At 61.7% G+C, this 40,771-nt stretch carries 37 protein-coding genes (1 of these 37 cut by a window edge); 15 read left to right on the forward strand and 22 right to left on the reverse strand.

From position 1 onward, the window contains the following. The 16 genes from BLV20_RS24100 to dksA all read right to left on the reverse strand — a co-directional run. On the reverse strand, nt 1-1,417 hold the 5' portion of the coding sequence (locus BLV20_RS24100) for a DUF748 domain-containing protein (protein ID WP_092304939.1). 1,514 nt of this gene lie to the left of the window's left edge; the window shows 1,417 of its 2,931 coding nt (coding positions 1-1,417); its start codon is at nt 1,415-1,417; the stop codon falls past the left edge of the window. A gap of 101 nt (nt 1,418-1,518) precedes the next feature. Then, the gene (locus BLV20_RS24105; protein WP_092304940.1) at nt 1,519-2,535 is read right to left on the reverse strand and encodes a class I SAM-dependent rRNA methyltransferase; all 1,017 of its coding nucleotides are present in this window, start codon (nt 2,533-2,535) and stop codon (nt 1,519-1,521) included. A 176-nt stretch (nt 2,536-2,711) separates the two neighbouring features. Beyond that, on the reverse strand, nt 2,712-3,890 hold the full coding sequence (locus BLV20_RS24110) for an acetyl-CoA C-acetyltransferase (protein ID WP_092304941.1): 1,179 nt from the start codon (nt 3,888-3,890) through the stop codon (nt 2,712-2,714). Nucleotides 3,891-4,040: 150 nt separating this feature from the next. Next, entirely contained in the window at nt 4,041-4,907 is an 867-nt protein-coding gene (locus tag BLV20_RS24115) for an oxygenase MpaB family protein (RefSeq protein ID WP_092304942.1), read from the reverse strand. Between the two features lie 38 nt (nt 4,908-4,945). Then, a complete protein-coding gene (acs, locus tag BLV20_RS24120; protein ID WP_092304943.1) occupies nt 4,946-6,883 on the reverse strand; it encodes an acetate--CoA ligase in 1,938 nt (645 codons plus the stop codon). Nucleotides 6,884-7,058: 175 nt separating this feature from the next. Continuing rightward, the gene (pgi, locus tag BLV20_RS24125) at nt 7,059-8,723 is read right to left on the reverse strand and encodes a glucose-6-phosphate isomerase (RefSeq protein ID WP_092304944.1); all 1,665 of its coding nucleotides are present in this window, start codon (nt 8,721-8,723) and stop codon (nt 7,059-7,061) included. A gap of 239 nt (nt 8,724-8,962) precedes the next feature. Next, entirely contained in the window at nt 8,963-9,343 is a 381-nt protein-coding gene (gene panD, locus BLV20_RS24130; protein ID WP_007924662.1) for an aspartate 1-decarboxylase, read from the reverse strand. Nucleotides 9,344-9,452: 109 nt separating this feature from the next. Further along, nucleotides 9,453-10,307 (reverse strand): pantoate--beta-alanine ligase, encoded by an 855-nt coding sequence (gene panC, locus BLV20_RS24135; RefSeq protein WP_092304945.1) that lies wholly within the window; start codon nt 10,305-10,307, stop codon nt 9,453-9,455. Continuing rightward, nucleotides 10,304-11,104 (reverse strand): 3-methyl-2-oxobutanoate hydroxymethyltransferase, encoded by an 801-nt coding sequence (panB, locus tag BLV20_RS24140; protein ID WP_092304946.1) that lies wholly within the window; start codon nt 11,102-11,104, stop codon nt 10,304-10,306. The genes panC and panB overlap by 4 nt, the downstream gene beginning before the upstream one ends. A 381-nt stretch (nt 11,105-11,485) precedes the next feature. Continuing rightward, on the reverse strand, nt 11,486-11,965 hold the full coding sequence (gene folK / locus BLV20_RS24145) for a 2-amino-4-hydroxy-6-hydroxymethyldihydropteridine diphosphokinase (RefSeq protein WP_092304947.1): 480 nt from the start codon (nt 11,963-11,965) through the stop codon (nt 11,486-11,488). A 4-nt stretch (nt 11,966-11,969) separates the two neighbouring features. Continuing rightward, the gene (locus BLV20_RS24150; protein ID WP_092304948.1) at nt 11,970-13,373 is read right to left on the reverse strand and encodes a polynucleotide adenylyltransferase PcnB; all 1,404 of its coding nucleotides are present in this window, start codon (nt 13,371-13,373) and stop codon (nt 11,970-11,972) included. 734 nt (nt 13,374-14,107) lie between these two features. Next, nucleotides 14,108-15,544 (reverse strand): sigma-54-dependent transcriptional regulator, encoded by a 1,437-nt coding sequence (locus BLV20_RS24160; protein ID WP_092304950.1) that lies wholly within the window; start codon nt 15,542-15,544, stop codon nt 14,108-14,110. Between the two features lie 22 nt (nt 15,545-15,566). Beyond that, nucleotides 15,567-18,521: a sensor histidine kinase gene (locus tag BLV20_RS24165; RefSeq protein ID WP_175540255.1), complete on the reverse strand. Its 2,955-nt coding sequence runs from the start codon at nt 18,519-18,521 to the stop codon at nt 15,567-15,569. Continuing rightward, nucleotides 18,505-18,681 (reverse strand): hypothetical protein, encoded by a 177-nt coding sequence (locus BLV20_RS24170; RefSeq protein WP_003176118.1) that lies wholly within the window; start codon nt 18,679-18,681, stop codon nt 18,505-18,507. Before BLV20_RS24170 ends, BLV20_RS24165 begins: the two co-directional genes overlap by 17 nt. Before the next feature lie 77 nt (nt 18,682-18,758). Next, nucleotides 18,759-19,655: a tRNA glutamyl-Q(34) synthetase GluQRS gene (gene gluQRS / locus BLV20_RS24175; protein WP_092304952.1), complete on the reverse strand. Its 897-nt coding sequence runs from the start codon at nt 19,653-19,655 to the stop codon at nt 18,759-18,761. 143 nt (nt 19,656-19,798) lie between these two features. After that, nucleotides 19,799-20,239 carry an RNA polymerase-binding protein DksA gene (dksA, locus tag BLV20_RS24180; RefSeq protein ID WP_007924645.1) on the reverse strand — a complete coding sequence of 147 codons (441 nt, stop codon included), beginning with the start codon at nt 20,237-20,239 and terminating at the stop codon, nt 19,799-19,801. A 333-nt stretch (nt 20,240-20,572) separates the two neighbouring features. Between dksA and BLV20_RS24185 the strand changes: the two genes are divergently transcribed. Next, nucleotides 20,573-21,745, forward strand: coding sequence for a pyridoxal phosphate-dependent aminotransferase (locus tag BLV20_RS24185; RefSeq protein WP_092304953.1), 1,173 nt, complete (start codon nt 20,573-20,575; stop codon nt 21,743-21,745). Next, on the forward strand, nt 21,745-22,458 hold the full coding sequence (gene sfsA, locus BLV20_RS24190) for a DNA/RNA nuclease SfsA (protein WP_092304954.1): 714 nt from the start codon (nt 21,745-21,747) through the stop codon (nt 22,456-22,458). Before BLV20_RS24185 ends, sfsA begins: the two co-directional genes overlap by 1 nt. Here sfsA and BLV20_RS24195 read toward each other — a convergent pair. Then, nucleotides 22,455-22,772 carry a Rieske (2Fe-2S) protein gene (locus BLV20_RS24195; RefSeq protein WP_092304955.1) on the reverse strand — a complete coding sequence of 106 codons (318 nt, stop codon included), beginning with the start codon at nt 22,770-22,772 and terminating at the stop codon, nt 22,455-22,457. The genes sfsA and BLV20_RS24195 overlap by 4 nt on opposite strands. Nucleotides 22,773-22,986: 214 nt before the next feature. Here BLV20_RS24195 and BLV20_RS24200 point away from each other — a divergent pair, with 214 nt between their 5' ends. Genes BLV20_RS24200 through BLV20_RS24215 form a run of 4 tightly spaced genes read left to right on the forward strand, consistent with a single transcriptional unit; the run spans nt 22,987 to nt 26,560 of the window. Next, entirely contained in the window at nt 22,987-23,874 is an 888-nt protein-coding gene (locus BLV20_RS24200; RefSeq protein ID WP_092304956.1) for a heme/hemin ABC transporter substrate-binding protein, read from the forward strand. A 50-nt stretch (nt 23,875-23,924) separates the two neighbouring features. After that, nucleotides 23,925-24,908 carry a FecCD family ABC transporter permease gene (locus BLV20_RS24205; protein ID WP_175540257.1) on the forward strand — a complete coding sequence of 328 codons (984 nt, stop codon included), beginning with the start codon at nt 23,925-23,927 and terminating at the stop codon, nt 24,906-24,908. Beyond that, entirely contained in the window at nt 24,908-25,675 is a 768-nt protein-coding gene (locus BLV20_RS24210; protein ID WP_092304958.1) for a heme ABC transporter ATP-binding protein, read from the forward strand. The genes BLV20_RS24205 and BLV20_RS24210 overlap by 1 nt, the downstream gene beginning before the upstream one ends. 21 nt (nt 25,676-25,696) lie before the next feature. Further along, nucleotides 25,697-26,560, forward strand: a complete 864-nt coding sequence (locus tag BLV20_RS24215; RefSeq protein ID WP_092304959.1) for a ChaN family lipoprotein — start codon at nt 25,697-25,699, stop codon at nt 26,558-26,560. A gap of 245 nt (nt 26,561-26,805) precedes the next feature. Here the strand turns inward: BLV20_RS24215 and BLV20_RS24220 are convergent, their stop codons facing one another. From BLV20_RS24220 to BLV20_RS24235, 4 genes are all read right to left on the reverse strand, one after another. Further along, a complete protein-coding gene (locus BLV20_RS24220) occupies nt 26,806-27,606 on the reverse strand; it encodes a Crp/Fnr family transcriptional regulator (RefSeq protein ID WP_092304960.1) in 801 nt (266 codons plus the stop codon). A 14-nt stretch (nt 27,607-27,620) separates the two neighbouring features. After that, nucleotides 27,621-27,893, reverse strand: coding sequence for a TfoX/Sxy family protein (locus tag BLV20_RS24225; protein ID WP_009050884.1), 273 nt, complete (start codon nt 27,891-27,893; stop codon nt 27,621-27,623). A gap of 204 nt (nt 27,894-28,097) precedes the next feature. Next, entirely contained in the window at nt 28,098-28,442 is a 345-nt protein-coding gene (locus BLV20_RS24230) for a pentapeptide repeat-containing protein (protein WP_092304961.1), read from the reverse strand. Nucleotides 28,443-28,532: 90 nt separating this feature from the next. Further along, nucleotides 28,533-30,089: a bifunctional aminoglycoside phosphotransferase/ATP-binding protein gene (locus BLV20_RS24235; protein WP_092304962.1), complete on the reverse strand. Its 1,557-nt coding sequence runs from the start codon at nt 30,087-30,089 to the stop codon at nt 28,533-28,535. Nucleotides 30,090-30,206: 117 nt separating this feature from the next. On the opposite strand from BLV20_RS24235, the gene mrcB reads away from it, so the two are divergent. Genes mrcB through BLV20_RS24250 form a run of 3 tightly spaced genes read left to right on the forward strand, consistent with a single transcriptional unit; the run spans nt 30,207 to nt 33,614 of the window. After that, complete coding sequence (mrcB, locus tag BLV20_RS24240; protein ID WP_092304963.1) at nt 30,207-32,531, forward strand: penicillin-binding protein 1B; 2,325 nt, start codon at nt 30,207-30,209, stop codon at nt 32,529-32,531. 16 nt (nt 32,532-32,547) lie between these two features. Further along, nucleotides 32,548-33,279, forward strand: a complete 732-nt coding sequence (locus BLV20_RS24245; protein ID WP_092304964.1) for a tetratricopeptide repeat protein — start codon at nt 32,548-32,550, stop codon at nt 33,277-33,279. Further along, entirely contained in the window at nt 33,279-33,614 is a 336-nt protein-coding gene (locus BLV20_RS24250; protein WP_092304965.1) for a YqcC family protein, read from the forward strand. Before BLV20_RS24245 ends, BLV20_RS24250 begins: the two co-directional genes overlap by 1 nt. Before the next feature lie 18 nt (nt 33,615-33,632). On the opposite strand, the gene BLV20_RS24255 is transcribed toward BLV20_RS24250, so the two are convergent. Next, nucleotides 33,633-34,055: a DUF4124 domain-containing protein gene (locus BLV20_RS24255; protein ID WP_092304966.1), complete on the reverse strand. Its 423-nt coding sequence runs from the start codon at nt 34,053-34,055 to the stop codon at nt 33,633-33,635. Nucleotides 34,056-34,458: 403 nt separating this feature from the next. Between BLV20_RS24255 and BLV20_RS24260 the strand changes: the two genes are divergently transcribed. From BLV20_RS24260 to msrQ, 6 genes are all read left to right on the forward strand, one after another. Next, nucleotides 34,459-36,183 carry an acetolactate synthase 3 large subunit gene (locus BLV20_RS24260; protein WP_092304975.1) on the forward strand — a complete coding sequence of 575 codons (1,725 nt, stop codon included), beginning with the start codon at nt 34,459-34,461 and terminating at the stop codon, nt 36,181-36,183. Between the two features lie 2 nt (nt 36,184-36,185). Next, entirely contained in the window at nt 36,186-36,677 is a 492-nt protein-coding gene (gene ilvN, locus BLV20_RS24265) for an acetolactate synthase small subunit (RefSeq protein WP_007924620.1), read from the forward strand. 45 nt (nt 36,678-36,722) lie between these two features. Continuing rightward, nucleotides 36,723-37,739 (forward strand): ketol-acid reductoisomerase, encoded by a 1,017-nt coding sequence (gene ilvC / locus BLV20_RS24270; RefSeq protein ID WP_007924618.1) that lies wholly within the window; start codon nt 36,723-36,725, stop codon nt 37,737-37,739. Between the two features lie 144 nt (nt 37,740-37,883). Then, nucleotides 37,884-38,741, forward strand: coding sequence for a CDP-diacylglycerol--serine O-phosphatidyltransferase (gene pssA, locus BLV20_RS24275; RefSeq protein ID WP_092304967.1), 858 nt, complete (start codon nt 37,884-37,886; stop codon nt 38,739-38,741). Nucleotides 38,742-38,804: 63 nt separating this feature from the next. Then, a complete protein-coding gene (msrP, locus tag BLV20_RS24280; protein ID WP_092304968.1) occupies nt 38,805-39,818 on the forward strand; it encodes a protein-methionine-sulfoxide reductase catalytic subunit MsrP in 1,014 nt (337 codons plus the stop codon). Further along, a complete protein-coding gene (gene msrQ, locus BLV20_RS24285) occupies nt 39,818-40,438 on the forward strand; it encodes a protein-methionine-sulfoxide reductase heme-binding subunit MsrQ (RefSeq protein ID WP_092304969.1) in 621 nt (206 codons plus the stop codon). The genes msrP and msrQ overlap by 1 nt, the downstream gene beginning before the upstream one ends. Nucleotides 40,439-40,771 lie beyond the last annotated feature (333 nt).

Below are 40,771 nucleotides of genomic sequence, written 5' to 3' on the forward strand. Positions count from 1 at the left end.
CGCTGCCGAGCATGCCGCTGCGCAGCTCCAGGCGAATGAACGGGCTGATGTAGGACTGGGCGACCCGCAGGTCGATGTCCTTGGTTTGCACCGCCAGCTTGGCGGTCACCGGTTGCAGGTTGACCACGCCGCTGGCAAGGAGCTTGCCTTGCTTGCCCAGCCCGGTGTCGAGCTTGAGGTTGAAAGGCGACTGGTTGAGGCTGTCGAAATTCTGCACGTCGACGTTCAGCGGGCCGACTTCCAGGGCCACGGCCGGCTTGGCCTGGCGGTCCGCCAGGTGCACCTGGTAATTGCGCAGTTGCACATCCTTGAGCAGCACCTGCCAGGGCTTGCTTGGCGCCGGGTCCGCTGGCTGCGGGTTATCGGCGGTGGCGGGCGCCGGTTTGGCGGCGGGCTTGGCCGGCTGGCTGGCGAAGAGTTTCTGCCAGTCCAGCTGGCCATCGGCTTCCAGGGCGGCCCAGGTTTCCAGTTTCTGGCTGCGGATCTTGCCGACCACCACTTGCTGCTTGGCCAGGTCGACCGTGGTTTCGCTGACGTCCAGGCGCTCCAGGCGGGCCAGCGGCCGACCGTCGGGGGCCTTGATGGCGAAAGGGGCGATGCTGAGCGAGGTATCGCTGAGCAGCAGTTCGGTTTCCTTGGCCAGGTTCAACTTGTAGCGGGTGTTGAGGTCCAGCACGCCGTCCTCGAGGACCAGAGGCACGGCGTCGCGCACATAAGGCCACCAGGCTTTCATCTTGCCGCCGGTGACTTTCAGGGTGCCTTCGGAGGCGATCGGCGTCAGGCTGAAGTTGCCGCTCCAGTCGATCTGGCCTCCCGCAGGACCCACGGCGACCAGGGTCATGTCGGTGCTGGTGTCGGGCAGGGTGCTGAGATTCTTCAGCTCCAGATCGAGTTTGTCGTAGAGGAATTCGATGGGTTCGCTGGGGCGCAGGTCTTCGAAATGCACCTGGCCGTCCGCCAGTTTGATGCGCTCGATACGCAGCGGAAACGGCTTGGCCTCGGGATCGGCCGGAGTGGGTTCGCTGGCTGGCAGGTTGAACAGGCCCAACAGGTTGAGCTTGCCGTCCTTGGCGAACAGGATTTCGCTCTTGGGTTTGTCCAGTTCGACGTCGGCCAGGTGCAGCGCGCGGGTCCAGAGGCTGTCCAACTGCAGGTTGGCGTAAAGACGCTCGAAGGCCACCTGCTCCTTGCCCGGCTCACCGATGTTCAGGCCCCAGAGCGTCAATTCGAGACTGAACGGGTTGAGTTCGATGCGTTGGATCTTTGCCGGTACCGTCGCGTAGTTGGCCAATTGCTGATTGGCCACTCGCAGGGCGATGCCCGGCAAAATCAGAAAACCCAACAGGCTGTACAAGGCGAGAGCGGTCAACAGGGCGCCGATAGCGCGGATCAATCCTTTGGACATGCGAGGCTTCATCTATCTGAATCGGAAGTGCGTTGGAGTATGGCACGCGTTTCCGGTTCCGAAACAACCCCACGACTGTCGCAAACAGGATTGTTCAGATTCCCGCCAGGGAGTCAGAGATGCAGGATCAGGGTCTTGAGCGGCGGTTGCTGATCCAGCGACGGGAAGTCCTGGCCGGGTGTCAGCACCTGCCATTCGCGTACCGGGCGCCCGGCCTTTTCCGCACAGCGCAGTACCTGTTCGCGCCAGTCGTCCAGCGCGACTTTAGCCAGATTGTTGCAGCAGATCAGCACGCCGTTGTCGGCGGTAGCCAGCAGGGCCGGCTTGAGCAGGCTCTGATAGTCGCGCAGCAGGTCGACCGTGCCGAATGCACTCTTGGCCCAGGCCGGTGGGTCGAGCAATACCAGGTCGTACTGGCGTTGTTCCAGGCGCGGGTAGCTGGGCAGCTTCTGCCCGCGGCGCTGGGTGATGGGCAGGCCCGCCAGTTGGCGGATCGCCGGGAAGTAATCCGATTGCACGAACTGCATGGCCGGCAAGTGCGGATTGAGCTGGCCGTTCTCGCGGCCGACGGCCAGGTTGCCTTCGGCAAAGTCCAGGTTGCAGACCTCGCGGGCGCCTCCCGCCGCAGCGCTCAGGCCGACGCCGCAGGTATAGGCGAACAGGTTCAGCACGCTCTTGCCGGCGCTGTGGGCCTTGACCCAGCCACGGGCGTTGCGCAGGTCGAGGAACAGCAGCGGGTCCTGGCCGGCGTGACGGCCGCGTATCCGGTAATTCAAACCCCATTCATGGCCGACCAGGTCTTCCAGCGCCTCTTCTTCGGCGCGGTAAACCGGGTCTTCGCGGTCGATGCGTGAGTTGCCCCGGGAGCGATCGTTGTAGACCAGCAGGGTGTCCAGGCCCAGCTGTTCGCCGATGGTCTGCTGCACTTGCAGCAAGGCCTCGCGTTCCAGCGTCTGGTGAAAGCTTTGCACCAGCAGTTGCGGGCCGTAACGGTCGATGGTCAGGCCCCCGGCGCCTTCCTGGCTGCCATGGAACAACCGATAGCAGTCGGTGCCTTGCTGATGCAGCTCGACGAGCAGGTCCTGGCGATGATCGAGGGCGGCGCGCAGCGCCTGGTTCAAGGAAGACATGCGGGCGCCTTGCAGATGATTGGGCGGGGCAGTTTACCAGCTTCGCCCAACCGCTGTAGGAGCAGCCGGTCGATGCTCGACTGCCCGCGAAACAAACGTCATGGCAGCGCAGTGTTACAGGCATGGCGCGTCATCTTTTATCGCGGGCAAGCCTCGCTCCTACAGGGGGTACTGGGTTAGCGCTCGATGGCCAGGGCCACGCCCTGGCCGCCGCCGATGCACAGGGTCGCCAGGCCTTTCTTGGCGTCGCGCTTGAGCATTTCGTGTAGCAGGGTCACCAGCACCCGGCAGCCCGAGGCGCCGATCGGATGGCCCAGGGCGATGGCGCCGCCGTTGACGTTGACCTTGCTTGCGTCCCAGCCCAGTTCCTTGCCCACCGACAGCGCCTGGGCGGCAAAAGCTTCGTTGGCTTCGATCAGGTCCAGCTGCTCCAGCGACCAGCCGGCCTTGTCCAGGCAGCGGCGGGTGGCCGATACCGGGCCGATGCCCATGATCGCCGGGTCGACGCCGGCGTTGGCGTAGGCGGCGATCTTCGCCAGCACCGGCAGGCCCAGGGCCTGGGCTTTGGCGGCGCTCATCAGGATCACCGCGGCGGCGCCGTCGTTCAGCGACGAGGCATTGCCGGCGGTGACCGTGCCGTCCTTCTTGAAGGCCGGCTTGAGCTTGCCCAGGGATTCGGCGGTGGTGCCGGCGCGCGGCTGCTCGTCGGTGGCGAAGGCCACGGGTTCGCCCTTGCGCTGGGGAATCAGGATCGGCGTGATCTCGTCGACGAAACGCCCGCCTTCGATGGCGGCCAGGGCTTTTTGCTGCGAGGCGGCGGCAAAGACGTCCTGGGCTTCGCGGCTGATGGCGTACTTGTCCACCAGGTTCTCGGCGGTGATGCCCATGTGATAGTCGTTGAAGGCGTCCCACAGGCCATCGCTGATCATGCTGTCGACGATCTGGCCGTGGCCCATGCGCAGGCCGGTGCGGGCGCCGGGCAGCACGTAGTTGGCCAGGCTCATGTTTTCCTGGCCGCCGGCGATGATCACCTCGGCGTCGCCGCAGCGGATCGCCTGGGCGCCCAGGTGCAGGGCCTTGAGGCCCGAGCCGCAGACCTTGTTCAGGGTCAGCGCCGGCACCACGTGGGGCAGGCCGGCCTTGATCGCGGCCTGGCGCGCCGGGTTCTGCCCGGCGCCGGCGGTGAGCACCTGGCCCATGATCACTTCATCGACCTGGGCGCCGTCCAGGCCGGTCTGGGCGAGCAATTGGCGGATCACCGCAGCGCCCAGGTCGACCGCGGGAATGTTCGCCAGCGAACCCTGGAAACTGCCGACCGCGGTGCGGGTGGCGGCAACGATTACGACGTCTTGCATGGCGCGAATCCTCATTGTCATGGGGGCATCGGTCGGCGGCTATGGGCGGGCAACCGGTGCGCGAAAACATGGAAAATCATGGTTGCATAGAACGCCGCGGGGCTGCCAATCGCGAACCGGTGGGTCGCGTTCTGTTCGCCCGGTCGGGTCTTACAGGCCCATGCGCCGGCGTGCGCGTTGTATCGAGCCATTGCGCACCGCCCAGCGCAGCATCGGCGCACTGCGCTTGACGCTGGCGCGGACCAGCTGGCGTTGCAGCAGCCCCTGATTGACGCCGAGCATGTGGCTGGCCCAATCGGGCAGCAGGTCGATGCCGGCCTGCATCATCAACGAACCGAAAGGCTTGGCCAGGCGGCTTGGGGCCGGTGCCGCCAGCAGCAAGCGCAGCACTTCGCGGCTGCGCTCGTCGCACAGCAACTGAGGGCGCATGGCCGCCAGGTAGTCCGCCACGGCCCGGCGCGAGCGCGGCACATCGCAGGCACCGAGACGCTCGGCGACCAGGGCGATTTCCGCGTAGTAACGGTCCTGGTCGGCCAGCGATAGGTGGGGGTTGCGATAACGCAGGTGCGCCGCGAGAAAGCTGCTGACTTCGGCCACATGCACCCAGGTCAGCAATTGCGGATCGCTGGCGGCATACGGCCGGCCGTCTGGCGCATGGCCGACGATTTGCAGATGAATGGTGCGCACCTTGTCGATCAGCCATTCGGCGTCCTGCCGCGAGCCGAAAGTGGTGCCGGAAATGAACTGCGCGGTACGCCGCAGGCGGCCGATCATGTCTTCCCTGAAATTCGAGTGATCCCAGACCCCGGCCAGGGCCAGCGGATGCAGGGCTTGCATCAACAAGGCGCTGATACCGCCGATCAACATGCTGCTGAAATCGCCATGCACCTGCCAGCAGATGGCGTCCGGGCCGAACAGGCCCGGGTCGCCCTTGGGGTTGTCCAGGTCGAGCTGGCCCAGCGACAGGCCGCCCAGGCTCATCACCTGGGTTTCGATACGACTGCGAATGAATTCCATACCGCTTGGCTGTTCCTTGGTTGAGGCCCGAGGCCCCCTCAGAGGTTCAGGCGTTTATCGATCAGGCCCTCGACCACGCTCGGGTCGGCCAGGGTCGAGGTATCGCCCAGGCTGTCGAGCTCATTGCAGGCGATCTTGCGCAGGATACGCCGCATGATCTTGCCCGAGCGGGTTTTCGGCAAGGCCGGCGCCCATTGGATCAGCTCCGGCTTGGCGAAACTGCCGATCTCGCGGCTGACCAGGCTCAACAGCTCATTCTTCAGTTCATCGCTGGGCTCGACGTTGTTCATCGGGGTGACGAACGCATAGATGCCCTGGCCCTTGACGTCGTGGGGGTAACCGACCACCGCGGCCTCGGCGATACGGTCGTGCAGCACCAGGGCGCTTTCGACTTCGGCGGTGCCGATGCGGTGCCCGGATACGTTGATCACGTCGTCGATACGCCCGGTGATCCAGTAATCGCCGTCTTCATCGCGCCGTGCGCCGTCGCCGGTGAAGTAATAGCCCGGGTAGGGTTTGAAATACGTGTCGACCATGCGCTGCGGATCGCCGTAGACACCGCGGATCTGCGCCGGCCAGCTGGCCTTGATCGCCAGGATGCCGCTGCCGGCGCCGCGGATTTCCTTGCCATGCTCGTCCAGCAGCACCGGTTGCACGCCGAACATCGGGCGGGTCGCGCACCCGGGCTTGATCCGGGTGGCGCTCACTAGCGGGCTGAGCATGATGCCGCCGGTTTCGGTCTGCCACCAGGTATCGACGATCGGGCAGCGCTGCTCGCCGACGCTATTGAAATACCATTCCCAGGCTTCCGGGTTGATCGGCTCGCCGACACTGCCCAGCAGGCGCAGGCTGCGGCGCGAGGTGTGCTGCAGCGGCTCGGGGCCTTCGCGCATCAGCGCGCGCAATGCGGTGGGGGCGGTGTAGAAGATGTTGACCCGGTGCTTGTCGATGACCTCCCAGAAGCGCGAGCTGCTCGGATAACTGGGGACGCCCTCGAAGATCAAAGTGGTCGCGCCATTGGCCAGCGGACCGTAGACGATGTAGCTGTGACCGGTGACCCAGCCGACGTCGGCGGTGCACCAGAAGACTTCGCCTTCACGGTAGTCCAGCACGTATTTGAAGGTCATCGCCGCTTGCAGCAAATAGCCGCCGGTGGTGTGCAGCACGCCTTTGGGTTTGCCGGTGCTGCCGGAGGTGTAGAGGATGAACAGCGGGTCCTCGGCATCCATGGGCTGCGGCGGGCAATCGTCTTCGACGCCGCGTATGGCCTGGTGATACCAGAGGTCGCGGCCTTCGACCCAGTTCACCGGATTCTGGGTGCGCTCGACCACCACCACGGTGCTCACGTTCGGACAGCTTTGCAGGGCCTTGTCGACGTTGTTTTTCAGCGGGATGAACTTGCCGCCGCGCACGCCTTCGTCGGCCGTGATCACGGTGTGGCAGTCGGCGTCGAGAATGCGGTCGCGCAGCGCTTCCGGGGAGAATCCGCCAAAGACCACCGAATGCATCGCGCCGATGCGGGTGCAGGCGAGCATGGCGTAGGCGGCCTCGGGGATCATCGGCATGTAGATGCAGACCCGGTCGCCTTTCTTCACGCCACGGCTTTTCAGGACGTTGGCCAGGCGGCAGACGTAGTGATGCAGCTTCTTGTAGGTGATTTGCAACGACTCGGCGGGATCGTCGCCTTCCCAGATGATCGCTACTTGATCGCCGCGTTTTTCCAGATGACGGTCGATGCAGTTGTAACTGACGTTCAACTGGCCGCCGGCGAACCAGGTGGCGGCGCCGGTTTTCAGGTCATAGCGCTGCACCGTTTGCCAGGGGGCGCTCCAGTCGAGAAAACGCGTGGCCTGTTCGGCCCAGAAGGTGCTGGGATGCTCGATGGATTCGCGGTAAAGCCGCAGGTAGTCGTCTTGACTCAATTGCGCAGCCCGGCGGACGGCATCGGCTTGGGGATACATGCTGATATCGAACATGACGGTTCCTTATTCTTGTTTTAGCGACAAGTAATAAAGATGCGCCTTGATCGGAAGGGGTTCAAGGGGAGGGCGGTCTTGGGCGACCGATCGCGAATCGGCCCGCTGCCATGCAATGAATGGAGGATTGCATGGCAGCGGGCCGATTCGCCAAGGGGGGTATTTCAGCGGGCTATCAGCCGCGGTGACGACCGCGGAAGTAGTTGATCAGGCCTTGGGTCGAAGCGTCTTCGGCCGGAGTTTCCTCGCTGCCGACCAGGCGGTTGTAAACGCCCTTGCCCAGCTCCTTGCCCAGCTCCACGCCCCATTGGTCGAAGGCGTTGATGCCCCAGATCACGCTTTGCACGAAAACCTTGTGTTCGTACATCGCCACCAGCGCCCCCAGGCGGCGCGGGCTGATGCGCTCGACCACCAGGGTGTTGCTCGGGCGGTTGCCCGGGATCACCTTGTGCGGTGCCAGCTTTTGTACGTCAGCCTCGCTCATGCCTTTTTCACGCAACTCGTTTTCGGCCTCGGCGCGAGTCTTGCCGAGCATCAGCGCCTGGCTTTGCGACAGGCAGTTGGCGTACAGCCACTGGTGGTGGTCGGCGACCGGGTTGAAGCTGACGATCGGCACGATGAAGTCGGCCGGGATCAGCTGAGTGCCCTGGTGCAACAACTGGTGGTAGGCGTGCTGGCCGTTGCAGCCCACGCCACCCCAGATCACCGGGCCGGTGTCAGTGGAAACCGGCGTGCCGTCCTGGCGCACGCTCTTGCCGTTGGATTCCATGTCCAGCTGCTGCAAGTGCTTGGTGATGTTGCGCAGGTAGTGGTCGTACGGCAGGATCGCGTGGCTTTGCGCGCCCCAGAAGTTGCCATACCACACGCCCAGCAGGGCCAGCAGGACCGGCATGTTCTGCTCGAATGGCGCGGTCTGGAAATGCTGGTCCATGGTGTAGGCGCCGGACAGCAGTTCCTTGAAGTTGGACATGCCGATGGCCAGGGCGATCGGCAGGCCGATGGCCGACCACAGCGAGTAACGCCCGCCGACCCAGTCCCACATCGGGAAGATGTTCTCTTCGCGAATGCCGAAGGCCACGGCGGCGGCATTGTTGCTCGACACCGCGATGAAGTGGCGATACAGCTCGGCCTCGGAACCGCCCTGAGCCAGGTACCAGGCGCGTGCCGCCTGGGCGTTCTTCAGGGTTTCCAGGGTGTTGAAGGATTTCGACGAGACGATGAACAGCGTGGTTTCGGCGCGGATCTTCGATGACAGTTCGTGGAATTCGCTGCCGTCGATATTGGCCAGGTAATGGCAACGCACGCCTTTCTGGGCATAGGACAGCAGCGCTTCGGACACCAGCTCGGGGCCGAGGAACGAACCGCCGATACCGATGTTCACCACGTCAGTGATGGGCTTTTCGGTGTAGCCACGCCACAGGCCGTCATGGATGCGCCCGACCAGCTCAGTGATCTGGTTCAGCACCTTGTGCACTTCCGGCATCACGTTGACGCCATTGACCGACAGCTTGTCGCCCACCGGGCGGCGCAGAGCGGTGTGCAGGGCCGGGCGGCCTTCGGAAGAGTTGACCAGCTCGCCGGCGAACAAGGCCTTGATCGCGTCCTGCAGACCGGCTTCATTGGCCAGGCCCACCAGCAGGTTGCGGGTTTCGGAGGTGATCAGGTTCTTCGAGTAATCGAGGAAAAGCCCACAGCCGCTGAGACTGAATTGATTGAAACGCTGCGGGTCGGCATTGAAGGCCTCGCGCATGCTGAAGTCCTGCATGGCTTGGCGGTGGTCATTCAACGCTTGCCAGGCGGGCAGAGCGGTAACGTTATGAGGAGTGCGGTAGTACGCCATCGCTGCGGTTTTCCTTTTACTTGAACTGCCTGTAGGACACTGAAAAGCCCGGAACGTCCTGCTCGGAGGTTAACGTTCGGTCAACCGGGCGCTGACACGATTAAGCACGCAGGGCGATAACAGTAACTCTCGCGTGCTGATCTGTCTTGGCTTTGTCTGACTGGTGGCCGGTACTTTTTTATACCGGCGCTTCAGGACCGCGCAACGAGCTCGATGCCAGGAGGGGGAAATGTATGGGTTCAGGCGACCTGGACCGGGATGGCATGGCTGGTGTGGCTCAGCTCATTGCCTGGCGCCATGTAAAGCATGCGCGGCTTGAAATTGAGCAGCTCGGCTTCGCTGTAGTGAGCGTAAGCGCAGATGATCACTCGGTCGCCGACCTTGGCCTTGTGCGCGGCGGCGCCGTTGACCGAGATCATGCGCGAACCTTCTTCGCCGCGGATGGCGTAGGTGGTGAAGCGTTCGCCGTTGTCGACGTTGTAGATCTGGATCTGCTCGTATTCACGGATACCGGACAAGTCCAGCCACTCACCGTCGATGGCGCAGGAGCCTTCGTAGTCGAGCACAGCGTGGGTGACTTCGGCGCGATGCAGCTTGGCCTTGAGCATGATGGCGTGCATGGGTGGTTCTCTCGGTCAGATCCTCGAACAGGGCCCGCAGCATCGCTGCAGGCCCCGGGCGGCGGCAGTTTGCCCGAAGGTTGCGCTTCGGGCAATCGGCCCTTGGGGCCTAGGCGTCGAGGTTCAGATGCAGGTTGTCGATCAGGCGGGTGGCGCCTAGATAGGCCGCTGCCAGAATGACCAGGTCGCGGTCTTGCGCGGTGGCCGGGCGCAAGGTCCGGGCGTGGCGGATTTCCAGGTAGTCGGGGCGCAAACCGGCGGCTTCCAGCGCCTGCTTCTGCTCGCCAAGCAGCTTTGGATAGTCCCGCTCGCCCTGGCTGATGGCCTGGGCGATTTGGCTCAGGCCACGATAGATCGCCGGGGCGATGGCCCGTTGTTCTTCGCTCAGGTAGCCATTGCGCGACGACAACGCGAGGCCGTCGGGGGCGCGCACGGTGGGCTCGCCAATGATCTGGATCGGCATGTTCAGGTCATGCACCAGGGCGCGGATCACGGCCAGTTGCTGGAAGTCCTTCTGGCCGAAGACCGCGAGGTCCGGCTGCACCATGTTGAACAGCTTGCTGACCACCGTGGCCACGCCTTCGAAATGCCCGGGCCGGCTGGCGCCGCACAGGCCTTCGGAGAGTTGCGGCACGCTGACCCGGGTCTGGCCGTCCATGCCGTCGGGGTACATTTCCTCGACGGTCGGGGCGAACAGCAGATGGCAGCCGGCCTGCAGGAGCATTTCCTGGTCCGCGGCCAGGGTTCGCGGGTACTTGTCGAGGTCTTCGCCGGCACCGAACTGCAACGGGTTGACGAAAATGCTCGCCACCACGAAGTCCACCCGCTGGGCGGCCTTGGTCACCAGGGCGGCATGCCCGCTGTGCAGGTTGCCCATGGTCGGCACGAAGCCGATGCGCTTGCCTTCGCTGCGGGCGCGGGCCACGGCGGCCCGCAGTTCGCGTACGGTTTTTACAGTGTTCATGCAGAAAACCCGTGTTCGGCGCCTGGGAAGGTCACGGCCTTGACCTCATTGACGTAGGCGCTCAGGGCGGCCTGGATGTTTTCCTGGCCGGCCATGAAGTTCTTCACGAACTTCGGTGCGCGGCCGCTCAGGGACAGGCCCAGCATGTCGTGCAGGACCAGCACCTGACCGTCGGTGGCGCTGCCGGCACCGATGCCGATCACCGGAATCTTCACCGCCTGGGTGATTTCCGCCGCCAGTTCGCTTGGCACGCATTCGAGCAGCAGCATCGCCGCACCCGCCGCTTCCAGGGCGATGGCGTCGGCACGCATCTGCCGGGCCTGGTTTTCGTTACGGCCCTGGACCTTGTAGCCGCCGAGGATATTCACCGATTGCGGGGTCAGGCCCATGTGGGCGCAGACCGGGATACCGCGTTCGGCCAGCAGGCGGATGGACTCCGCCAGCCAGAGCGCGCCCTCGACCTTGATCATGTGCGCACCGGCCTGCATCAGTTGGGCGCTGTTATTCAGGGCCTGTTCGGTGGTGGCGTAGGCCATGAACGGCAGGTCGGCGAGGATCAGGGCGCCACTGTTGCCGCGTTTGACCGCAGCGACGTGGTAAGCCATCTCGGCGGTGGTAACTGGCAGTGTGCTGTCGTGCCCTTGCAAGACCATGCCGAGGGAGTCGCCCACCAGCAGTACTTCAACGCCGGCCTGGCAACAGGTGTGGGCGAAGGTTGCGTCATAGCAGGTCAACATGGTGATTTTTTCACCTTTCTGCTTGAGGCCTTGCAGGGTGGTCAGGGTAATGTCTGGCATGAAAAAGGGTCCTCATTCAGGCGCTCTGGAAACTGCTGCGAGTAACGCGCGTGATTCTTCGTTTATGCAGGCGCACGGTCTGTTGTCGTGCTTATAAGGCCTGGACCAAGCCATGCGAAAGCGACTGCGCTGGGTAATCCTGGGTAAAAGACAGGCTCGGGCTATTCATTTACAAACAGGTAAATGCCGCGTTCACGCCTGTTTTTGCCGGGTCTCACCTTCGCTCGCCACGCTCTCCCACCGCTTGGATTGCGCCCTGTAACGCCGTGTTGGCGGCAACGGGACGCCTATAGTCGTGAGGAGAACTCGGGAAGTCAATTGCATGTGTTACCGCATTGTTACGACGTGAGTGTTACCGCCGTAACTGATGCGTTTCAGCAGTCAGGCCAGACGTTCCAGGCCGACAAATGGGCAGGCGGCAAGCAGATCGCGCAGATGGCGACCATCAGCCAGTTGCAGATCGGAGGGGGCCAGCTCGGCCAGGGGATAGAGAACGAAGGGCCGCTCCTGCATATGGTAATGCGGGACCTTGAGCCGCGGTTCGTCGATCAGGCGATCGCCGAACAGCAGGATATCCAGGTCCAGGGTGCGCGGTCCCCAGCGCTCGAGACGCTCGCGGCCTTGGCCGTTTTCGATGGCTTGCAGCGCATCCAGCAGTTCAAGGGGCGCGAGGCTGCTGTCCAGTGCTGCCACGGCATTGGTGTAACGCGGTTGGCCGGGCAGCAGGGAGTCGCTTTGATAAAAGGCCGAGACTCCGGCCAGTTGGCTGTGCGGCAATTGCGCCAGTGCGTCGATCGCGCAGCGCAACTGCTCTGCCGGGGCAGCCAGGTTGCTGCCCATGCCGATATAGATGCGTTCCACCGGGTTATTCGCCGGAAGCGCTCGGGGCGGCTGCGGTGGCGCGCTTGCGTTTGGCGCCACTGCTGCGGCGACGCTTGCGCGGGCCTGTGCCAGCTTCGTCCTTGCCGCTCAAATCACGAATCATGTCGCGGCGCCCGGCATCATTGGCGTCCTGATAGTCAGTCCACCACTCGCCGAGGCCATCAGTCTGCTCGCCAGCGCTCTCACGCAGCAGCAGGAAATCATAGCCGGCGCGGAATCGCGGGTTGTCCAGCAACTGGTCGGCGCGTTTGCCGCTGCGGCGTGGCAAGCGTTCCTGCATGTCCCAGATTTCGCGGATCGGCATGGTGAAGCGTTTTGGAATGGCGATGCGCTGGCATTGCTCGCTGATCAGCTCATGAGCCGCTTCCTGCATCGCCGGAATCGGCGGCATGCCGCGTTCCTGCAGGCGCAGCACGCGAGCCGGCAGGGCAGGCCATAGCAGCGCGGCGAACAGGAAGGCTGGGGTTACCGGCTTGTTCTGCTTGATGCGCAGGTCAGTATTGGCCAGGGCTTCGCTGATCAGGGTATGGGTGTAGGTCGGGTTGTATTCCAGTGCCTCGGCGCTGGCCGGGAACAGCGGGTCGAACAGTTGCAGATCGACCAGCATCTCGAAGGTGTCGGCGGCATGGCCGGAGAGGAACAGCTTGAGCACTTCTTCGAACAGGCGGGCCGAGGGGATTTCCCGCAGCATGGGGGCCAGGTCGCGGATCGGCGTGGCAGTGTGTTTCTCGATGCCGAAATCCAGCTTGGCGGCAAAACGCACGGCCCGCAGCATGCGCACCGGGTCTTCCTGGTAGCGCTGGCGCGGATCGCCGATCAGGCGGATCAGATGGTTGCGGATATCGTGGACGCCGTTGGCGTAATCGAGGATGCGTTCGCTGACCGGGTCGTAATACAGGGCATTGATGGTGAAGTCGCGGCGCTGGGCGTCTTCTTCGAGGGTGCCGTACACGTTGTCGCGCAGGATGCGCCCGCTTTCGTTGCGCGAGGATTGGTTGCTGTCTTCCTCTTCATCGTTCTGCGGGTGATTGGCGCGGAAGGTCGCGACTTCGATGATTTCGCGGCCGAAGTGGATATGCACCAGCTTGAACCGACGGCCAATGATCCGCGCATTGCGGAATTCGGCCCGCACCTGTTCCGGCGTGGCACTGGTGGCGACGTCGAAATCCTTGGGGGTGATGTTGAGCAACATGTCGCGCACACAGCCGCCGACCAGATAAGCCTGGTAGCCGGCGTTCTGCAGGCGTTCGACGATGTTTACCGCATAACGGCTGAACTGCGCGCGTTGCAGCGAATGCTGGCTGCTGTTGAGCACTTCAGGCGTGCTGCGTTTGTGCTGCGTACGACGCAAGGGAGAACGGAATGACTGGAACAACTTCTTCAGCATGGGATGCACTGTTTGAAGGAATGTTCGGCCATAACGAAGAATGACCGCATGATGGGCGGGGATTCTAGCATTTAGTCGGGGGATGGTGTAGGAAGCTGCGGCGAGTCGTGCGCGGCGCTTTGGAATGGGGGTTGGCGGGGGGATTCGTCAGCAAAACCGCTATCGCACAAACCACAAGGGGAGCCGAAGCTCCCCCAGAAGTGTTTGCGTGCTCTATTTTTATTATTGGTTTCGGGCTTCTTGTTTTTGTTTAACGCCCTTGTCACCTGGTTAACCCAGTGTGACCCTCCCAATCGGGAGCCAAGAGCAAACGGATTGCTTTGGTCGCTGTGTTGCGATGATCAATGATCCAACCAGTTCAGGCTCTGCCTTAGGGCAGTTTTTATTGTTCTCGGCCTGGTTGTGGGGCAAGCCCCAATTACAACGCCTCTCCAAAAGAATCAGTTAGCTGCGCCTCCGCCGTGTTGTTTTTATTGTGCGTGAGTCGATTCGTCTTATTTTTATTGTCTTATGCATTGCTTGTTATTGTTCTTGTACCAAACATATAGCAGGTGCCGTGCCAACTTTTGCGAAATCCAGTAAAACAAGGGCTTAGGCGCGCTTTTGAGGTTTTCGCAGGCAAAAAAAAGCCGGGGCTTCGTTACCTTAAGCCCCGGCTTTTGTTACGCGAAATATCTGAGGTAACAGTTTTTTCACCCGGTCGCGTGTTACCCGCGACCCGTGACCGCCGCGCTTCAGCTTTCGCTGGTGACCCCGGTCTTGCGCCGTGGAATGCCCAGGCGCTGGCGTCGTTCCCACAGGCATTTGCGGCTGACGCCCAGTTTGCGCGCCAGTTCGGTCTCGGTCATGTGGTCCTGGTGCTCGAGAACGAAATGCTGGAAATAATCTTCCAGTGACAGGTCTTCGGTCGGCTCATGGCTGCTGTTGGTGGCGTTGGCGGCCTGAGGTGCCAGGCCGACGAACTCGTCATCTTCCAGGTCGCTCAGTTCGATATCGATACCCAGCAGCTCGGCAGAGATTTCCGGGCTTTCGCACAGGATGACCGAACGCTCGACAGCGTTTTCCAGTTCGCGAACATTACCTGGCCACGAGTAATGACGAATGGCTTGCTCGGCGTCCGGGGCGAATTTCAGGTCCGTGCGGCCCACGCGCGCGCTCTGGCGGGCGAGGAAGGCATTGGCGATTTCATTGACGTCGGCGCCGCGCTCGCGCAGGGCCGGCAGTTTCAAGGCAATCACGTGCAGACGGTAATAAAGGTCTTCACGGAACTGGCCGATCTTGGCCAGGCTCTTGAGGTCGCGGTGGGTCGCGGCGATCAGGCGCACATCGACTTTCTGCGATTGCACCGAGCCGACCCGGCGAATCTCGCCTTCCTGCAGCACGCGCAACAGGCGGGCCTGCGCCTCGAGTGGCAGTTCGCCGATTTCATCGAGGAACAAGGTGCCGCCGTCCGCGGCTTCCACCAAGCCGGCGCGACCGGCGCTGGCACCGGTAAAGGCGCCTTTTTCATGGCCGAACAGTTCGGACTCGATCAAGGTTTCCGGAATGGCCGCGCAGTTCACCGAGATCATCGGCGCCTTGGCGCGCTTGGACAGGTTGTGCAGGGCACGGGCCACCAGTTCCTTGCCGGTCCCGGATTCACCCTGGATCAGGACATTGGAATCTGTCGGGGCCACCTTGCGGATCTTGCTGTACAGGTCCTGCATCGGTGGGCAGGAGCCGATGATGCCGATTTCACCGTTGCTGGCATTGGCACCGGTCTTTTCCGCGCCGTTGCCTGACTTGGCGGCAGGACGTTCGCCCGGATTGCTCTGCGCGGTCTGGCGGTCGCGCAGGATACGCGCCACGGCCTGGAGCATTTCGTCGTGATCGAAAGGCTTGGCGATGTAGTCCACCGCGCCCATCTTCATCGAGTCGACCGCCGAGCGCAGGCTGGCGTAGCTGGTCATGATCAGCACCGGGGTGCCCTGGCCGAGCTTGATCAGCTCGGTGCCGGGGGCGCCTGGCAAGCGCAGGTCGCTGACAATCAGGTCGAACGTGGGAATGCTGAAACGCTCTTGTGCTTCCTGTACGGAACCGGCTTCGCTGACCTGGTACTGGTTGCGTTCCAGCAGGCGGCGCAAGGCGGAGCGGATAATTGTTTCGTCTTCGACGATCAAAATGTGCGGCATTGATTCGATTCTCTCGACGGTCTCAGTTCACAGCGGACGTCGCTTCGACATGACGCGGTAAGGTCACCCGGATACGGGTGCCGCGTTGGCTTTCGGTGTCAGCCGGGCTGTCGATGGTGATTTGTCCATAATGCTCTTCAACGATGGAATAGACCAGTGCAAGGCCCAGTCCGGTGCCCTCGCCAGGATCCTTGGTGGTGAAGAAGGGTTCGAACAGCCGATCCATGATGCTCGTGGGGATGCCGCTGCCTTCGTCTTCGACGATTAAGTCGATCGTGTGTTCGCCGGCCTCGCTCTTGACCCGTACCGCGCTGCCTGCCGGTGAAGCGTCGCGGGCATTGGATAGCAGGTTGATCAGTACCTGGGCGAGCCGCTGCGGGTCGCCGTCGACCCAGTGGTCGGGATCGCACAGGTTGTAGAACTGCACTTCGAAATTGCGTCGGTTCAGCGCCAGCAGGCCAATGGCGTCCTGCGCCACCTCGGCCAGGCACACGGCCTCGTCATTGTGCTGGTGGCTGCCGGCGTGGGCGAAGCTCATCAGCGACTGGACGATGCGTGACACCCGCTTGGTCTGCTCGAGGATCTGGCCGCTGATTTCGGTGAGTTCGCCGTCCTCTTCGCGCTCTTCGCGCAGGTTCTGCGCCAGGCAGGCGATACCGGTGATCGGGTTGCCGATTTCGTGGGCCACGCCCGCAGCCAGGCGGCCGATGCTGGCCAGCCGCTCGGAATGCACCAGTTTGTCTTCGAGCATCTGGGTTTCGGTCAGGTCTTCCACCAGCAGCACCAGGCCGCTGTTGCCCGGGGCCAGGGGTTCGTCGATGGCGGCCTTGTGCAGGTTCAACCAGCGGGTCTGGCCATCGAGCGCCAGGTGCTGCTTGTGCAGATGCTCGTCGGGTACGTTGATGAAGCCTTGCAGCAGTTCTTTCCAGGGCTCGGCAATGGTGCTCAGGCGCGAACCGACCACATGCTGCGCCGGGATGCTGGTCAACTCCTCCATGGCCTTGTTCCACATGAGGATTTCCTGGTCCTTGGCCAGGGAACAGACGCCCATTGGCAGTTCCTGCAGCGTCTGGCGGTGGTAGCGGCGCAAGGCGTCGAGTTCGGCGGCCAGGCCGGTCAGGCGCGAGTGGTAGTCCTCGAGCCGGCTTTCGATGAAGTGGATGTCTTCGGTCACATAGTTTTCGCCGCCGGCCTTGTAGGGCAGGAAGGTTTCCACCATGTCCTGGGCCACGCTGGGGCCCATCAGCCCGGACAGGTTGGCTTCGATGCGGTCGCGCAAACGGCGCAGGGCATAGGGGCGGCGTTCGTCGAAGGGCAGGTACAGGTCGCGCAGGGCTTGCTCGACTTCCTTCTGCGCGGCCTTGGCGCCCAGGGGCTTGGCCAGTTGGGTGGCGAACTCCTGGGGCGAGGCGGCATGCAGTTCGCGACGTTGCGGCCGGCGCACGTTGTCCACCGCGCAGGCTTCGGCGGCGCTGGCTTCTTCGGAGCTGGCGTTGGTGAACAGTGAGACCAGGGTGAACATCAGCACGTTGGCGGCCAGCGAGGCGATGGCCGCCATGTGCCAGCTGGTGTCGTCCAGCACGTAGATCATGTTCAGCAGCGGTATATAGAAGCCCTGCAGGTTGCCGATCAGCGGCAGCAGCATGGTCACCAGCCAGACCAGCGTGCCGGCCATCAGACCGGCGATGAAGCCGCGCCGGTTGGCGGTCGGCCAGTACAGCACCGAGAGTACGCCGGGGAGGAACTGCAGGGTCGCGACAAAGGCCACGATGCCGAGGTTGGCCAGGTCCTGCTCGGCCCCCAGCAACAGGTAGAAGGCATAGCCGGCCATGATGATCGCCACGATCAGCGCGCGGCGGGTCCATTTCAGCCAGCGGTAGATATTGCCTTCGGCCGGCGGCTGGTACAGCGGCAGCACCAGATGGTTGAGGGCCATGCCCGACAGCGCGAGGGTGGTGACGATGATCAGGCCGCTGGCGGCGGAAAGCCCGCCGATATAGGCCATCAAGGCCAATGCCGGTTTGTTGGCGGCGATGCCGATGCCGAGGGTGAAGTATTCGGGGTTGGTGGTGGCGCCCAGTTTCAGGCCAGCCCAGAGGATCAGCGGCACCGCCAGGCTCATCAACAACAGGAACAGCGGCAGGCCCCAGCTGGCGCTGACCAGCGAGCGCGGGTTGAGATTCTCGGTGAAAGTCATGTGATACATGTGCGGCATCACGATCGCCGAAGCGAAGAACACCAGCAGCAGGGTGCGCCAAGGACCTTCCTGCAGCGGCGTGTGCAGGGCGGCGAGGGCGGTCTGGTTCTGCAGCAGCCAGAGTTCCAGCTGTTGCGGGCCGTCGAACACGCCATACAGGGCATAGAGGCCGACGCCGCCGATGGCGATCAGCTTGATCACCGACTCGAAGGCGATGGCGAATACCAGGCCTTCGTGTTTTTCCCGGGTGGCGATGTGCCGGGAGCCGAAGAAGATGGTGAACAGGGTGATCAGTGCGCAGAAGCTCAAGGCCACCCGATGCTGCACCGGCTCGCGGGTGAGGATGCCGATGGAGTCCGCAACTGCCTGGATCTGCAACGCCAGCAGCGGCAATACGCCGACCAGCATGATGACCGTGGTCAGCGCGCCGGCCCAGGTGCTGCGAAAGCGGAAGGCGAACAGGTCGGCCAGCGAGGACAGCTGATAAGTGCGGGTGATTTTCAGGATCGGGTAAAGCAGCACTGGCGCCAGCAGAAAGGCGCCGGAGACCCCCAGATAGCTGGAAAGAAAACCGTAACCGTACTGATAGGCCAGGCCGACGGTGCCATAAAAGGCCCAGGCGCTGGCGTAGACCCCCAGGGACAGGGTGTAGGTCAGCGGGTGGCGGATGATCGAGCGCGGGATCATGCCGCGTTCGCTGATCCAGGCCACCCCGAACAGCACCAGCAGGTACGCGGCGCTGATCAGGATCATCTGGGTCAGGCTAAAGCTCATCGGCATCTTTTTGGCTCTGCAGGATGAAGGTCACGACGATCAGGATCAGCCAGAGCAGATACGGGCGATACCAGGCGCCCGTAGCATCGATCCACCAATCCATGATGGCGGGGGAGAACAGATAGATCCCCACTACCAGCAGCAGGACCAAGCGATAGATGTACATCTCGGCCTCTCTTTATTGTGTGCGTGCCCGAAAACGTGCGGCGATGGTAACGGATGGGCGCCAACCTGCAAGGGGCGTCAGCGGATTTGCGCTTCGGGCACGCTCAGTGTGCGTGGGATCAGTAAAGCATCCCAGTGTTCGATACCCCAGCCCAGCACTTCCTGAGGGCTGGCATGCACCATTTCGCTGTCGGTCTTCTGCCCGAGGGCGCGCAAGGCACGCAGCAGCTGCGGCGTGGCCTGGTCCGCGGCCAAGGGCGGGGAGCGGTAGGACTTGCCCAGTTTGTGCCCGTCCGGTTGGGTGATCAGCGGCACATGCAGGTAACGCGGCTGCGGCAGGCCAAGCAGTTCCTGCAGGTACAGCTGGCGCGGAGTGGAGTCCAGCAGGTCGGCACCACGCACGATATCGGTCACCCCTTGCCAGGCATCGTCGAGCACCACCGCCAGTTGATAGGCGTAGAGGCCATCGCGGCGGCGGATCACGAAGTCGCCCACTTCCCGGCCCAAATGCTGGCGGAACTCGCCCTGGACCCGGTCGGTGAAACGGTATTCCAGTTCCGGCACGCGCAAGCGGATAGCGGCATTTTCCTGGTCGTGCCCGGCATTGCGGCACAGGCCCGGATAAATGCCGTGGTAGGGCTCCAATTGTTTGCGCGAACAGGTGCAGGCATAAGCCAGGCCCTGGTTGAACAGGCGGTTGAGGACCTCGGCATAGGCCGCGTGCCGCTCGCTCTGGCGGACCATTTCACCGTCCCACTCGAAACCGTAGCTCTCCAGGGCCTTGAGGATGGCGGCTTGGGCGCCGGGCTCCTCCCGAGGCGGATCGAGGTCTTCCATGCGCAGCAGCCAGCGGCCGCCGACGGCACGGGCATCGAGGTAGGAGGCCAGGGCAGCGACCAGCGAGCCGAAATGCAGGTGCCCGCTGGGGGTGGGGGCGAAGCGCCCGATGTAGGAAGAGGCGTGAGAGGCAGTCATGGAGAGGATGTTACTTCGTTCGGTCCCAAGGTGACGATGGCGCCGGCGGGATCGCCACCGCGCGCAAGCTCGCTCCTGCAGGGGGAGGCGCCAGAAACAAAAACGGAGCGTTTGCACGCTCCGTTTTTCGTTCAAGCCAGCGATTATTTGCCGACTTGTTTTTCCTTGATTTCCGCCAGGGTCTTGCAGTCGACGCACATGTCGGCGGTAGGGCGGGCTTCCAGGCGGCGAATACCGATCTCGACGCCGCAGGATTCGCACCAGCCGTATTCTTCGTCTTCGATCAGTTGCAGCGTCTTGTCGATCTTCTTGATCAGCTTGCGCTCACGGTCGCGGGCGCGCAGTTCAAGGCTGAATTCTTCTTCCTGACTGGCACGGTCGGCCGGGTCGGGGAAGTTGGCTGCTTCGTCTTTCATGTGATCAACAGTGCGGTCGACTTCCTGCATCAAGTCCTGTTTCCACTTGTTCAGGATCTTGGTGAAGTGCTCGCGCATGGGCTTACCCATGTACTCTTCGCCCGCGGTTTCAACATAAGGCTCGAAGCCGCTGATCGATTGATTCTGTTGCTTTGCTTGGGTGGGCATGAAATGGACCGCCTCTACTCATGTAATCCATTGCGCAGGATTGCTCCATCACCGACACATGCCGGCCCTGCGACTGCAAGCGGGCGAACTTACCAGATCAAATCGGACGGCGCTACTCCCGGTTGTCGAGCCCGCATTCCACGGCGTCTACAAGGTCGATGCAGTCTGGCCTGGTCGGTTCGGGCGCCTGGTCAATTAATGATTCTAGCCAAGCTTTGCGCAGTTGCCGGGCTTCTTTAGGGGGAAATGGCGCAGTGCGAAGGCTTGGGGCTCTCTCTTGCCTCCGGGGTTGGGTAGAATCGGTTTTTTGCTCACTCCAATGAAGGAAGGCTAATGGCTCAGCCCTACAGTGCGCGCAGCCGCGCTATCGAACCTTTCCATGTGATGGCCCTGCTGGCCCGAGCCAATGAGCTGCAAGCGGCCGGGCACGATGTGATCCACCTGGAAATCGGTGAACCGGATTTCACCACGGCTGAGCCGATCATCAAGGCCGGGCAGGCCGCGCTGGAGGCGGGCAAGACCCGCTACACCGCCGCCCGCGGGATTCCCGAGCTGCGCGTGGCCATCGCCGGCTTCTATCGGCAGCGCTACGGGCTGGACATCGACCCCGAGCGCATCATGATCACCCCCGGCGGTTCCGGTGCGCTGCTGCTGGCCAGCAGCTTGCTGGTCGACCCAGGCAAGCACTGGTTGCTGGCGGACCCGGGCTACCCGTGCAACCGGCACTTCCTGCGGCTGGTGGAAGGCGCGGCGCAACTGGTGCCGGTCGGTCCGGACGTGCGTTATCAGCTGACGCCGGATCTGCTGGAGCGTTATTGGGACCAGGACAGCGTCGGCGCTCTGGTGGCGTCGCCGGCCAACCCCACCGGGACCCTGCTCAGCCGTGACGAACTGGCTGGGCTGTCCGCCGCGGTGAAGGCGCGCAATGGGCACCTGGTCGTGGACGAGATCTACCACGGCCTGACCTACGGCAGCGATGCCGCCAGCGTGCTGGAAGTCGATGACAGCGCCTTTGTCCTCAATAGCTTTTCCAAATATTTCGGCATGACCGGCTGGCGCCTGGGGTGGCTGGTGGCGCCGCAGGCGGCCATCGGCGAGTTGGAAAAGCTCGCGCAGAACCTCTATATCAGTGCCCCGAGCATGGCCCAATACGCTGCCCTGGCCTGCTTCGAACCAGGCACCATCAGTATTCTCGAAGAGCGTCGCAACGAGTTTCAGCGGCGCCGCGATTTCCTCTTGCCCGCCCTGCGCGAATTGGGCTTTGGCATCGCAGTGGAGCCGGAAGGCGCGTTCTACCTGTATGCCGATATCAGCGCTTTCGGCGGCGATGCCTTTGCCTTCTGCCGGCATTTTCTCGAGACCGAGCACATTGCCTTTACTCCGGGGCTCGATTTCGGTCGCCATCAGGCCGGGCACCATGTCCGGTTCGCCTATACCCAGAGCCTGCCGCGCCTGCAGGAAGCGGTGGAGCGAATTGCCCGTGGCCTGCGGAGCTGGCAAGGCTGATGCGTTTTCATCCTCCCCTCGAAGAAGGTCGCCTGGTCCGTCGCTACAAGCGTTTTCTCGCCGATATCGAGACCGTCGACGGCGAGTTGCTGACCATTCACTGCCCGAACACCGGCTCCATGTTCAATTGCATGGTCGAAGGTGGCCAGGTCTGGTTCAGTCGCTCCAATGACCCCAAGCGCAAATTGCCCGGGACCTGGGAAATCAGCGAAACGCCCCAGGGCCGGCTGGCTTGCGTCAATACCGCGCGGGCCAACATTTTGGTGGAAGAAGCCTTGCGTGCCGGCGTCATCGGCGAGCTGAACGGCTTTATCGCGCTCAAGCGTGAGGTCGCCTACGGCCAGGAAAACAGCCGTATCGATTTCCGCCTGGACTATCCGCAGGGCCCGGCTTTCGTCGAGGTCAAAAGCGTGACCCTGGGGTTTGACGGTTCCGCCGTCGCGGCATTCCCGGATGCGGTGACCCAGCGTGGCGCCAAGCACCTGCGGGAGCTGGCCTGCCTGGCGCGGGACGGGATCCGCGCGGTGCAGCTGTATTGCGTCAACCTGTCGGATGTCGAAGCGGTGCGGCCGGCCGTAGAGATCGACCCGGCGTATGCCGCGGCGCTGCGCGAGGCCGTGGCGTCCGGGGTCGAGGTATTGGCTTACGGGGTGCGCTTGACCGCCGAGGAAGTGTGCATCGATCGGCGTCTGGACGTATTGCCCAACGGTTAAAGCCGGACCCAGATGCCCTGGCTGTCTTCCCGGCAGGCAATGGCCGTCAGGGATTCCCCGGCGCAGGGGCCGGCCACGCATTCGCCGTTTTCGATCAGAAACAGCGCACCGTGGGTGGCGCACTGGATCAGGCTGGCGCTTTGATCGAGAAACTGGTCGGGCTGCCACTCCAGGGCGACGCCGCGGTGCGGGCAACGGTTGGCGTAGACGTAGACCTGCCGGTCGCGACGCACCGCGAAAAGCGGTCGGCCCTCGAGGTTGAAACCTCGGCTGGAAGCCTCCGGCAGATCGCCGGAGGCACAAAGAAACTTCATGTCTATTCTCGATGGCGGACGGCTCTGCACTGAGGCTGTCACAGTTTTCTTGTCGGCGCTTGGTGAAACATGTCTGTGCTTGACGGTCAAATGCAAACAATTATCAAATGGCCGCTTCGCCCATGGGGCGCTTGCTCATTTCGATGCCCGGGTTGCAGGGCATGTCACATATATGGCGGCTTCCGTGGGCTCACTCTCTGAAGGAAATGCTCTTATGCGTTCGAGTGCCCGCGCCATTGTGCTCTGTGTCGGACTCCTGGCCAGCCATGCCGCTGCGGCGGCCGAGCTACCCCAGCGCTGGGTGAGCGCCGGCGGCGCCTTGTCCGAGTGGGTGAGCGCGCTGGGCGCCGAGTCGAAGCTGGTGGGCGTGGACACTACCAGCCAGCATCCTGAATCCCTGAAAAACCTGCCGAGTATCGGTTATCAGCGTCAGCTGTCGGCCGAAGGCATTCTCAGCTTGCGGTCGCAGATCCTGGTGGGCACCGAAGAAATGGGGCCGCCGCCGGTACTTTCGCAAGTGCGTAGCGCCGGGGTGCAGGTCGAGCTGTTCTCGGCCCAGGCCGACCTGCCGACCCTGCAGGGTAATCTGCAGCATCTGGGCAAGCTGCTGGGCAATGAAGACAAGGCGACGCAGCTGTTTGCGGACTATAAGCAGCAGCTGGAGCAACAGCAGGCCTGGGTCAGCCAGGCGCAGAAAAAGCAGGCGGCGCCGGGTGTGCTGCTGTTGCTCGGGCATGCGGGCGGCAAACCGCTGATCGCCGGCAAGGACACCGCTGCCGATTGGCTGCTGCAGCAGGCCGGTGGGCGCAATCTTGCTGCCCACACGGGCTACAAACCCTTTTCCATGGAGTCGCTGGCCGAACTCGATCCTGACGTGCTGGTGTTTGCCGACCGCAGCCTGAGCGGCGAGGCGGCCCGTGCCGCATTGTTCAAGGAAAACCCGATCCTTGCGTCCAGCGGTGCGGCAAAGGCGGGCCGGGTCTTGGAGATTGATCCGACCTTGCTGGTGGGAGGCCTGGGGCCACGTTTGCCGCAGGCCCTGAAAAGACTCTCTGGCGCTTTCTATCCAGCCGGGCCAAGCCAGGCCAGCGCCGCCCAATGACCCCTTTGCTTAAACCCCGCACGTTATTCATTGGCTTGAGCCTGCTGTGCCTGTTGGCGATCTGGTTGTCCCTGGCGCTCGGGCCGGTCAGCCTGCCGTTGCTCGATACCCTGCGCGCGGCCCTGCGCCTGCTGGGCCTGCCCATCGAGGGGCAGGGCCTGGAGCAGGCCGAGCTGATTCTCGGGCAGATTCGCCTGCCACGCACCTTGCTGGGCTTGGCGGTGGGGGGCGTGCTGGCGCTGTCCGGCGTGGCGATGCAAGGGCTGTTTCGCAACCCCTTGGCTGACCCTGGGCTGGTCGGCGTTTCGAGTGGCGCGGCTTTGGGTGCGGCTTTCGCCATTGTCGGTGGCGTGCTGTTGGGTGGGGTGCCAGAAGCGCTCGGGCCTTATCTGCTGTCGTTTTCCGCCTTCCTGGGCGGGTTGCTGGTGGCATGGCTGGTTTACCGCCTGGGGCGGCGCAACGGCCAGACCCATGTGGCGACCATGCTGCTGGCCGGGATTGCCTTGACGGCGCTGGCCAGCTCGGCGGTAGGCCTGTTCACCTACCTGGCCGACGATGCGACCTTGCGCACCTTGACCTTCTGGAACCTGGGCAGCCTCAACGGCGCCAGTTATTCCAGATTGTGGCCGCTGCTGCTGATCAGCGCGGCCGTGGCCCTGTGGCTGCCACGCCGGGCCAAGGCTTTGAATGCCTTGCTGCTGGGCGAATCGGAAGCCGGCCACCTGGGGATCGATGTCGAGCGCTTGAAGCGCGAACTGGTGTTATGCACCGCGCTGGGCGTCGGCGCCGCTGTCGCTGCTGCCGGGCTGATCGGCTTTGTCGGGTTGGTGGTGCCGCACCTGGTGCGTCTGCTGGCGGGGCCCGATCACCGCACCTTGCTGCCGGCGTCGATACTGGCCGGCGCGAGCCTGTTGTTGCTGGCCGACCTGGTGGCACGCCTGGCGCTGGCGCCCGCGGAGTTGCCCATTGGCATCGTCACTGCCTTTATCGGGGCACCCTTCTTTCTATTTTTGCTGTTGCGAGGGCGTACCTGATGCTACGAGCTGAAGGCCTGGCGGTGCGCCGTGGCAGCAAAACCGTGCTGGCGGGGATCGACCTGCAGCTCACGCCTGGTGAGGTGCTGGGCGTGCTGGGGCCCAATGGCGCCGGTAAAAGCACCTTGCTGGCGGCCTTGTGCGGTGAGCTGAAACCCGACCATGGCCAGGTCTGGCTTGATCAGTGCGAACTTTCCAGATGGGACGGCGGGCAAAAGGCGCAAAGGCTGGCGGTGCTACCGCAAAGTTCGTCGCTCGAGTTCGCCTTCCGGGTCGAAGAAGTCGTCGGCCTGGGACGCCTGCCTTATCAAAGCGGCCGGGTACGGGATGACGAAATCGTCCTGCAGGCCCTGCAAGCGGCGGATGCGGGGCATCTTTACGGTCGCAGCTATGTGGCCTTGTCGGGCGGCGAACGTCAGCGCGTGCACCTGGCCCGCGTATTGGCCCAGCTATGGCCCGGCGCGGTCGGCCAGACCCTGTTGCTCGATGAGCCGACTTCGGCCCTCGACCCGTTGCATCAACATGTCACTTTGCAGGCCATCCGCGAGTTTGCCGATCGTGGAGTCGCGGTCTTGGTGATCCTGCATGATCTGAACCTCGCCGCGCGATATTGTGATCGCCTGTTGCTGCTCGAGGATGGGCGGCCGCACTCGCTGGACAGCCCGCAGCAAGTGCTGCGACCCGAACCGCTGAAGGCCGTGTTCGGCCTGGAAGTGCTGGTGCAGGCCCATCCCGAGCGCGGACATCCCTTGATCATCGCCCGCTAAGGCGATTCGCGGAGGCACCCGATGCGTGCGTTATTGATCCTGAGTCTGTTGCTGCTGGGTGCTTGCCGGGGCACGCCGGTCATGCCTGACCTTCCGGTCCAGGCGCAAAGCGGGGCGATTGAGGATCTGCGTACCGGGCAAGTCCTGAGCCCGGCGGAGCTGGTCATTCGACTGTCCCGGGCGCCGCGGGTGATTGTCGGCGAACAGCACGACCACCCCGAACACCATGCTTTGCAACTGTGGTTGTTGCAGGCGCTGGCGACCCAGCGTGCGCAAGGCAGCCTGCTGTTGGAGATGCTGACACCGGACCAGCAACCGCGGGTCGATTCGCTTCGCCAGCATCGGGCGACGCAAGGGCTGCCTGCCGATCTGCCTGGCGCGCTGGCCTGGTCGCCTGGGTGGGACTGGGCGCTGTACGGGCCTGTCGTGCGCTATGCGCTGCTCCAGCCTTATCCGGTGCTGGCCGCCAATCTGGATAACTTTGAAGTTCGGAGCATCTATCGCCAGGCACCGGCCTTGAGTGGCGAGCATTCCAATGCCGCGTCGGTGCGTGATGAGTTGTTGCGGCAAGTTCGTGATTCGCATTGTGGCTTGCTGCCCGAAAGCCAGATGCCGGCGATGCTGGCGGTGCAGCAGCAACGTGATCGACGCATGGCCGAGCGCTTGCTGGCGGCGCCGACGCCGGCGCTGCTTTTTGCCGGGGCCTTTCATGCGCGCAAGGATGTCGGGCTGCCTGTTCATCTGCTCGATCTCGATTCGTCGAGCGGCGCGGTGGTGCTGATGCTGGCGCAGAAGGGCAAGCAGGTTCCGCCGCAAAGCGCGGACTATGTGTGGTACAGCGCGCAGTTGCCGGACAAGGATTACTGCGCCCAGATGCGTCAGTAGGCGGATGGCCTGTTTGGGGCTTTTGTCAGGCAAAAAAAGACCCGGCAAGAGCCGGGTCAAATAACCGTGATTAGCCTGATGAGGAGATAATCTGAGAGTCCGAACCACTGGTCTTCCAGGTTATCGGCTGATCTCGCGACCAGTTGTGATAATCATAACGATTCTCATTTCCAAGTCAACAATGTTTTTGCTGCTTCTGCGTTTTTCGCCAAACGCTCGTTTGGATTTCCGCTGAACAGGGAGCTTCAAAGGTCGGCGGCGATGCTGTGCAGGCGGCTGACTTCCTTGTTCAGCAGGTCGATTCGCCGTGCCATGCTTTCGATCAGGCTATGAGCGATACGCGGATTGCTTTGGGTCAGGCTGAGAAACTGGCTCTTGGGGATCAGCATCAAGGTGCAGGGTTCGCTGGTGATCACGCTGGCGTTGCGTTTCTCCCCGGTGAAAATGGCCATCGCACCGAAAATTTCGTCCTTGGGTACGTCTCCGACCTTGTGGCCGTCGACAAAAGCTTCGGCATGTCCCTCGATAATGACAAAGACATGATCGGCATCATCGCCCTGGCGAATCAGCACCTCGCCCTTGGCCACACGTTGAAAGCCGTTGCTGCTGCGCAACTCGGGTTGCTTGAGGCGCGCCACGGCATCGGAGAGCAGGGCGGTTTGGCCGATCAGGTACTGCAGAAACAGTTCGGAACGCTGTTCATCGGCATACAGATGCTGGAACACCGCCGAACGCTGATAGGGAATCAGGCTCAAGGGCTGGTCGCTGCTGAGTTGCCAGCGCGGCAGCTCGGCCCCTCGGCGCAGCCCGAGCAGGTCGCCTTCGTGCAGGTAAAACAGGGGATGCTCATCGATGCTGGCTTGTACCTGGCCGCTTTCGAGCAAAAACAGCTGGCTGTCGACAAGGGTGCTCGAGAGATCCCTGGAAGGGTTTACCGCCAATACATCGCCGGACGGTGCCAGGCCTTCCAGCAGGCGTGGCGGGATGCTTTGCAGTCGATTGATCAAGGCGTCGGCGTAAGCCGGCTGTTCCCCCAATAAATACATAAAAGCCTGCCAGGTCAGTTCTTGTGGCGTGAAGAGATGGCGTCCAGCTGTTTGTTGAGTGCTTCCTTGCGTTCTGCCGGGATGTCGTTCCAGTGCACGTCCATCAGTGCGCCTTCGATGGCGTACAGCAATACTTTCGAGGCCCGGAACCCTCGGGTGCGCACCGCCCTGTAGGCGTCGACCGCCCCCAGGCGGCGCAAGTCCGAAGCGCTGTGGATGCCCACCGCATGCAGCCATTGTGCCGACGTCTTGCCAAGGTTCTTCAGGTGTTGCAATTCATCGTTCATCAAGCCTCCTTGCGACGGCCGAATGGTGCATGGGCAAGTCTCAAAGGAGTGTAGCGCTCAGTAGGAAAAGCGCTGTTCTTTGGTCGCTTTTGGCGCAAAAGCTTCTAAGGCGACGCAAGGCAATACGTCAGAAGCAGGAGGGGAAAGGCGGCGGGCCAAGTCCAGCGCATGGGGGAGGGCGCCGGACCTCGGGACAAGGTGCGATTACTTGGTGCGGTAGCGCAGGCGGGTGCCGAAATTGACTGACATGAGGATTTCATCGGCTGTCAGTTCAGGCGGGAAGTAGGCTCCGGAAATCTGCGCATGGGCCAGGCTGGCGCCTTCCATGGAGGAGTTGCGCAGGTCGAGGCCGCGCAGGTCGGCAGAGCGGAAGTAGGCATCGGTGAAGTCGACGCCGTCGGCGTTCAGTTCACGTAAATCAAGGCCCCGAAAATCGCCGCCGCGCATGTCGACTGTCTGGTCTTTCGGGCGCTCGCGGTTAAAGCCGTCGATGTCGTCTTTGTGCAGCAAAGCGTAAAGGGGGGTATCGAGAAGTTTGGGCTGACTCATGGGGCGTCACCTGCTGGAATTATGACGCCAGTATAGTGCCACTATTTTTCAGCCGTGAAGCCTTTGCGGTTTCACGGCTGAAATAGTTGATTACAAGCCTGGGAGACGCTGACGAATGTTCGCGACCAGGGCGTCGAGGCTACCGCTTTCGTTGGTTTCGACGCGCTTGCTGCGCAGTACTTCTTCGGCGCTGAGGGCTTCGCGAGTGGCTTGCTGCTGCTCGATCACAACCAGGGTCGCGTCCGACGGGTCGTTGCCGTCGGCCTGGCGTTGTTCCAGCCAGCTGGCAATGACGGCCTGCGGCGCATTGCAGTCGATGATCAGGCAAGGAGTGCCGGTCGCTTCGGCAACCTTGGCCGCGGCATCACGCTGGTCGCGCTTGAGATAGGTGGCGTCGATGACCACCGGGAAGCCCGCGCGCAGGACGATATCGGCAATTTCGTGCAAACGCTCATAGGTTGCGGTATTGGCCTGGGCGTTATAAATGCCGACATTCGGCTCGTTTTGCACCTGCTGCTCGCCGAACAGCCGCTTGCGCTCGACATCGGAGCGCAGGCGAACGGCGCCCAGAGCTTCCACCAGGCGCATGGCCACATGGCTTTTGCCAACGGCGGACACGCCGGAGGTGATCGCCAGGAAGCGCGAAGGAATGGTGCTGTAGCTTTCCGCCAGGTTGGCGTAGTTGCGGTACTGGCGCAGGGACGTGGCGCGCTGCATCGGCGTGGCGTCGGCCGGCATGCTGAACAAGGCCACCTTGGCCCGTACCAGCGCACGGTAGGCCTTGTAGAAGTTCAACAGTTCCAGGCCCTGATAGTCACCGGTCAGTTCCAGGTACTGGCTGATGAAACGGCGTGCCAGGCATTTCAGGCCGCGGTCTTCCAGGTCCATCGCGAGGAACCCGGCATCGGCGTAAACATCGGTGAAACGGAACGGCTCGTTGAACTCGATGCAATCGAAGATCACCACCTTGCCGTCGATGATCGTCGCGTTGCCCAGGTGAATGTCGCCATGGCATTCACGGATATAGCCTTCGGCCTTGCGCTGGGCGAAGAGTGGCTTGAGGCGTTCGAAGCTGCTTTCGGCCCAGGCTTGCAGGGCTTCGAGCTGTTGCAGGTCGGCCTTGTCGCTGAGGAAAGGGCGGATCTGCTCGAAGTTCTGGCGCACCGGCTCCATCACGCTGTCCGGAGTGCCGGCTTCGTGGGCGGCCGGCACCCGTGGGGCGTCGAGGTGGAACCTGGCAATCTGCTTGGCCATTTCGTCGATATGCCCGGTGGTCACTTCGCCATTGGCTTGCAGCGTACTGAGCAGCTGGCTTTGCGGGAATTGGCGCATTTTCAGCGCATATTCGATAACCGGGCCGTCCCCGGCGAGTTGCGGCGCTTCGACGCTGCCGGTGATCGGCAACACTTCAAGATACAAATCATCGGTCAGGCGCTGGTTCAGGCGCAGCTCTTCTGCGCAGAAGTGTCCGCGCGCTTCGAGGCTGGTGAAATCCAGAAAACCGAAATTGACCGGCTTCTTCAGCTTATAGGCATAGGTGCCAGTGAGCAGGACCCAGGAAATATGGGTCTCGATGACCTGGAACCCGTCTACGGGATGCGGGTAGAGGGACGGGTTTTGCAGGGCGGCGATCAGGGATTGGCTCACAGGCGATCCTTCAGAGTCGGGGAAAATTCAAGGGCGTCATTATGGCCGCTGACAGGGCTAACGCAAACCTCGGGCGGCTCCTGTTGACGATGAATAAAGTGCGTATAATCCGCCGCCATGACTCGTACCCGATCCCCCCGTTCCGCTAAAAAACGTCCGTCTGGTGGCCTGCGCCCCTGGCTGGGCTGGGCCTTGAAGCTCGGTCTGGTCGGTCTGGTGGTGCTCGCCGGCTTTGCGGTTTATCTCGACGCCGTGGTCCAGGAGAAGTTCTCCGGCAAGCGCTGGACCATTCCGGCCAAAGTCTATGCGCGGCCATTGGAGCTGTTCGTCGGACAAAAGCTCAGCAAGGACGATTTCCTCACCGAACTCGACGCACTTGGCTATCGCCGCGAAAGCGTGGTCAACGGCCCTGGCGCCGCGTCGGTCAATGGCAATACCGTTGAACTCAATACCCGCGGTTTCCAGTTCTATGAAGGCATGGAACAGGCACAACCGGTGCGCGTGCGTTTTTCCGGCGACTACGTGGCCGAGCTGTCTGGCAGCAAAGGCTCGAAACTGGCGGTGGTGCGCCTGGAGCCGCTGCTGATCGGTGGTTTGTATCCGAAGAATCTCGAGGACCGGATCCTGATCAAGATCGACCAGGCGCCTCCTTATTTGCTGGAAACCCTGGTGGCGGTCGAGGACCGGGATTTCTACAGCCACTTCGGCGTCTCGCCCAAGTCGATCGTCCGGGCCATCTGGGTCAACACTTCGTCCGGGCAGATGCGCCAGGGCGGCAGTACCCTGACCCAGCAATTGGTGAAGAACTTCTACCTCACCAGCGAACGCAGCCTGAGCCGCAAGCTCACCGAGGCGATGATGGCGTTGCTGCTGGAGTTGCATTACGACAAGCACGAGATTCTCGAGGCGTACCTCAACGAGGTCTTCGTCGGCCAGGATGGCCAGCGTGCGGTGCACGGCTTCGGCCTGGCCAGCCAGTTCTTCTTCAGCCAGCCGCTGGCCGAACTCAAGTTGCATCAGATCGCCTTGTTGGTGGGGATGGTCAAGGGGCCGTCCTATTACAACCCGCGTCGTTATCCGGAGCGTGCGCTGGAGCGGCGCAACCTGGTACTCGACCTGTTGGCGCAACAGGGAGTGGCGACGCCGGAACAGGTCGAGGCCGCGAAGAAGATGCCATTGGGCGTGACCAAGCGCGGCAGTCTGGCGGACAGTTCGTTCCCCGGCTTCCTGGACCTGGTGAAGCGTCAGCTGCGTGAAGATTACCGCGATGAAGACTTGACCGAAGAAGGGCTGCGGATCTTCACCAGTTTCGATCCGATCCTGCAGATGAAGGCCGAGGCTTCGGTCGCTGATACCTTCAAGCGCTTGGCCGGGCGCAAGGGATCGGACGAAGTCGAAGCGGCGATGGTGGTGACCAACCCGGAAACCGGCGAAGTCCAGGCCATGATCGGCAGTCGCCAGGCCGGTTTTGCCGGTTTCAACCGGGCGCTGGATGCGGTGCGGCCGATCGGCTCCCTGATCAAGCCCGCGGTTTACCTTACGGCGCTGGAGAAACCCAGCCAGTACACCTTGACCAGTTGGCTCTCCGACGAGGCTTTCTCGGTGAAAGGCGGCGACGGGCAAGTGTGGAAACCCCAGAACTACGATCGCCGTTCCCACGGCACGGTCTTCCTTTATCAGGGCTTGGCGCATTCCTATAACCTGTCGACCGCGCGCCTGGGCCTGGAAGTCGGCGTGCCGAACGTGCTGAAAACCCTGGGGCGCCTTGGCGTCACCCGTGAATTCCCGGCCTTCCCGTCGATGCTGCTGGGGGCAGGGGGCTTGAGCCCGATAGAAGTCGCCACCATGTACCAGACCCTGGCCAACGGCGGCTTCAATACGCCGATGCGCGGGATCCGCAGTGTGCTGACGGCTGAAGGCGAGCCGCTGAAGCGTTATCCATTCCAGATCCAGCAACGTTTCGATCCGGGTTCGATCTACCTGATCCAGACGGCGATGCAGCGTGTCATGCGCGAAGGTACCGGCAGCTCGGTCTACAACGTGCTGCCGCGCTCCCTGGCGCTGGCGGGCAAGACCGGTACCAGTAACGATTCCCGCGACAGTTGGTTCGCCGGTTTCAGCCAGGACCTGCTGGCTGTGGTCTGGCTGGGGCGTGACGACAACGGCAAGACGCCGTTTACCGGCGCTACCGGCGCGCTGCAGGTCTGGACCAGTTTCATGCGCAAGGCCGATCCGCTGCCATTGGATATGCCGCAACCGGATAACGTGGTGCAGGCCTGGGTCGATTCGCGGACCGGGCAAGGCTCCGATGCCAACTGTCCGGGGGCCGTGCAGATGCCGTATATTCGCGGCAGCGAACCTCCTCCCGGTCCGGCGTGCGCTGGCGAAGGGCCTATGCCCGGCGAATCGGTGATGGATTGGGTCAAGGGCTGGATGAATTAAGCGAAGAGGGTTTGACGTGAACAAGTGGTGGATTCCGGCTATTACAGCTCTGGCTTTGCTCAATGGTTGCGCCAGCGTGCAGCGTGGCTCGATTCCGGTGGTGGACTCCGGTACCACCGTCTCCAACAGCGAGCGCATTTCGGCCAATGGCGGCTTTCGCCAGACGACTATCAAGCGTCCGGCGCAAGCGCAGACTCAAAGTATTCCGCAGGACTCGGGCGTCGTGGTGATGGTGCCGGGCGGGGCTGCGGCCACCGCTGCGCCAATCAGCAGCGCGCCTATTACTCCGGGCCCGATCACGCCTGGCCCGATCGACACTTCACCGATCCAGTCCGCCCCGATCAACCAGGGCAGCTACAGCCTGCCGCCGACGCCTAGCGGAGTGCCTTCGGCCAGTTCCGGCGGGCTGTCTGCCGACGAACAGCTGGACGGTCCGGTGCTGGCATTGTTGACCACGGCGCAGCAGCAACAGGCCAGTGGTGATCTGAACGGCGCGTCTTCCAGCCTCGAGCGGGCCCAGCGCGTCGCGCCGCGCGAACCGCAGGTGCTGTATCGCCTGGCCCAGGTTCGCCTGGCCCAGGGCGATGCCCCGCAGGCTGAACAGTTAGCCCGTCGTGGCCTGAGCTTCGCCAATGGTCGTCCGGACCTGCAAGCCAGCCTGTGGACGTTGATCGCCCAGGCGCGCGAGAAGCAGGGCGATGCCGCCGGTGCTGCTCAGGCCCGGCAAAAAGCCAAGGTATCGCTGTGATGGATGCACGTTTTCCAAAGATCGCCGAACAATTGCTGTTGATCGAGCGCGAGATGCGTCTGCAGGGTTTGTGGGATGAAACCCCGCCGAGCATCGAGGCGCTGGCCAGTGTCGAGCCGTTTGCCGTCGATACGATGGAGTTCGAGCAATGGCTGCAATGGATATTCCTGCCGCGGATGAAGACGATTCTCGAGCAGGACCTGCCGTTGCCCAACGCCTCGGGTATCCGCGAAATGGCTGAAGTGGTCTTTGCCGGCCGCCCGATGCAGGGCCGGGATTTTCAGTTACAGATCCTGCTCAAAGAGTTTGATCAGCTGATCGTCGCCACACGCTGAAACCTCTGCAACCACTACCTAGCGGCAGTGGTTGTCTATCGCCTTCTGCGTTTCCACTATGCGCTGCTGACGCTCTTCTTCGGTCAGGCGGCGTATTCCTCCTTCCGTGTTCTCGCTCAGCCGCGGGTTGTTCTGCAACTGCGCCAGGCTGGCCCGTGTTTGTGTACAAAAACGCCGGCGCTCGGCTTCCTGTCGAGCGACCTGTTGCTTGGCCTGGCTGTCCATGACCTGTTGCTCGGCATCCGGAGCGTTGGGCGGCAGCGTGCTGCTCGCACCTTTCGGCGCTTTTGGCAGGCTAATGGCGGTACTGGCCACGCCTTGGGGTGGCTGGGCGTCGAAATGGGTGACTCCCTGGGCGTCGACCCATTTGTAAATCTGACCGGCCTGGCACGGGAGACACATGGCGAGCAGCAGGCCAGCCGTCATGGTGAAGGTTCGCATTTTTGAATTCCTTATTCAGGATTGCGCAATTGAAGCGTAGACAGTCGCTGTTTATAGGTTTTTTCTTGCGTTCTCATGCGCTTAGTTCGAATAAAGCACATTGACGTCTTGACTTGCAGAGGGCGAAACAGAAGAATCCAAAGTCCGCTGTAGAGGGACTGCCAGAAGCAGACCCACTCGGCAGAACATGAGGCGCACATCCGCGCCGACCTGCTACACCCGCAACGCGTTACCTCGCGCTGGGTGGGAAAACCCCGCAACACTTGGGGCACTCCCAATACTTGCTCAGTCAGTGCTGACGTAGTCGGCGACCACCGTCGCTCATGCTCTGCTGAGAAGTAAACCTATTAAGACCCGTCCCCTTTCAAGAGGGCGGTATTCTGGCGTTTTAGAGGTGAACAACGTGGAGCTTTTATCTGGCGGTGAGATGCTCGTCCGCTTTTTGCGTGACGAAGGCGTCAAATATATCTATGGGTACCCAGGTGGTGCTCTCCTTCATGTCTACGATGCCCTGTTCAAAGAACCGGAAGTGACCCACATCCTGGTTCGTCACGAGCAAGCGGCTACCCATATGGCTGACGGCTACGCCCGTGCCACCGGCAAAGCCGGCGTGGTACTGGTGACTTCCGGCCCTGGCGCGACCAATGCTATCACCGGTATCGCCACTGCTTATATGGACTCCATTCCAATGGTGATCATTTCCGGTCAGGTGCCTAGCACCATGGTCGGTACCGATGCGTTCCAGGAAACCGACATGATCGGTATCTCCCGGCCAATCGTGAAGCACAGCTTCATGATCAAGCACGCTTCGGAAATCCCGGAAGTCATGAAGAAGGCGTTCTACCTGGCGCAATCCGGTCGTCCGGGTCCAGTCGTGGTCGATGTCCCCAAGGACATGACCAATCCGGCTGAAAAGTTCGAATACGTTTTTCCTAAAAAAGCAAAGCTGCGCTCTTACAGCCCGGCTGTTCGTGGTCACTCCGGGCAAATCCGCAAGGCGGCAGAAATGCTCCTGGCGGCCAAGCGTCCTGTGCTGTACGCAGGTGGCGGCGTGATCCTCGGTGGCGGCTCCGCGCCGCTGACCGAACTGGCACAAATGCTCAACCTGCCGGTCACCAATACCCTGATGGGATTGGGCGCTTATCCAGGCACTGATCGTCAATTCGTCGGCATGCTCGGCATGCACGGCAGCTACACCGCCAACCTGACCATGCACCATGCCGATGTGATCCTGGCAGTCGGCGCGCGTTTCGACGACCGTGTGATCAACGGCCCGGCGAAGTTCTGCCCGAACGCCAAGATCATCCACGTCGACATCGACCCGGCGTCCATCTCCAAGACCATCAAGGCAGACGTGCCGATCGTGGGTCCGGTGGAGAGCGTCCTGACCGAAATGGTCGCGGCCCTCAAGGAAATCGGCGAAACCCCGAACAAGGACACCGTCGCCAGCTGGTGGAAGCAGATCGATGAGTGGCGCGGTGATCGCGGCCTGTTCCCTTACGACAAGGGCGACGGCAGCATCATCAAGCCGCAGACCGTGATCGAGACCCTCTGCGAGGTGACCAAGGGCGATGCCTATGTGACTTCCGACGTGGGGCAGCACCAGATGTTCGCGGCGCAGTACTACCGGTTCAACAAGCCCAATCGCTGGATCAACTCCGGTGGCCTGGGCACGATGGGCTTTGGTTTTCCTGCGGCCATGGGCGTCAAACTGAGCTTCCCTGATGCTGATGTCGCCTGCGTAACGGGCGAGGGCAGTATCCAGATGAACATTCAGGAACTGTCGACCTGCCTGCAGTACGACTTGCCGGTCAAGATCGTCAACCTGAACAACGGTGCGCTGGGTATGGTGCGTCAGTGGCAGGACATGAACTACGGTAGCCGTCACTCGCATTCCTACATGGAATCGCTGCCTGATTTCGTCAAGCTGGCCGAAGCCTACGGGCACGTGGGCATTCGCATCACGGACCTGAAGGATCTGAAGCCGAAGATGGAAGAAGCGTTCGCCATGAAAGATCGCCTGGTGTTCCTCGACATCCAGGTCGATACCAGCGAGCACGTCTACCCGATGCAGATCAAAGACGGCTCCATGCGCGATATGTGGCTGAGCAAGACGGAGCGTACTTAATCATGCGGCACATTATCTCCTTGCTTCTGGAAAACGAACCGGGCGCCTTGTCTCGTGTGGTTGGCCTGTTTTCGCAGCGTAACTACAACATCGAAAGCCTGACCGTGGCACCGACCGAAGACCCGACCCTGTCGCGTCTGACGCTGACCACCGTGGGGCACGATGAGATCATCGAGCAGATCACCAAGAACCTGAACAAGCTGGTTGAAGTGGTCAAGCTGGTCGACCTGTCGGAAAGCGCTCACATCGAACGCGAGCTGATGCTGGTCAAGGTCAAGGCCACCGGCGCCCAGCGTGCCGAGGTCAAGCGCACCACCGATATTTATCGTGGGCAGATCGTCGATGTCAGCGCCAGCGTGTATACCGTTCAATTGACCGGTACCAGCGATAAGCTCGACAGTTTCATCCAGTCGATCGGCACCGCTTCGATTCTGGAAACCGTACGCAGTGGCGTCACCGGCATTGCCCGTGGCGATAAAGTACTCAGCATCTAACTCAAATTAGCGAATGGCCTGAACGGCCTGATATAGGGGAAATTCATGAAAGTTTTCTACGATAAAGATTGCGACCTCTCGATCATCCAGGGCAAGAAAGTTGCCATCATCGGTTACGGCTCCCAGGGCCACGCTCAAGCGTGCAACCTGAAAGACTCCGGCGTTGATGTCACCGTTGGCCTGCGTAAAGGTTCGTCTACCGTTGCCAAGGCTGAAGCCCATGGCCTGAAAGTGACCGACGTAGCCGCGGCCGTTGCTGGTGCCGACCTGGTCATGATCCTGACCCCGGACGAGTTCCAGTCCCAGCTGTACAAGAACGAAATCGAGCCGAACATCAAGAAGGGCGCCACCCTGGCCTTCTCCCACGGCTTCGCGATCCACTACAACCAGGTTGTTCCACGTGCCGACCTCGACGTGATCATGATCGCGCCGAAGGCTCCAGGCCACACCGTGCGTTCCGAGTTCGTCAAGGGCGGTGGTATTCCTGACCTGATCGCTATCTACCAGGATGCTTCGGGCAACGCCAAGAACGTTGCTCTGTCCTACGCGGCTGGCGTGGGCGGCGGCCGTACCGGCATCATCGAAACCACCTTCAAGGACGAGACTGAAACCGACCTGTTCGGCGAGCAGGCTGTTCTGTGTGGCGGTACCGTCGAGCTGGTCAAGGCCGGTTTCGAAACCCTGGTTGAAGCTGGCTACGCGCCGGAAATGGCCTACTTCGAATGCTTGCACGAACTGAAGTTGATCGTTGACCTCATGTACGAAGGCGGTATCGCCAACATGAACTACTCGATCTCCAACAACGCTGAATACGGCGAGTATGTGACTGGTCCGGAAGTGATCAACGCCGAATCCCGTCAGGCCATGCGCAACGCCCTGAAGCGTATCCAGGACGGCGAGTACGCCAAGATGTTCATCAGCGAAGGTGCTACCGGCTACCCATCGATGACCGCCAAGCGTCGTAACAACGCTGCTCACGGTATCGAAATCATCGGCGAGCAACTGCGCTCGATGATGCCGTGGATCGGTGCCAACAAGATCGTCGACAAAGCCAAGAACTAAGTTCGGTTTTTGTCAGGGAAAACGCGGCCTAGGCCGCGTTTTTTCGTTTGGATAGGCAGATTCTGGTATAAAGCTGAATCCTTTGTGGTCCAATCGTGGCCCTGAGTACGTCGAAACTTTTCACACCGTTGCAAGGTAATGTCCATGAGCGAACGTCCCGAAGAGCCAAAACAGGCCTCTGACGCCGAAAGCCTGCTACCGATCGATGAGCATGTCGAAGAAGGGCATGACGCTGAAGGCCGTAAAGTCCGGCATCGTGGTATCTATCTGCTGCCAAATCTCTTCACTACCGCGAACCTGTTCGCCGGTTTCTACTCGATCATCAATTCCATGAGTGCCCAGAGCGCGTTGAGCGCCGGTGACGCGGTGGGGGCGAGCAAGTATTTTGCGTTCGCGGCCATCGCGATCTTCGTCGCCATGGTGCTCGATGGCCTGGACGGGCGCGTGGCCCGCATGACCAATACCCAGAGCGCTTTTGGCGCCGAATATGACTCGTTGTCCGACATGGTTGCCTTCGGCGTTGCGCCTGCCTTGCTGGCATTCGGCTGGGCGCTGGGCGACATGGGCAAGGTCGGCTGGATGGTCGCCTTCATCTATGTAGCTGGAGCGGCTCTGCGCCTGGCACGTTTCAACACCCAGGTGGGAACTGCCGACAAGCGCTACTTCATTGGCCTGGCCAGCCCGGCTGCGGCGGGTGTGGTGGCCGGTATTGTCTGGGCATTCAGTGATTACGGGATCCAGGGCTCGAAGATGTCGTTCCTGGTAGCGCTGATGGTCGCGGCAGCCGGCATGCTGATGGTCAGCAATATCAAGTACAACAGCTTCAAGGAGCTGGATCTGAAAGGGCGTGTTCCGTTCGTAGCGATCCTTGCGGTGGTTCTGGTATTCGCCGTGGTCTTCAGTGATCCGCCACGGATTTTGCTGCTGGTGTTCCTCGCCTATGCGGCGTCCGGCCCGGTGCAATACCTGCTGCATCTTCGTCGACGCAAAACGTTGCCTTAATGTAATTTCCCCCATACTCCGCAGTCTATTGGTGCATCAGTCCTCCAATACTGCGGAGTTGCCATGTTGATCAAAGTTCCCAAGCCATCTGACTGCAAAGAGTCGGATGTCACTCCTGAATCCCTTTACTTCTCGCGCCGTAGTCTTTTGGGTGGTGCCATTGCCGGCCTGGCTGCTAGTGCGCTGCCGCGCTGGGCGAGTGCCGAAGACGCGGGACGCTATCCAGGTGTCGAGCCTGGCAAGGCTCCCTCATGGTTTGCGCAAAAGCTGCCAGCGACGAAATGGCAGGCCGTCAATGTCAAGGATGAGGCGATTACTCCGTTCAAGGATGCCACTCATTACAACAACTTCTATGAGTTCGGCACCGACAAGGGTGACCCGGCTGCCAATGCCGGTGCGCTGAAAACCGAGCCCTGGAGTGTGGTGGTAGACGGGGAGGTGGGTAAGCCAGGGCGTTATGCGCTGGAAGACTTCATGAAGCCTTATCAGTTGGAAGAGCGGATCTACCGACTGCGTTGCGTCGAGGCCTGGTCCATGGTGATTCCCTGGATCGGTTTTCCGATCTCCGAATTGCTCAAGCGGGTCGAGCCAAGCTCCAAGGCCAAGTACATCCGCTTCGAAACCCTTCAAGACCCTGAAAGCATGCCCGGTCAACGTTCAGGATTTGCTCTGATCGATTGGCCTTATGTGGAAGGGCTGCGCCTGGATGAGGCGATGCACCCGTTGGCGATTCTTGCCGTGGGAATGTATGGCCGCGAATTGCCTAACCAGAACGGTGCGCCGCTGCGCTTGGTGGTGCCGTGGAAGTATGGCTTCAAGAGCATCAAGTCGATCGTGCGTATCAGCCTGGTAGAGAAACAGCCGAAAACTACCTGGCAAAGTATTGCGGCCAATGAGTACGGTTTCTACGCGAATGTGAACCCTACGGTCGATCACCCTCGCTGGACTCAGGCGCGCGAACGTCGTTTGCCCAGTGGGCTGTTTAGTCCCAATGTGCGCGAGACGCAGATGTTCAACGGCTACGCGGATGAAGTCGCTTCTTTATATACGGGCCTGGATCTGCGGAAGAACTACTGATGCGCTACCCATTCTGGCGCTTTGGCGTCTTCATCGCTGCTGCTATCTGGCCGTTGCTCTGGTTGTATCAGGCGTGGGCCGCCGATCTCGGCCCTGACCCGGGAAAAGTGCTGGTCGATCGTTTGGGGCTGGGGACGCTGATTTTTTTGCTGATAACCCTGAGCATGACGCCGTTGCAGAAACTGACGGGGTGGGCGGGATGGATAGCGGTAAGGCGACAGCTCGGTTTGTGGTGCTTTGCTTATGTAGTGCTGCATTTAAGTGCTTACGCCGTATTTATCCTTGGGCTCGACTGGTCGCAATTGGGGGTGGAGTTGCGTAAGCGGCCCTACATTATTGTAGGAAGCCTTGGGTTCCTCGGATTACTCGCCCTGGCGGTAACGTCCAATCGATACAGTCAACGTCGTTTGGGCAGTCGTTGGAAGAAGCTGCATCGGTTGGTGTATCTCATTCTTGGGCTGGGTTTATTGCATATGCTCTGGATTGTCCGGGCAGATCTTAAAGAGTGGGCTGTCTATGCCACTATCGGCGCGCTGTTATTACTGCTGCGGGTGCCGCCAGTGATGCGCCGAATCCCCCGGTTATTGGTGAAAAAACCATCTTCTGCAACAAAAGCGTAATTAGGGGTTGACGGCAGATTCTGGAAGTCTATAATTCGCCCCACTTCCGGCGCAGTCGAAACGGAAAACTCCTTGAGATTCAACGAGTTACACGGTTTTCGACAGCGGTCACGCTTCAGCTCATCGAAGCCCGAAGGAGTTGATTCGGCAGTGTGTTTTCGCCGAGTTAACGGTTCGATCTTCTCGGTCGAAAGCGGAGAAAAAGAGGTGTTGACAGCAGCGTGTAACGCTGTAGAATTCGCCTCCCGCTGACGAGAGATCGGAAGCGCAAGTGGTTGAAGTTGCAAAGGAAACTTTGAAAACTTCTTAAAATAACCGCTTGACAGATACAGG

The sequence above is a fragment of the Pseudomonas sp. NFIX28 genome (assembly GCF_900107395.1).
In the GTDB taxonomy this organism is placed as follows: domain Bacteria; phylum Pseudomonadota; class Gammaproteobacteria; order Pseudomonadales; family Pseudomonadaceae; genus Aquipseudomonas.

What these genes read in the sequence shown, in the direction of transcription:
- BLV20_RS24220 (WP_092304960.1), bottom strand. Translation starts at nt 27,606, where the DNA reads ATGTATTTATTGGGGGAACAGCCGGCTTACGCCGACGCCTTGATCAAT.
- ilvC (WP_007924618.1), top strand. Translation starts at nt 36,723, where the DNA reads ATGAAAGTTTTCTACGATAAAGATTGCGACCTCTCGATCATCCAGGGC.
- ilvN (WP_007924620.1), top strand. Translation starts at nt 36,186, where the DNA reads ATGCGGCACATTATCTCCTTGCTTCTGGAAAACGAACCGGGCGCCTTG.
- BLV20_RS24110 (WP_092304941.1), bottom strand. Translation starts at nt 3,890, where the DNA reads ATGCAAGACGTCGTAATCGTTGCCGCCACCCGCACCGCGGTCGGCAGT.
- BLV20_RS24200 (WP_092304956.1), top strand. Translation starts at nt 22,987, where the DNA reads ATGCGTTCGAGTGCCCGCGCCATTGTGCTCTGTGTCGGACTCCTGGCC.
- gluQRS (WP_092304952.1), bottom strand. Translation starts at nt 19,655, where the DNA reads ATGACTGCCTCTCACGCCTCTTCCTACATCGGGCGCTTCGCCCCCACC.
- BLV20_RS24210 (WP_092304958.1), top strand. Translation starts at nt 24,908, where the DNA reads ATGCTACGAGCTGAAGGCCTGGCGGTGCGCCGTGGCAGCAAAACCGTG.
- acs (WP_092304943.1), bottom strand. Translation starts at nt 6,883, where the DNA reads ATGTTCGATATCAGCATGTATCCCCAAGCCGATGCCGTCCGCCGGGCT.
- BLV20_RS24170 (WP_003176118.1), bottom strand. Translation starts at nt 18,681, where the DNA reads ATGTACATCTATCGCTTGGTCCTGCTGCTGGTAGTGGGGATCTATCTG.
- sfsA (WP_092304954.1), top strand. Translation starts at nt 21,745, where the DNA reads ATGCGTTTTCATCCTCCCCTCGAAGAAGGTCGCCTGGTCCGTCGCTAC.
- panD (WP_007924662.1), bottom strand. Translation starts at nt 9,343, where the DNA reads ATGCACGCCATCATGCTCAAGGCCAAGCTGCATCGCGCCGAAGTCACC.
- BLV20_RS24150 (WP_092304948.1), bottom strand. Translation starts at nt 13,373, where the DNA reads ATGCTGAAGAAGTTGTTCCAGTCATTCCGTTCTCCCTTGCGTCGTACG.
- BLV20_RS24185 (WP_092304953.1), top strand. Translation starts at nt 20,573, where the DNA reads ATGGCTCAGCCCTACAGTGCGCGCAGCCGCGCTATCGAACCTTTCCAT.
- pgi (WP_092304944.1), bottom strand. Translation starts at nt 8,723, where the DNA reads ATGGCGTACTACCGCACTCCTCATAACGTTACCGCTCTGCCCGCCTGG.
- panC (WP_092304945.1), bottom strand. Translation starts at nt 10,307, where the DNA reads ATGAACACTGTAAAAACCGTACGCGAACTGCGGGCCGCCGTGGCCCGC.
- msrQ (WP_092304969.1), top strand. Translation starts at nt 39,818, where the DNA reads ATGCGCTACCCATTCTGGCGCTTTGGCGTCTTCATCGCTGCTGCTATC.
- BLV20_RS24165 (WP_175540255.1), bottom strand. Translation starts at nt 18,521, where the DNA reads ATGCCGATGAGCTTTAGCCTGACCCAGATGATCCTGATCAGCGCCGCG.
- BLV20_RS24225 (WP_009050884.1), bottom strand. Translation starts at nt 27,893, where the DNA reads ATGAACGATGAATTGCAACACCTGAAGAACCTTGGCAAGACGTCGGCA.
- BLV20_RS24160 (WP_092304950.1), bottom strand. Translation starts at nt 15,544, where the DNA reads ATGCCGCACATTTTGATCGTCGAAGACGAAACAATTATCCGCTCCGCC.
- BLV20_RS24250 (WP_092304965.1), top strand. Translation starts at nt 33,279, where the DNA reads ATGGATGCACGTTTTCCAAAGATCGCCGAACAATTGCTGTTGATCGAG.
- pssA (WP_092304967.1), top strand. Translation starts at nt 37,884, where the DNA reads ATGAGCGAACGTCCCGAAGAGCCAAAACAGGCCTCTGACGCCGAAAGC.
- BLV20_RS24215 (WP_092304959.1), top strand. Translation starts at nt 25,697, where the DNA reads ATGCGTGCGTTATTGATCCTGAGTCTGTTGCTGCTGGGTGCTTGCCGG.
- BLV20_RS24230 (WP_092304961.1), bottom strand. Translation starts at nt 28,442, where the DNA reads ATGAGTCAGCCCAAACTTCTCGATACCCCCCTTTACGCTTTGCTGCAC.
- panB (WP_092304946.1), bottom strand. Translation starts at nt 11,104, where the DNA reads ATGCCAGACATTACCCTGACCACCCTGCAAGGCCTCAAGCAGAAAGGT.
- msrP (WP_092304968.1), top strand. Translation starts at nt 38,805, where the DNA reads ATGTTGATCAAAGTTCCCAAGCCATCTGACTGCAAAGAGTCGGATGTC.
- BLV20_RS24105 (WP_092304940.1), bottom strand. Translation starts at nt 2,535, where the DNA reads ATGTCTTCCTTGAACCAGGCGCTGCGCGCCGCCCTCGATCATCGCCAG.
- mrcB (WP_092304963.1), top strand. Translation starts at nt 30,207, where the DNA reads ATGACTCGTACCCGATCCCCCCGTTCCGCTAAAAAACGTCCGTCTGGT.
- BLV20_RS24255 (WP_092304966.1), bottom strand. Translation starts at nt 34,055, where the DNA reads ATGCGAACCTTCACCATGACGGCTGGCCTGCTGCTCGCCATGTGTCTC.
- BLV20_RS24115 (WP_092304942.1), bottom strand. Translation starts at nt 4,907, where the DNA reads ATGGAATTCATTCGCAGTCGTATCGAAACCCAGGTGATGAGCCTGGGC.
- dksA (WP_007924645.1), bottom strand. Translation starts at nt 20,239, where the DNA reads ATGCCCACCCAAGCAAAGCAACAGAATCAATCGATCAGCGGCTTCGAG.
- BLV20_RS24195 (WP_092304955.1), bottom strand. Translation starts at nt 22,772, where the DNA reads ATGAAGTTTCTTTGTGCCTCCGGCGATCTGCCGGAGGCTTCCAGCCGA.